Source organism: Paenarthrobacter sp. YJN-5, from assembly GCF_015040095.1.
Lineage (GTDB): Bacteria > Actinomycetota > Actinomycetes > Actinomycetales > Micrococcaceae > Arthrobacter > Arthrobacter ureafaciens.
The window spans coordinates 2,333,796-2,390,451 of record NZ_CP053544.1 but is presented as its reverse complement, the minus strand read 5'-3'; the positions used below and the strand labels follow the sequence as shown (position 1 = coordinate 2,390,451).

Genomic DNA, 56,656 nt, shown 5'->3' with positions numbered 1-56,656 from the left:
GGACGACTCGGTGAAGGAATGCCCGTAGCCGAAGTCCATGGTCACGTCACGCACTTCCATCTGCGTGCCCGGGACCTTGGACCCGAAGCGGATCGTGGCACCCTCATCAGGCTGGACCCGGATCACCACAGCGTTCTGCCCGAAGTCGTCCTCGGCGTGATCACGGAAGAGCAGGTTCGGGGCGCGTTTGAAGACCACGGCGATCTCTGTCACGCGTCGGCCCAGGCGCTTGCCTGCACGCAGGTAGAAAGGCACACCGGCCCACCGCCGCGTATTGATGTCCACCCGGATCGCGGCATACGTTTCGGTCTTGGAATCGGCGGGGATGCCGTCCTCATCCAGATAGCCCAGGACTTTCTCACCGCCCTGCCAGCCACCGGTGAACTGTCCCCGCGCCGAATGCGTGGACAGGTCCTCGGGCAACTTCACCGCAGCGAGGACCTTTTCCTTCTCCGCACGCAAATCATCGGCATTGAACGAAATAGGTTCTTCCATAGCCGTCAAGGCCAGGAGCTGCAGGAGGTGGTTCTGGATCACGTCACGGGCCGCGCCCACACCGTCGTAATAGCCTGCACGGCCGCCGGTGCCGATGTCCTCGGCCATGGTGATCTGCACGTGGTCAACGTAGTTCGCGTTCCACAACGGCTCGAACAACTGGTTCGCAAAACGCAACGCCAGGATGTTCTGGACTGTTTCCTTGCCCAGGTAGTGATCGATCCGGAACACCGCATCCGGCGGGAACACCGACTCCACAATGTCATTGAGCGCCCGCGCCGATTCGAGGTCATGGCCGAACGGCTTCTCGATGACCACACGCCGCCACTGCCCGGGCCTGGCCTGCGCCAACCCGTGCTTGGACAGCTGCCGGCAGACCTGCTCGAAGGCCTTCGGCGGGATCGAGAGATAGAAGCCATGGTTGCCGCGGGTGCCACGGGTCTGGTCGAGCTCGTCGAGGACATCCCCGAGGCGCTCGAACGCGTCGTCGTCGTCGAACTCACCCTTGACGAAACGGATACCGGAAGCAAGCTGTTCCCACACCGCCTCGTCAAACTTCGTCCGCGCGTGGGCCCTGACGTTTTCCTTCACCTCGGCCGCGAAGTCAGCATCATCCCAATCCCGACGACCGAAACCCACCAACGCAAAACTCGGAGGCAACAACCCACGGTTGGCCAGGTCATACACGGCCGGCATCAATTTCTTCCGGGCCAAGTCACCGGTAACCCCGAAGAACACCAACGACGACGGCCCGGCAATGCGGTTCAGGCGGCGGTCCCGCGGATCACGCAACGGATTGCGCAGGCCGGCGTTCTTCCTGCCGTTTTCAGTTTCTGGCATGTTTGCTTTTGTGCCTTAGCTTTCGAGTGCGCTGGCCTGGCCGGCCAAAGCAGCGACGACTTGCTGGAGTTGTGCCACGCCTGCTGCACGCTCTGTGAGGTGCAAGCGGAGGACAGGCCGGCCGTGTCCTTCGAGGACCTGGGCATCGCCCGATGCCTGGGCGGAGATAAGTTCCCCGAAGGTAAACGGGCGCTCAGGAATTTCAAGATCAGTGGAGGATGCCGCAGTGACCTGCAGGAACACGCCGATCGCGGGGCCGCCCTTGTGGAACTGGCCGGTGGAGTGCAGGAACCTGGGTCCCCACCCAAAGGTCACCGGACGTCCGCTCACAGCGGCAAGCTCCTCACGGATGCCTTCGAGGGGCGCGTGGCTGATGCGGTCAAGGTAGGCCTGAACGCTCAGGTACCCATCAGGTCCCAGCTGATCAAGCAGCGCCTGCACGGCCTCGGTGACGGTAGCCGCCTGGCCCAACCACTCACCGCCGCGGACCTCAACGGCACCATCGGTGAAAGCAGCCGGCGTCGGCTCCGGGCGGGCGTCCAGCAAGCCGCGGGCAGCCACCTTGGCTGCTTCGACGTCGGGCTGGTCAAACGGGTTGATGCCCAAAAGGCGGCCGGCGACGGCGGTGGCAAATTCCCAAACAAACATCTGGGTTGCCAGGCCGCCGGCAATGGCGACCTCGTTCTCACGCAGTTCAACATCGGCGTCGGCGTCCACAAGCCTGACGACCAGTACGTCCTCAGCGCCACCCCGGGCTTCCGGGGAGTCGGGACCCGCCACTACGGGGAGTACGCCGGTGCCGAGCTTGCCGGTTGATTCGGCGATAAGTTGTTCTGCCCAGTCCGCGAAACCGACAATGCCGGAGCCGTCTTCAGCAATGACGATCTTGTTGCGCAGGGGGGTGGTTCCACCCAGAGCGACGCCCAGGGACAGGCCGATGTTGTCCGCGGAGTCCTCGTTGAGCACTTCAGCGGCTTCTTCGGCTTCGTCGAGGAAGGCCTGGATGTCGACGCCGGCGAGGCCGCAGGGCACGAGGCCGAAGGCCGTCAGGGCCGAGAAACGTCCGCCAACGTTCGGATCCGCGTTGAACACCGCACGGTAACCCGCCTCCCGCGAGGCTTTGTCCAAGGGTGAACCGGGGTCCGTCACAATGATGATCCGGCTCTTGGCGTCCAGGCCGGCGTCGTTGAACGCCTTCTCGAACACCCGTCGCTGGGAATCGGTCTCAACAGTGGAACCGGACTTGGAAGAAACGACGATCGCCGTTTCCGCCAACCGGTCTGCAAGGGCAGCACCAACCTGCTCGGGGTCGGTGCTGTCGAGAACAGTCAGCTCGACGCCAGCGGTGCCGGCAATGACCTCCGGCGCCAGAGAGGAACCGCCCATGCCGCAAAGGACAATATGGGAGACGCCTTCGGCGCGGAGGGCATCACGCAGTTCCAGGATCTGGCCTACCAGGGGCTGGGATACGGCCGGAGCCTCAACCCATCCCAGGCGGATGGCCGACTCCGACTCCGCGTCCGGGCCCCACAACGTGTGGTCCTTGGCGAAAATCCGCGTGGCAATCCGGTCTTCGACCAGGCTGTCAATGTGCTTGGCGATTGCCTGCTGTGCGGCACCGCTGGCGTCAAAGCTGATTGTGCTCATTGTTGGTTAGGAAGCCTTCCGTGCAGTTGCAAGTGCGCCTTCGACGTCGGCCAGCAGTTCCTTCCAGCTGGCCACGAACTTATCCAGACCTTCTGACTCAAGGAGGGCCACGACGTCGTTGTAGGAAACGCCGAGCTTCTCGAGGGCATCAAGGGTGCTGTTGGCCTCTTCGTAGGTACCGGTCACGGTGTCCCCGGTAACCACGCCGTGGTCGAAGGTTGCGTCGAGGGTCTTCTCGGGCATGGTGTTGACGACCCCGGGGGCAACAAGCTCGGTGACGTAGAGGGTATCCGGGTAGGCCGGATCCTTGACGCCGGTGGAGGCCCACAGCGGACGCTGGGGAAGGGCTCCGGCCTCTGCCAGGACTGCCCAGCGTTCGGTGGAGAACAGCTCTTCGTAGACCTGGTAGGCAAGACGGGCGTTGGCCACACCGGCCTTGCCCTTGAGTGCCTTGGCCTCTTCGGTGCCGATGGCGTCCAGGCGCTTGTCGATCTCGGTGTCCACGCGGGAGACGAAGAAAGATGCCACCGAGTGGATCTTGGAGAGGTCGTGTCCGTTTTCCTTCGCCTGCTCCAAGCCGGACTGGAAAGCGTTGATGACTGCCCGGTAACGCTCCAGGGAGAAGATCAGTGTCACGTTGACGCTGATGCCCTCGGCCAGGACGGCCGTGATGGCCTCGAGGCCCTCGAGCGTCGCGGGGATTTTGATGTGGACGTTGTCCTTGTTCACCGTGGCGTACAGCTGCTTCGCTTCGGCGATCGTGCCTTCCGTGTCCCAAGCGAGGCGGGGGTCCACCTCGATGGAAACGCGGCCGTCGACACCATTGGTGGCGGCAGCGACAGGTGCGAAGAGGTCGCAGGCGTCGGCGACATCGGTGGTGGTGATGGCGAAGATTGTTTCTTCAACGCTGGCACCCTCTGCAGCCTTCGCTGCGATGGTCGCGTCGTAGTCCGTGCCGGCGGTGATCGCGGCATGGAAGATGGACGGGTTGGTGGTTACGCCAACGACGTTTTTCTCGTCGATGAGTTTCTGCAGCGTGCCAGTGTCCAGGCGGGTGCGGGAGAGGTCATCGAGCCAGATGGAAACGCCGGCGTCGGAGAGTTGCTGCGTGGGAGTGCTGGTCATGTCTTTTATCTCCTTCGAAGTTCGCAGTCAGTTATGCGTTGACGGCTGCGAGCGAGTCTTTGGCAGCGGCTGCAACGGCTTCGGCGGTGATGCCGAACTCCGTGAAGAGCCGCTTGTAGTCGGCGGAGGCGCCGAAGTGCTCAAGGCTGATGGAACGGCCGGCGTCCCCAACGAATTCGCGCCATCCCTGGGCAAGGCCGGCTTCGACGGAAACGCGTGCCTTCACATCGGACGGAAGGACGGACTCGCGGTATGCCTCGTCCTGCTTGTTGAACCACTCAACGCACGGCATGGAGACAACGCGGGTGGCGATGCCTTCGGCCTGGAGGGCTTCGCGGGCTGCGACGGCGAGCTGGACCTCGGAACCGGTGCCGATCAGGATCACCTGGGCGTCAACCGTTTCGCCGCCCTTGGAAGCTTCGGCCAGGACGTAGCCGCCCTTTGCCACGCCGGCGGTGGACGCGAACGTGTCACCGCTGGCTTCACCTTCACCGCGTGCATACGTGGGGATGTTCTGGCGGGTCAGGACGATGCCTGCCGGGTTCTCGTGGTTCTCCAGCATGACCTTCCAGGCTGCGGCAACCTCGTTGGCGTCGCCCGGGCGGACAACATCCAGGCCGGGGATGGCGCGCAGGGAAGCGAGCTGCTCCACAGGCTGGTGGGTGGGACCGTCTTCGCCCAGGCCGATGGAGTCGTGCGTCCAGACGTACAGCGAGGGAACACCCATCAGGGCGCCGAGGCGGATGGCCGGGCGCTGGTAGTCAGAGAAGATCAGGAACGTGCCGGAGAACGCACGGGTGCGGCCATGCAGGGCGATGCCGTTCACAATGGACGCAGCAGCGTGCTCGCGGATACCGAAGTGCAGCACACGACCGTACGGGTTGCCCTTCCAAGCGTCGGTGGAACGCGAGGTGGGGATGAACGACGGCGAGCCCTCGATCGTGGTGTTGTTGGACTCGGCGAGGTCGGCAGAACCGCCCCAGAGCTCAGGAAGGACCGGGCCGATCGCGTTCAGGACCTTGCCCGAAGCTGCACGGGTGGAAACGTCCTTGCCCGCCTCGAACACCGGCAGGGCTGCGTCGATACCCACGGGCAGCTTCTTGGCCTCGATGCGCTCCAGCAGTGCGGCACCATCCGGGTTGGACGCCTGCCATGCCTCGAACTTGCTCTGCCAGGCAGCGCGCTCTTCGGAACCACGCTCAACTACCTTGCGGGCGTGGGCGAGAACCTCTTCATCGACCTCGAAGGACTTCGCAGGATCAAAACCGAGGACCGACTTCAGCGCGGCCACTTCTTCCGCACCGAGGGCCGAACCGTGGATCTTGCCGGTGTTCTGCTTCTTCGGGGCCGGGTAACCGATGATGGTGCGCAGCGAGATGATGGACGGCTTGGTGGTCTCTGCCTTGGCCTTCAGCAGGGCTGAGTAGAGCTCCTGGACATCTTCGACGTACTCGCCGGTCTTGGTCCAGTCCACGCGCTGGGTGTGCCAGCCGTAAGCTTCGTAACGCTTCAGGACGTCCTCGGTGAACGCAACGTCGGTGTCGTCTTCGATCGAGATGTGGTTCTCGTCATAGATCACTACGAGGTTGCCCAGTTCCTGGTGGCCGGCCAACGAGGAAGCCTCGGAGGTCACGCCTTCCTGCAGGTCGCCGTCGGAAGCGATGACCCAGATGGTGTGGTCGAACGGCGACTCGCCGGCGGGAGCACCGGCGTCGAACAGGCCGCGCTGGCGGCGCTGGGAGTAAGCGAACCCGACCGAGGACGCGAGGCCCTGGCCCAGCGGGCCGGTGGTGATTTCCACGCCTGCGGTGTGCTTGTACTCGGGGTGGCCCGGGGTTAGGGAGCCCCAGGTACGCAACGCCTCAAGGTCCTTCAGTTCCAGGCCGTAACCCGAGAGGAACAACTGGATGTAGAGCGTCAGGGAGGTGTGGCCGGGGGAGAGGATGAACCGGTCGCGGCCAATCCACTCAGGGTTCTTGGGGTCGTGGCGCATCAGCTTCTGGAAGAGCAGGTAAGCCGCGGGCGCCAGGCTCATGGCCGTACCCGGGTGGCCGTTCCCGACCTTCTCCACAGCGTCGGCAGCCAACACGCGAACGGTGTCAACAGCCTTCTGGTCCAGATCGGTCCAGGACAGTTCTTGCTCTTCCAAATGTGGCACGAAAACCGAGCCCCTCTCTGTGCTGACGGCGGGATAGCGGATACACGACCGCGCAGGAAGCTCAGATGGCGCCCGCTGCAATGTGTCTACCAGCCGTTCACCATTGAAACGTTGATCTTTCTTCCAGACACACGGACAGCCCGAGAATACGGTTTCCCGGAAGATCGACGCGCGCTGATCTGCTTCACAGCTTAGCCCTAAATGTGGTCCAAAGCTCAGGAAATCCCACTAACTGGACAGAAAAACAGCTTTTATGAATCACCATGGCGTCAGCCGGTAGTGAAGAGTCAGAAACATTGGCGTATTTTGCGGACATGGGCCCGCTTCCGGCCACGGTATGATATTTGGAGGCCTCCAGTGGCTCGCGCGCCCGCGGTTCATTTCCGCGAATCAGGACGCTGCCGCTGCGCAAACCCCGAGAGCATAGAACAGAGTGACTGCCGTCGTGAGCACAACTGATACGCCCGTCAACGCGACCCCGGCCCGGGGAAGCATTGGATTTTCCCGCAAGCTCAAGGCGTATCTGGCTCTCACCAAACCGCGCGTCATAGAACTCCTTCTGGTGAGCACGTTGCCCACCATGATCTTTGCCCAGCGGGGATTCCCGTCCATCGGGCTCATGCTGGCAACCCTCGTCGGAGGTGCCTTCGCTGCCGGCAGCGCAGGCGTGTTCAACTGCTACATCGACCGCGATATCGACAAACTCATGCACCGCACGGAAAAGCGGCCGCTGGTCACCGGTGAGGTCAGCCCGCGTGAAGCGATTGTCTTCGCATGGCTCCTCGGTGCGGCCTCCATCGCCATCCTGTGGTTCGGCGCCAACCCGCTCTCCGCTTGGCTGGGCCTCGGCGCGATCGTTTTCTACGTGGTCATCTACACGATGATCCTCAAGCGCCGCACCGCCCAGAACATCGTCTGGGGAGGCGCGGCAGGTTGTTTCCCCGTCCTCATCGCATGGTCCGCAGTCACCAACACCGTTGAATGGCCGGCCATCGTACTGTTCATGGTGATTTTCCTGTGGACTCCGCCGCACTATTGGCCGCTGTCCATGCGCTACGGCGAGGACTACCGGAACGCCAAGGTCCCCATGCTCGGGGCGATTGCGGGCGCCAAGGTCGTCTCGGTGCAGGTTGTCCTATACGCCTGGGCCATGGTGGCCTGCTCGCTGCTGATGATTCCGGTGGGTGGAGCAGGGTGGGTTTACACCATCGCGGCCGTTGCCACCGGCGCCTGGTTCCTCTACGAAAGCCACGCCCTCTACAAACGGGCACAGGGCGGGGACGTCTCCAACAAGGGCGCAATGAAGGTTTTCCACGGCTCCATCAGCTACCTGACACTGCTCTTCATCGCCTTGGCCGTGGACCCGTTCGTCGGCTCACCCCTCATCGGCGGCTAGTCGCCTAAAGCGGCCCAACCCGCCACAGCCCGACGTCGACGCTCGCCCCTGAGCGTCGCCGTCGGGCTTTGTTGTTGCCCGCCCAACGTTCCTCTGTCACATCCCAACCCGGGTAGCCGTTTCCTCTCCCACATCCCAACGCGATTAGCCGTTTCCTCTGTCACATCCCAACGCGATTAGCCGTTTCCTCTCGCACATCCCCACGCGATTAGCCGTTTCCTCTCCCACATCCCAACCCGGGTGGCCGTTTCCTCTGTCACATCCCAACCCGGGTAGCCGTTTCCTCTCCCACATCCCAACGCGCGGAGCCGTTTCCTCTCCCACATCCCAACCCGGGTGGCCGTTTCCTCTGGCACATCCCAACGCGCGTGGCCGTTTCCTCTGCGACTGAGGCCGTCCGGTCATGTCGTCCAGACGCCGGAACGTAAAAAGCCCGACGCCGGCACTCCGGCGTGAGTTTTCGTGATCACCGTCCGAGATCAGACCCCAAGCCGTCCCGCACGCTGAGCAGGAGTGCCAAGAATTCCACCTCGAATTTGAAGTCCTGGCGGCAGCCCCCGGATGCAGCTGCCCGAGTCCCGTCTGCGTCATGGGAGAGCATCCTCGAAAACCCCGACGGGACGTGACAGAGGAACCTCCAAACCCCGACGGGACCTGACAGAGGAACGCCCGAAAACCGACGGGACATGACAGAGGAACGCCCGAGTTACAGGGTGCCTCCGGCTACTTAACGGGGCTGGCCTTGGCGAGGTCTGCAGCGTTGGTCGAGGCACTCATGAGCAGTGCCGCACCCAGCATGTGGGCACCCACCAGCAGCGCGGGGATGCCGTTGTAGTACTGCGTGAAGCCAATGACTGCCTGGAGAGCTGTGACCGCGAGCATGAGGAAGGCAGCCGTACGGAAGGGGCCGCTGATTTTGTGCCGCAACACCATGTAGCCGGCGAACAGCGAGCCAGCCGTGATGACGTAGGCCGGGATGGCGTGGATGTGGGAGAACAGGTCCCAGTCGAGGTCGTTCCGGGGAGCGTCGGCGTCGCCGGCGTGGGGGCCGGCACCCGTCACCACCACGCCGAGCATGACCGCGATGGTGGAGAAGACCAGGACGGCCATCATCGCGGGACGGAGGATGGACGGGAGCGGTGCAAGCGTCCTGTTCATGAACCGCCCGGTCCGGCCAAATGCCCTGTTGACCAGGAGCGTGGCAACGACAACCAGCGCCATGGAGACGAGGAAATGCAGCCCGACCACCCACGGGTTGAGGCCGGAAAGGACCGTGATGCCACCGATGATTGCTTGCGCAGGGATGCTTGCGAGCAGGCCCAAGGCAAGCAGGAAGAGGTCCCGGCGTTCCTTGCGGAGGTTCCACAAGTAGACGAGCATCAACGCGGCTACCGCGGCAAGGGCGAACGTCAGGAGCCTGTTGCCGAACTCAATGAAGCCATGAATGCCCATCTCAGGGGTGTTGACCAGGGAGTCATCGGTGCAACGCGGCCAGGTCGGGCAGCCCAGCCCGGATGCGGTCAGGCGCACGGCACCACCGGTGACTACAAGGACTGTCTGGCCGATCAAGGAGAGGACCGCCAGGCGGCGTACGGTGCGGTTCACCTCCGTGGGCAGCTTGGACGTAAGCCGCTGTACGGTCTTTGGAAGGCGCGATGCCGTGCTCACAGGATTCTCGATTCTTCTGGGGTCAGTTCCACTTGAACCAGCGGATGGCTGCGGCTCCGGCAAGAACCGTCCACAGCAAGAGGACTACGACGGCGGGGACGGGAACCAATCCATACTGGAAAGCGTCCCGGAGTGCTTCTCCCAACGCCCCGGAGGGCAGGAAATGCACAATGGCCTGGGCGAGGCCCGGCAAGCGTTCGGCGGGAACCACAATGCCGCCCAGTGCGCCCAGCAGGATCCACAACAAGTTGGTGATGGCAAGCGTTGCCTCGGGACGGACGGTGCCCGCTACCAGGAGGCCCAGGGCCGTGAAAGCCGCGGCGCCCAAAACCAGGATCGCGAGCCCGGGAAGCCAACCGGACGGGTGGGGTTGCCACCCCAGGAACGCTGCGATGACGCCGACCACCACCACTTGGAGGAACAACACCACCAACACCGCGAGGATCTTGCCGGCGATGAGCCCGCCGCGGCCCAGGGGAGTGGTGGAAAGGAACCGAAGTACCCCGTAGCGGCGGTCGAAGCCGGTGGCGATGCCTTGTCCGGTGAACGCCGTGGACATGGCGCAGAGGGCAAGGATGCCGGGGGTGGCGATGTCCACACGAGCACCGCCCAAACCGTCCAGCAGCGGCGTGACAACCAATCCAAGCAATGCAAGGAGCGGCAGGATGATGGCCAGGATGAGTTGCTCGCCGTTGCGGAGCATGGTGATGGTCTCGTAGCGTCCCTGCTGCAGGATGCGTCGCGTCAGGGATGCGGGACCTGCATTGGTGCCGAGGAGCGGGCTCATCGAAGATCCCTTCCGGAAATGTCCAGGAATACGTCCTCGAGGCTCCTTGCCTCAAGGCGAAGCGATGCAGGCAAGATGTCCTTTTCCGCCCACCAGGCTGCCAGCGAAGCAAGGTCCGCCGGTGTTAGTGCCCCGCTGACAGTGAAACTTCCCGCACGGGTCTGCGTCACCTGCAGTTCGGCACTGAGGGCAGCCCCCAGTTCGAGCCCTGGCGGAATGTCGAAGTACAGGGTCCTGTCGGCGATATCCGCTGAATGCTCCTGGGCCAGCAACTCCGCGACAGTGCCTTCAGCGACGTTGTGGCCGCCGTCGATGATGTAAACGTAATCGGCCAACCGTTCCGCGTCATCCATCAAATGGGTCGTCAGGACAATACCCATGCCGGCGTCGCGGAGCTCGGCAATGAGCTCGAAGACGATCTGGCGCGACTGCGGATCCAGTCCGGCGCTCGGCTCGTCGAGGAAGAGGATCTCGGGGTTGCCCACCAGGGCTGCCGCCAGGGCCAGCCGCTGCTTCTGCCCGCCGGAGAGGCGGCGCACGGACGTCCGGCTGAACTGGTCGATGCCCAAACGGTCAACAAGGAGGCCCAGGTCCATGGGCTTTTGGTACATGCCGGCAATATGCCGCAGCAACGGCAGGGGACGGGCCGACGGCGGGAGGCCGCCGTCCTGGAGCATCACGCCGACGCGGGACCTCAGTTCCGCACCTGCGGTATCAGGATCCTGGCCAAGGAGGGAGATGGCGCCTCCGGTGCGTTTTTGCAGGCCTTGTGCGCATTCCAGGGTGGTGGTCTTACCGGCCCCGTTTGCACCTAGGAGCGCGGTGATTTCGCCGCGACCGGCCACAAGGGAAAGGTCACTCACTACACGGAGCATCTTGCCGTCGAGGGAGGCCAGGGGGCCCACATCCTTGACGAGTCCGTCTATGCTGAGGACAGGGGAGTCGGTGGATCGCACCAAAGTATTCTACGCGAAGTAGTACGGTCACATGCGGTTGGGAAGGTGAGGTCAGTCTCGCCTTACTAGAGACCGGAAACAAATTACGACATGATTATGTTGTGTATTCCGTGAGCACCCCCGTTTCCATGCCATCAAAGCGGCATGCGGCACCAGCCGGAGCCCCCATGGCGGCTCCCGCGCTGCCGGACGCTGAAGATCGCACGCGCGACCGCGTGCTCAGCGCCGTGCTCGAAAACGGTCCGGTCAGCGCCGCCGAACTGGGCGATCTGCTGGGCTTCACGCCGGCCGCTGTCAGGAGGCACCTCGACCACCTTGAGCGCAACGGCGTCATCGAGGTGAAGCGGGTGGCGAAGGCCGGCTCCGGTGCCGGACGCCCGGCACGCCGCTATGTCCTGAGTTCCCAGGGCCAGTCAAAGCTCGGGGACGATTACCTGAACATCGCAAGCTCGGCCCTGCGCAAGCTCGAGGCCATCGCCGGAGCAGACGCCGTCCGTGAGTATGCGGAGGAACGTTTCGCTGAGCTGGAGAGCCGCTACGCACCCGAGGTGGAAGCTGCCGGGGACGACATCACCTCGCGCGCCATGGCACTGTCCCAGGCACTCAGCCGCGACGGCTACGTAGCGTCGGCACACTCGATTGAAGCCAAAGCTCCGTTGCCCGCCGAATTCTCCAGCGTCCAGTTGTGCCAGGGCCATTGCCCAATCCAGCAACTGGCTGCCGAATTCCCGGTGTTCTGCGATACGGAGACCAAAGTGTTTTCCCGTTTGGTGGGCGTCGACGTGCGCCGGCTGTCCACTTTGGCGCAAGGCGGTCACGTCTGCACCACCCATATACCTACCGGGCGCCCCTCGGCCACAGTGCTCCCAGGCACTGCAGTGCCGGCGGGAAGCCCGTCCCAGGAATCAAACAACCAGCAAGAAAGGCCGTGATGACGGGTCAATTAGCTGAAGGAACAGCAGAGAAGGCAGTAGCTGACGGCACTGTGATCTCGGAGATTCTGGAAAAGAATCCCGAGTTGCACGGTATCGGCAACTACGAATACGGCTGGGCCGACAAGAACGACGTCGGCGCCAATGCCCGCCGTGGCCTGAGCGAGGAGGTTGTCCGTGACATCTCCGAGAAGAAGAGCGAGCCCGAATGGATGCTCGACCTGCGCCTGAAGGGCCTGAAGTACTTCGATCGCAAGCCCATGCCTACGTGGGGTGCAGACCTCTCCGGCATCGACTTCGACAACATCAAGTACTTCGTCCGGTCCACGGAGAAGCAGGCTGCAACGTGGGAAGACCTTCCGGAGGACATCCGGAACACCTACGAGAAGCTCGGCATCCCCGAAGCTGAGCGCAGCCGCCTCGTTTCCGGTGTGGCCGCACAGTACGAGTCCGAGGTTGTTTACCACCAGATCCGCGAGGACCTGGAAGCCCAGGGCGTCATCTTCCTGGACACGGATACCGCACTGAAGGAGCACCCGGAGATCTTCCAGGAGTACTTCGGCACGGTCATTCCGGTGGGTGACAACAAGTTCGCTTCGTTGAACACCGCGGTCTGGTCCGGCGGTTCCTTCGTTTACGTGCCCAAGGGTGTCCACGTAGAGATCCCGCTGCAGGCCTACTTCCGCATCAACACGGAGAACATGGGCCAGTTCGAACGTACGCTGATCATCGCGGACGAAGACTCCTATGTGCACTACATCGAGGGTTGCACGGCTCCGATCTACACCTCGGATTCACTGCACTCGGCCGTTGTGGAGATCATCGTGAAGAAGGGCGCCCGCGTCCGCTACACGACCATCCAGAACTGGTCCAACAACGTGTACAACCTCGTCACCAAGCGCGCCATCTGCGAAGAAGGCGCCACCATGGAGTGGGTCGATGGCAACATCGGTTCCAAGGTGACCATGAAGTACCCGGCAGTTTACCTGGTTGGCGAGCACGCCAAGGGCGAAACCCTGTCCATCGCCTTCGCCGGTGAGGGGCAGCACCAGGACACCGGCTCCAAGATGGTCCACATCGCGCCGAACACCAAGAGCTCCATCATCTCCAAGTCGGTGGCCCGCGGTGGCGGCCGTGCTGCCTACCGCGGCCTGGTCCAGGTCCGCGAGGGCGCAAAGCACTCAGCCAACACGGTCCGCTGTGATGCCCTCCTGGTGGACACGATCTCCCGTTCGGACACCTACCCGTACATCGACATCCGCGAGGACGACGTCGTACTGGGCCACGAAGCCACCGTTTCACGCGTCAGCGAAGAGCAGCTGTTCTATCTGATGTCCCGCGGCATGCCGGAGGACGAGGCCATGGCCATGATCGTGCGCGGCTTCATTGAGCCGATCGCCCGCGAGCTGCCCATGGAATACGCCCTCGAGCTGAACCGCTTGATTGAACTTCAGATGGAAGGATCCGTCGGTTAACAATGACTGATATCACTACCGAAAAGGCCCGTATCGGCGCGCCTTCAGCCCAACCCTTTATCGACGGCTTCACGGAGGAGGGCGAGAATCTTTCGCCCATCAACGCGTCAGGTTCGACGGCGGAACAGCCTTCCGCAGGTCCGCTCGCGGGCGCTTCGGCCAAGAGCCATTCGCATGGCGGCGGCGTCGGCGTTCCGGACAGCTCCCGGGCCGGTCGTTTGACCTCTTATGAACTGAACGATTTCAAGGCATTGACCGGCTTGGAAGAAGACTGGCGCTTCACGCCGCTTCGCCGCCTGCGCGGCCTCCACACTGAGGCCTTGACCGGCGCAGCTCCCACCACCACTGTGTCCGCCCCTGCCGGTGTCACGGTGGAGACCGTGGGCCGCGATGACCAGCGCATCGGCCTGGCCGGCATTCCGGAAGACCGGGTTTCCGCCAACGCCTGGGCAAACTTCAAGGAAGCCACGGTCATCACGGTTCCTTCGGAGACGTCGCTTGAGTCGGAGATCACGGTGACCCTCGCGGGCGCCGGCACCGAGGCAGCTGCCCAGCACGTGGTTGTGGTTGCGCAGAAGTTCTCCAAGGCCGTGCTTGTCCTGGGCCATGAAGGCTCAGCCGTCGTGTCCGAGAACGTGGAGATCATCGTCGAAGACGGCGCCGACCTCACCGTCGTTTCCCTGCAGGAATGGAACGACGACTCCGTTCACGCGTCGTCGCAGCAGGCGAAGATCGGCCGCGACGCCAAGTTCAAGCACATCGTGGTCAGCCTTGGCGGCGACCTTGTCCGGGTGACGCCGACGGCACGCTTTGCCGCCCCCGGTGGCGAGGCCGAACTCTTCGGCCTTTACTTTGCCGATGCAGGACAGCACCTGGAGCACCGCACCTTCGTTGACCACGCACAGCCCAACTGCGTGTCGAACGTCCTGTACAAGGGCGCTCTCCAGGGCAAGGGTGCACACACGGTGTGGGTTGGCGACGTTCTGATCCAGAAGAACGCCGAGGGCACTGACAGCTACGAGAAGAACCAGAACCTGGTCCTGACCGATGGCTGCCGCGCTGACTCCGTGCCGAACCTCGAGATCGAAACCGGCCTCATCGAGGGTGCGGGCCATGCCAGCGCCACCGGCCGTTTTGATGATGAGCACCTGTTCTACCTCATGGCGCGCGGTATTCCGGAAGATGTTGCCCGCAGGCTCGTGGTCCGCGGCTTCCTCAACGAAATCATCCAGAAGATCAAGGTCCCGGCCATCGAGGAACGCCTGACCGCTGCGGTTGAGCGCGAACTCGCTGCGACAGACAACTAACTCTCTGGGACAGACAACCAGCGTCTCCCGACACGACAGGCATCAGAACAAACATGAGTGATCACATCAAAGGCGAACTGGTTTGCAACGCCAACGACATCAAGGTCAAGCAGGCGTTGCGTGTCCTGATCGACGACTACCCGGTAGCCATCGTCAAGGACTCGATGGGCGAAATCCACGCCGTCGGCGACACCTGCTCGCACGCTGACATCTCATTGTCCGAGGGCGAGGTCGAAGGCTGCGCCATCGAATGCTGGGGCCACGGTTCCCAGTTCGACCTGCGCAGCGGCCAGCCCCTTCAGTTGCCTGCCTACGACCCCGTCCCCGTTTTCGCCGTCACCATCGATGGCGACGACGTCTACGTGGACGTGACCAACGTTGTGAACGGCGCCCCGGTCAACAACTACTGAGCGCGCCGAGTACCTCCAGACTTACGAACGGAAAGAAAGAAGAGCATGTCTACTCTTGAGATCAAGGACCTGCACGTCAGCATCGAGACTGAGCAGGGCACCAAGGAGATCCTGAAGGGCGTCAGCCTGACCATCAGGACCGGCGAAACCCACGCCATCATGGGTCCGAACGGCTCGGGCAAGTCCACCCTTGCCTCCACCATCGCAGGCCACCCGCGTTACACGGTCACCAGCGGCAGCATCACCCTCGACGGTGAAGACGTCCTGGAAATGAGCGTCGACGAGCGTGCCCGTGCGGGCGTTTTCCTGGCGATGCAGTACCCGGTTGAGGTTCCGGGCGTCACCATGACGAACTTCCTGCGCACCGCCAAGACCGCCATCGATGGCGAGGCCCCTGCCCTCCGCACCTGGACCAAGGATGTCAAGGCTGCCATGCAGGAACTCCGCATCGACGCCGACTTCGCCCAGCGCAACGTCAACGAAGGCTTCTCCGGTGGCGAGAAGAAGCGCGTCGAGATCCTTCAGCTCGAGCTCTTCAAGCCGAAGTTCGCTGTCCTGGATGAGACCGACTCCGGCCTGGACGTCGACGCACTCAAGGTTGTCTCCGAAGGTGTGAACCGCGCCCATGCACAGGGCAACATGGGCACCCTGCTCATCACCCACTACACCCGCATCCTGCGCTACATCAAGCCGGACTTCGTCCACGTATTCGTTGACGGCCGAGTTGTCGAAGAAGGCGGCCCGGAGCTCGCCGACCGTCTCGAAGAAGAGGGTTACGATCGCTACGCCGCAGGTTCGGGCGTCGCTGTTGCTCCTGCCGCTCAGGCCTAGTTAGGATCACCTTATGACCGAAATCAACGCTGCGCGCACCAGCCTCGAGGACGTCGAGGAAGCGCTCAAGGACGTCATCGACCCCGAACTTGGTGTCAACGTCGTTGACCTGGGCCTGCTCTACGGGCTCAAGTACTCCGATGAAGACGGCGCGCTCCTGATCGACATGACACTGACGACGGCGGCCTGCCCGCTGACCGACGTGTTGGAAGAGCAGGTGGGCAAGTCCTTGGACGGCATCGTCGATGACTGGCGCCTGAACTGGGTATGGATGCCGCCATGGGGTCCCGAGCGGATCACCGACGACGGCAAAGACCAGATGCGGGCCCTCGGCTTCAACATCTGATCAAACTTTCCGCTGAATGCGGACACAAAAGTGGCTCCGGGCATTGTGCCCGGAGCCGCTTTTGCGTGGTGGCAACCGCTATGGCACTGCAACGCCGAACGTGTCGCACTTGTTGATGTCGCCGGTGGAGTAGCCCTGGTAGAACCACTTCTGCCGCTGTTCGCTGGAACCATGGGTCCAGGATTCGGGTGAGACCCTGCCCGTGGCCGCTTGCTGGATGCGGTCATCGCCGACGGCGGATGCAGCCGACAGGGCATCCTGCAGGTCTTGCTGCGTGATGGGATCCAGGAAGGGCTGGCCCGTGGCTGGGTCCGCCTGCGAGGAGGCGTGGCGGACCCAGAGCCCTGCGTAGCAGTCGGCCTGGAGTTCCACGCGAACGGCTCCGGACTGCGGTCCCTGCGGGTCCTGCTGGGCGCGGTCCAGGTTGCCGAGGATGTTCTGCACGTGGTGTCCGAACTCGTGAGCCACCACATACTCCTGGGCCAGTGGCCCGCCGGAGGAACCGAATCGGGTGACCAGTTCGTCAAAGAAGCCCGGATCGAAGTAGGCCTTGACATCCGCCGGGCAGTAGAAGGGGCCAACGGCAGTCGTGGCCGCTCCACAGCCGGTGTTGGTGGCCTGGTCGAAGATGACGGTTCCCGGCTGCGAGTACCGGACGTTGTAGTCGGCGAGGTATGCAGGCCAGAAAGCGTTGAGGCTGTTCACGGTTCCCGTGATGCGGCAATCCAGGCGCTTGTCGGCGTCGGCGCCTGTCCGGCATTCGTTGACACCGCCGCCGCTGCCGCTTTCTATGGCCGGCGGCTGGCTGCCGCCACCCAGGTCCCCAAGGATGTTGGGATTGAAGCCAAGGAGCGCCAGCAGCAGTACTACGATCCCGCCACCGATTCCGCCTCCAATCTTGGTCCCACGGCCCAGCCCGCTGCCGCGTCTGTCTTCTACCTGCGATGGATCAAGCTGTGCGCCGTCATTGAAACTCATACAGTCAGAATAGACGTCACTATTGGTGTCCGATGGCGCACACTGCCGTAAAATTGCGGGGATGCCTTTCCTGAACAACCTTCAACTGTGGGCCGATGACCGCCCCCACCACACTGCCGTGGTGGTCGGGCGCAGCAGGCTCTCCTGGTCGGAGTTGCGCGACGCAGCAACCGGGTTGCTCGCCACCACGTCCGACGCCACGGTCCTCGCCGAGCGAAATTCCACGGAGTTCGTGGCCCGTTACGCTGCGGCTTTGGCGGGGGAGCGCCGGTGCGCGGTCCTGGATCCGTCGTGGCCACCGGCGATGATCGACGAGGTCGCTTCGCGCATCACGGGATCGGGCCGGGATGCCGGCGGTGTGCTGTGTGACGGCGATCCTTCATCGACGTTCCTTGTCGGGCTCACGTCCGGAACCACCTCGGTGCCCAAGGCGTTCACCCGTTCGAGGCATTCGTGGCGCGTTTCCTTCGACGCCTCCATCGAATTCTTCGGTCTTACGCAAGACGACCGCACCCTCGCCGCAGGTCCACTTTCTTCCAGCCTCAACCTTTATGCCTTGTCAGAGTGTCTCTACGCCGGCTCGGCCTTTTACACCCTTGAATCCTTTGACGTCGGCGATGCCCACGCCGCGATCAGCCACGACGGCATCACGCGGTTGATCGTGACGCCGACCATGCTGCGTTTGCTGAGCGAACGCGGCCTGGCCGGCGACGTGGATGCCTCCGGCGTCCGCAGCATCATCTGCGCAGGTTCCAAGCTGGATGCACGCACCCTTGAAGCGGCCCGCAGGTGGGCACCAAACGCAGCGCTCTACGAGTACTACGGCGCGTCCGAACTCAGCTTTGTTTCCGGAACCCGCTTGGCAGCGGGTCAACCTCTGGACGTGGGAGGAACGGGCATCGGGCGCCCGTTCCCGGGGGTGGAACTGAGCATCCTGGATGATGACGGGGTGCCCGTGCCGGACGGCTCACACGGCAACATCAGCGTCCGCAGCGGAATGGTCAGCAACGGGTACCTCTGGGGTGACGACGGCCAGGCCCTCCGATGCTTGGACGGTTGGTACACCGTAGGGGACCAGGGCTACCTTGAAGGCGGCGTGCTCCACATTCTTGGGCGGCGTTCGGACATGATCATCACAGCCGGGAAGAACGTTTATCCGCACGAGGTCGAACTTGCCTTGGCGTCAGTTCCGGGGATTGAGGTAGCCGTTGCGGCAGGAGCACCGGATGACGTCCGCGGCCAAAAGGTGATTGCCGCCGTCGTACCCGCCTATGGCGCGGTGACGGCGACGCAATTGCGTACCGGACTTGACGGTCTGCTGGCCAGGGACAAATGGCCGCTGCAGTACTACGTCCTTTCCGAACTGCCCATCACCGATCGGGGAAAGATCAGCCGTTCGCTCCTGTTGGACTGGATAAAAAACCATGATGCCCGCATCCAGCCCCTTCACTGACCAGTCCGGGGCGTCGGGGCAGAACGACCGCTCAGGGGACATCGACCACTCCCGCCAGCCGGTGATCATCGCCGCGCTCCGTACACCGGTATGCAGGGCGAACGGCGCCTTGAAGAAACTCCGCGCCGCCGATCTGCTGGCGCCCGTGTTGTCAGCCTTGATGGAACAAACGGGTGCTGAGCCTGCGGACGTGGACGACGTCATGATGGGCAATGCGGTGGGCGGTGGCGGCAATGTGGCCCGGTTTGCCGCCCTCCAGGCAGGCCTGCCTGTCTCCGTCCCCGGTATCACGGTGGACCGGCAGTGTGGTTCCGGATTGGACGCAATTGCCCTGGCTTCGCGGCTTGTGGCCGCCGGCGGCGATCCACTGTACCTGGCGGGCGGCGTGGAGAGCGTCAGTACCGCTCCGGCGCGAGCCCACAGGAATGACGACGGCGGACTGGACTTCTACTCGCGGGCCGCCTTCGTGCCGCCTACCTTCGGTGACCCGGACATGGGCGTGGCGGCCGAGAACGTCGCCCGGCACTTCGCGATCAGCCGCGACCGGCAGGACGACTTTGCCCTCCGGAGCCACCAGCGGGCAGTCGCTTCGGCAGCTGCTGGCAGCTTCCTTGCCGAAACAGTGCCCTTGGACGTCGACGGCCGGCCGGTAACCGCGGACGACGGCCCCAAGCCCAACCTTCGTCCTGCGCTGATGAAACGCTTCCCGGCAGCTTTTGTACCGCAAGGGTCCGTCACGGCCGCGAACTCCTGCTTCGACGCTGACGCAGCGGCCGCCGTCGTCGTCACCTCCCTGCGACGGGCCCGCCTCATGGGCGTGAAGGACGGGCTGCTTGTCCTGGACAGCGGCACTTCAGGGGTCGACCCACAGTTGCTGGGCATCGGGGCAGCTTTCGCGGCGGAGCAGTTGTTGGCGCGCCACGGCATGGGTCCGGAGCAGCTGGATCTGGTCGAATTCAATGAGGCTTTCGCCTCGCAGACGCTGGCTTGCCTCGACCATCTGGGCATTGACGCTGAACACGCCAACCTCGATGGGGGAGCACTGGCCTTGGGGCATGCCTACGGCGCCTCAGGCGCGGTCCTGATAACCCGGCTGCTGGCGCAGGCGCGGCGGGACTACGAACTTCGGCAGCGGGAAGTCACGGGTATTGCGATGATCAGCATCGCCGGGGGCATGGGTACCGCGGCCTTGGTGAAGTACCGTCGGTTCTAGCCCCGACCCGGAGGCGGGTCCGCGTAATCGTCGGCTTCGCCGAGGCCCCGTGCGGCCAAGGCGTCGCCCGTCTGCCGCGCATAGGCAACAGTGCTAATGAACACCGGCAGGATGAGGGCCTTCGGGTTTCGTTCCAATCCGCGTGCACGCGCCGCATCCCGCACGTCGCTGAAGGCACCGGCTATGAACGGGATACTCCGGAGCATGATGGCGATGGTGAGGGCAAAACGTTCCGGATCCGCGCCCCAGCGCTGGAAGGGCCGGGCCAACCGGACCACTCCGTCCAACAGGTCCTGGACCGGGGTAGTGGCCGTCAGGATGGACGCCGCCACCACGCACACCAGCACGTTCAACACGATGCGTGCAGCCGTAGGGCCGCCCAATTGCCACCACTGGAAAGCCCCGATGACAAGGAGGATCGGCGCTACCAGCCATACAGCCCGCAGGAGCCTCCGGAAGCCGGCCCCCGTGAGCAGGAAGATCCCGCACAAAAATGCCAGGACCAGCAGGGATACCAGCCAGTCGACGATCAGGAACGAAGCAGCGCCGCATGCAGCCACCACAAGGAACTTGGCCCAGAGGGGAGTGCGGTGGATGAGCGAATCTCCACGGACGTAGTTCGCCAGCAGGAAGCCGTGCCCCCTCATCGGCCCGGACCGTCCAGGCTCGCCGCGCACAGCGCACGGTAATGTGTCACCGCAGCGGACGGACCGCCGTCGAACACAATCCTCCCGGCTTCGACCACCAACACGCGGTCCATGTCGGCGGCGAGGTCCAGATCGTGCGTGGACATGATGACTTGTTGCTCCAGGCCGGACATGGTGCGGCGCAGCAATTCGCGGTTCCTGAGGTCCAGCAGCGTGGAAGGCTCGTCGAGGACCAGAACCGCGGGGTCGACCGCCAGCACGGCTGCCAGCGCGAGCAGTTGCCGTTCCCCGCCCGAAAGTTCGTAGATACTCTGGTCCGCCAGGTGCAGGATTCCAAACCGTTCCAGAACGGACTCTGCGCGGGAAGCCCGCTCCTGCCTGTTTTTGATGCTGCGCCTCAGCGACAACTCGACGTCCTCGCGGCCTGTTGGCATCACCAGTTGGGAGAGGGGATCGGTAAAGACGAAACCGACGTTTGCCCTGACCTTGCGGACGTCGTGGACGGTGTTGTGGCCGTGGACCACGACTGATCCTTGGCTCGGCTCCACGAGCCCATTGACCAGGCGCAGCAGCGTGGACTTCCCGGAGCCGTTGGCCCCGATGACGCCGATCCGTCGTTCGCGCAGATCGAGGCTTACATCCTGCAGCAGCGTCTTGGGCGCGTCGCTGCCATCTACTGCGACGGCGACTGAGACGTTGCTGAAGTTGATGGAGTTCATGAAGAAGTGGAGCCTGCCCTTCTAACCCGGCGCACCAGGACGTCAGGAAATGCCTTATGGAGTGCCACCGCGATAACCACCGCGAGGACATTCTTCAGGATATCTCCCGGATAGAACGGAAGGTCCGCGAGGAAGGCCTTGGGAAGGTCAAGCTTGCCGTTAACCATCATGCCCACGATCCCCAGTGCGTGGATGATCAGGACGCTGCTGGCCATGGTGGCTGCAAAGAGAAGGGCCGCACGGAACCGTACCGTCTTGCGGATGATCAACGACGTCAAGTAGCCGGTGGCTGCCGCGGCCAAGGGAAAAGCGATGATATAGCCGGCAGACGGTGTTGCGAGGATGCCAAGTCCGCTGCGTCCGCCGCTGAAGATCGGCAGGCCCGCCAGACCCAGCAGGACATAAAGCCCGACGGCGGCGAACCCCCTCCCTGCGCCCAGCACCAGTCCGCTGAGCATCACCGTCAACGTGACAAGCGTGATCGGCACCCCGAGGGCGCCGACCGGGATGCCGGGAACGATGGCGGAGGTGGCCACGAGGGCCGCGAAAACGGCCACGAGCCCGAGGTCGGTGGCGTTCCAACGGCGACGGGCCGCTGCGCCGGGGCCCTTGGTGGAATGGGTCTGGGTCATTGGGGATCCTCTGCGGAAAAGTTGGTGCGTTTTAAGCGGGCACTGCCCACTCTTTCGAGGGTACGGAGCGCGGCGGCAGGCCATTTTGGAGCCTCTCCACAAAGACCGGCCGCGGTTCTTTGGAGAGTGGGGCAGTGTTCCGGGAAATATCCGTCGTGTTTGTTGGCCTCCAGCCTGCCGGTAGACTTGATAAGGCTGTTCTCACAGCAGTTCCCGCCGCTTCCACCGGATTGCCCGGTGCCGCAGGCGTTCTCCGTTGAAAGGCATCACCCGAATTGATTAACGTCCAGGACCTAGAACTTCGTGCCGGCGCACGCCTGCTGATGGACCAGGTCAACTTCAGGGTGGACAAAGGGGACAAAATCGGACTCGTCGGTCGCAACGGTGCCGGCAAGACCACTCTCACCCGTGTACTCGCCGGGGAAGGCCTGCCTGCCGGCGGCAAAGTCACCCGGAGCGGGCAAATCGGCTACCTCCCACAGGACCCGCGCACCCCGGACATGGAACAGCTGGCGCGGGACCGCATCCTGTCGGCCCGTGGCCTGGACGCCGTCGTCGGCAAGCTCAAGAAGGCCCAGGCCGAGATGTCCAGCGAGGACGCCGCCGTCCAGCGCAAGGCCATGAACCGCTACGACCGCCTTGAAGCTGAGTTCCTGGCGGGAGGCGGATACGCAGCCGAGGCTGAAGCGGCTGCCATCTCCTCGAACCTTGCACTGCCTGAGCGCATCCTGAACCAGCCGCTGAAGACCCTCTCCGGTGGCCAGCGGCGCCGTGTGGAACTCGCCCGCATCCTCTACTCGTCCGCCGAGACACTGCTGCTGGACGAACCGACCAACCACCTCGACGCCGACTCGATCAGCTGGCTGCGTGACTTCCTTAAGAACCACCAAGGCGGCTTGATCGTCATCAGCCACGACGTTGAGCTGCTCGAAGCGACCGTAAACAAGGTCTACCACCTCGACGCCAACCGTGCCCAGATCGACTACTACAACATGGGCTGGAAGCGGTATCTCCAGCAGCGCGAAACTGACGAGCGTGCCCGCCGCCGTGAGCGTGCCAACGCCGAAAAGAAGGCCCAGGTCCTTTTGGACCAAGCCAACAAAATGCGTGCGAAGGCCACCAAAGCCGTGGCGGCCCAGAACATGGCCAAGCGTGCCGAGCGTCTGTTGAGCGGACTTGAGGCGGTGCGCGAGCAGGACCGCGTAGCAGCCCTGCGCTTCCCTGAGCCCTCGCCCTGCGGCAAGACTCCGCTGACCGCCGAGGGGCTGAGCAAGTCCTACGGGTCTTTGGAGATCTTCACGGACGTCGACCTGGCCATCGACCGGGGCTCCAAGGTGGTCATCCTGGGCCTCAACGGTGCAGGCAAAACGACGCTGCTGCGCATGCTCGCGGGAGTGGACAAGCCGGATACGGGAGAGATCATCCCGGGCCACGGGCTCAAGGTCGGCTACTACGCGCAGGAACACGAAACCCTGGACCACGACCGCACGGTGCTCGAGAACATGCGTTCCTCCGCACCCGATATGAAGGATGCGGAGGTCCGGGGGATCCTGGGTTCCTTCCTCTTCTCCGGTGACGACGTCGACAAACCTGCCGGAGTGCTCTCCGGCGGTGAGAAAACCCGCTTGGCCTTGGCTACGATCGTCGCTTCCAGCGCGAACGTGCTGCTGCTGGATGAGCCCACCAACAACCTCGACCCCGCCAGCCGCGCGGAAATCCTGGGCGCCCTGAAGAATTACACCGGAGCCGTCGTCATGGTCAGCCACGACGAAGGAGCCGTTGCAGCGCTCAATCCGGAACGCGTTGTGCTGCTTCCCGACGGCGTAGAGGACCTTTGGAACGAGGACTACCTCGATCTGATCACGCTGGCGTAAGCCCGCACCGCGGGCGCAGCCGGGCTAGCGGACGTCGAGTTCTTCGGCGTCGGTGATTCGCCGCAGGTCCTCGTAGGTAATGGAGAACATCGAGTGATGGTCTCCTGCGCCTGCCCACAGTTCGTGGTGATCCCTCAATGAGTTGTCCAGGATGGTGCGGATCTTTGCGGGGTGGCCCACCGGTGCCACGCCGCCCACTTCCTGGCCGGTGTGCGCCAGGACGAATTCGGGTTTGGCGCGGCGGATCTTTCCCGTTTCCAGCCGGCGGGCGACGTGTGCCGTGTCGACTTTCGCTGCGCCGCTCGCCAGGATCAGAAGAGGTTCGCCGTCTACCTCAAATATGAGGCTGTTGGTGATGGCAGCGACCTCACAGCCCAGAACGGAAGCTGCGGCTGCCGCCGTCGGAACTTCCTCGTCGAAGATCCGGACGGTATCCGCAACGCCAAGCGCCGTGAGCGCCGCCTTGACCGACAGGACCGGCTCCGGGATCTTTTCAGTAACCTTGGGCATCCAGAATCGCGTCTTCCTCTTCTTCCGACGTGGGCTTCTTGTTTCGCCGCGCTGCCGGTGCCGGCCGCTTCCGTGGACCTGCAGCGGCGATGACGTCGTCGTCTTCATCGTCCTCAGCATCGATTGCCGCGTTACGTGCCTGTTGGCGGGCAGCGTAGCCGAAGCCAATGAACATCAGCACTCCGAAAGCGAACCATTGGAGTGAGTAGGAAAGGTGGGTTCCCTCTTCAGTGGCCGGTTTGGGAAACGGCGTAGGCATCGGCTGCACAGGGGGAGTCTCACTGGCCAGCTGCCCGTAGGCACCCGTTTCGATGGTGTACGGCAGTTCCTCGGCAAATCCCGGAAGGTCGATGGAAGCGAGTTGCCCTTCCACCGCGCCGCGGTCCAGTTTCGGCTCGGACGGCTTGAGGCGGGCAACGACCGTGACCTCACCTGCAGGAGGTGATGGGACGACGTCGGGCCTTCCCGGAGTGTTGTTGCCAATCGGTAGCCAGCCGCGATCGATGATCACTGTTTCGCCGGTGGTCAGGCGGAATGGAACAACGACGTCGTAGCCGGGTTGGCCATTGAGCGGCCTGTTGCGGACTACCCGCTGCCCTTCGACGTCATAGCTGCCGCGCAGCTCCACCTGGGTCCATTCACGGTCCGGATCCAAGTGGCGGAACTGATCCTTCACATCGGCGAATGGCACCGGGGTAGCTGAGTAGTTGCTGACGACGCGGTCAATCTCAGCCAGCGTCTCGGCGCGCCGATCCATCTGCCAGCGGCCAAGGAAGACGCACGCCGTCGCGAAGATGACGGCCAGGACAAAGTAGCCCAGCCACTTGCTGGAAAACAGGAAACGGTACATTCAGGCTGTCCCGCCCACTGACGCTTCCGCGGATCCGAAAGGCACGGTTTCCTTCCACAGACCCCGCGTTTGCAGGTAATCCTCAAGCCAGGCCCGGTGCTCGTTGCATGCCAGCCATACCTTGCGGCGTTCAGGTGTATGGATTCTGGGGTTGTTCCACAGGAGCTGCCAATCGGCCGCTGCCCGGCATCCCTTGCGCGAGCATTGTTCAGGCGCCGCGGCGCGCGGAGATTCCTCGCCGCCCAAGCCGCCGAGGTTAAGGATGTTCATGAAGCCGCCCGTTCGTCGCCGGCGTTCCCGGCTTCCTTTGATGCATCGTCGCCCGCGGGAGTTTCGTCATCCACCAGTTCGCCCTGGAGCAGGGTGACGGAGTCATCCGCTTCGGGTTCTTCATCGCTGCCGGACTGGTTGGTGCCTTCAATCTCCGGCACGGCGACGTAGTCCAGCAATGAATCACTGTGGACTTCGGCTTTGTCGCTGCCGTTGGCAATGACCACCGCGATCCAGGGCAGGAAAACAGCTCCAGCCACGGCGAGGATCTTGAACCAGCCATCCACTACGAAAATGAGGACGATGCAGACCATGCGAATGCCCATGGCTATTGAATACTTGATCATGCGTTCGCGCATGTCCTCGGAGTGTGCAGCTGCTGCATCAGTGATGCTATGGACCTCGGGGTCGCTCGAGTAGGCGTCCGGATCCCCGGGCACCTGCTGCAGGGGACTGTTCTCTCGTGTCACAGCTGAATAATCACGCTCCAAAGGCTCCCGTTAATTCTCTCACCGATCCGATGAGTCGCCCAAACCGCGCTGGCAGAAGCGGTTACCAGCGCGTTGCGGGAGGCGGCGGCTAAGATCGAGGCAGGAAATCCCTCGTCATCGCGGTAGAGTCCGCAGAATTCGGAGCCCATTCATGCCTGAAGCAGTACCCAGCGGCCGCAGCGTCCTTATTACCGGCGGTAACCGCGGAATCGGACTGGCCATTGCCGAGTCTTTCCTCGCAAATGGAGACAAGGTAGCCGTTACCTACAGGAGCGAAACGGAGTTGCCTGAAGGCATCCTGGGGGTCAAAGCCGATGTGACGGATGAGGCTTCCATTGATGCCGCCTTCAAGATCGTGGAGGAGGCCCACGGCCCGGTGGAGGTTCTGGTGGCCAACGCCGGAATCACCAAGGACACTCTTCTGCTGCGCATGAGCGAGGACGACTTCACGTCCGTTCTGGACACCAACCTGACAGGCGCCTTCAGGGTCATCAAGCGGGCTTCCAAGGGAATGATCCGTTTGCGCAAGGGCCGGGTGATCCTGATCTCCTCGGTCTCCGGCCTCTACGGCGCTCCGGGCCAGATCAACTACTCCGCCTCCAAGGCGGGAATGGTGGGCATGGTGCGTTCGCTGACGCGGGAGCTGGGCAGCCGGGGCATCACGGCAAACGTCGTAGCACCGGGGTTCATCAACACGGATATGACGGCTGAGCTTCCGGAAGAGACCCAGAAGTCCTACCTTGCCAACGTTCCTGCAGGACGTTTCGCGGAGGCTTCGGAGGTTGCCAACGTTGTGCGCTGGGTTGCGAGCGATGAGGCGGCTTACATCTCCGGCGCCGTTATCCCCGTTGACGGCGGCCTTGGCATGGGCCACTAGCGCCGACGCACCGGGACAAACAATTTGTGGGGGCTCCACAACACGCATTCCGCTTGCCACCGGCAGGATGGAAGCAGGGCCCAAAGATGTGGAAGAAGTGAACAGAAGGAGCACGCATGGGAACGCTTGATAACAAGACAGCCATTGTGACGGGATCCTCCCGCGGCATTGGCGCAGAGGTTGCCAAGATCCTCGCGGCCGAAGGTGCCGCCGTCGTCGTCAACTACCGCCAGAAGGCGCCCCGCGCCAATAAGGTGGTGGCTGATATCCAGGCTGCGGGCGGTCGCGCTGCGGCAGTGGGCGCAGACCTCACCACGGAAGAAGGCGTTCACGCCCTCGCCAGTACGGCCATGGAGGAATTCGGCTCCCTTGACATCCTGGTGTTGAACGCCTCCGGCGGCATGGAATCCGGGATGGAGGAGGGGTACGCCCTGAAGCTGAACCGTGATGCACAGATCAACATGCTCAATGCTGCAGTTCCGCTCATGCCGGAGGGCTCCCGGGTGGTTTTCGTCACCAGTCACCAGGCACACTTCGTTGAGACCGTGCCCACCATGCCCGAGTACGAGCCCGTTGCCAAGAGCAAGCGGGCCGGGGAGGACGCCCTGCGCGCCCTGCTGCCTGACCTCGCCAACAAGGGCATCAAGCTGGTGGTGGTGTCCGGGGACATGATCGAGGGCACGGTGACGGCGACGCTCCTGGACCGTTCAAATCCCGGTGCCATCGAGGCCAGGCGCGCCGAGGCCGGGAAGCTGTACTCGGTGGAAGAGTTTGCCGCCGAAGTAGCCAAGATGGTCACCGCGGACGTCGAATCGGGACACACCGAATACGTAGGCGGCGCCGACTACTTCGGGAAGTCAGAGCAGTAAAGCCTTTTCAAGAGGGGGTCCGGGACAAAATGTCCCGGACCCCCTCTTTGTTGTTGACCACTCTTTCCGCTGCTGGGTTTGGAGTCACTTACCAATTCAATAAAAGTTCCATCTTTTCCCATCATGTTTTGCGAATTTCTGTTTCACGAACCATTTTTTGCATTACAAAGTCTCTTCTGATTGACTCGGCAATGTGCTCCGTTCGTGAATGCGCCCCACCGCCCGGACCGATGCGCACCAAAAGAATTTCTCCGGCCGCCAGCGCCGATTTCGCGAAACCAGGAGCTTTTGTGGACCTTCTCTTGCACGTGGACGATATCCGTGCGTCACACGACCAGCGGCGCATCCTTCGCGGTGTAGGCTTTTCGCTGCACCGTGGAGAGATTCTGGGATTGATAGGCACCAACGGGGCGGGTAAAACCACCTTGATGGACGTCCTGACCGGCTCCCATCTACCCAACGGCGGGCGCATGAGCCTCGCCGGCGAAAACTTCAACCCGGACTCCTTGGAAGCAGCCCAAGCCTGCGGCGTGGGCCTCATTCCCCAAAATTTTCGGCTTGACCCTGAACTGACCGTCTCCAAGGCCATCTTCCGCAGGACGTTCCAGGCCGATAAGCCCCATCCCGAGCTCCGGGCCCAAGCAGCAAAGCTCATCGCGGAGGTGGGGGTCGACCTGGACCCTGACGCGAAAGTCGGAGTCTTGGTCCGTGCCGAGCAGGCCTTGGTGGAAGTCCTCCGTATGGTGGCGGAAGAGGCACAGCTGGTTATCATGGACGAGGTGGCGGCCTCCTTGCCGGACCACGACGTAGCAGTGCTGCACAAGGTGCTGCGGATGCTGACAGGCCAAGGACGCGCCATCATCTACATCACCCACCGGTTGGATGAAGTGCGCTCGATTGCCCACCGCATTGCCGTTCTCCGCGAAGGCGTCGTGCACCGGATCCTTGATGCGTCCCAGTGCACCGTGGAAGAGCTCGCCCTCCTCCTGCTGCAGAAAGAACCCGAGAGCTCCGACCGCCCCAACCGCCTCGTTGAAAATCAGGAGGTTCTGCGGGTGGTCAACCTCAGCGTGGCGGAAGACATTCGGGACGTGACCTTCACCGTGGCAAAGGGGGAGATCTTTGGCCTGGTGGGTACCCATCGCTCAGGAACTTACGCCCTCGTTGAAGCCCTGGCAGGCGTCCGCGCCATGACGTGCGGGGAAATCCATGTCAATGGCGAGCAGGTGGATCCTCGGTCCGAATCTGACGCCCGGGGCAAGAAGATCGGATTCCTCCCGGATTCGGACCAAAACTTCCACGAGGACCCCAGCATTGCCGAGGAACTCCAGCAGGGCCGGAACCGGCAGGCAGGAGCATCCTCGGTGGAGGATGAGGTCAGTCAGCTGCGCGGCGTGATCGACGTCGTTCAGCAGATGCGCATCAAAACCGGCAACATCCAGGGGACACTGAGCACGCTGTCAGGCGGGGACCACCAAAAAGTGCGCCTGGCCCGGTGGATGGCCGCAGAGTGCGACATCCTGATCCTTAGCCACCCCAGCCGGGGCATAGACATCGGCGCCAAAGAGATTGTCTACAGGATGCTCCGTGAGCTCTGTGAAACGGGAGTGGCCATCATCCTCCATTCCTCCGACTTGTCCGAGCTCGTCGGATGGTGCCACCGGATTGGCGTGATGCGCGACGGTGAACTGGTATCCATCGAAGCCAATGCAAACACCAATGAGGATGTCCTGGTGCACCACATGCTGGGTGAGAAGTTCGCGTCAGGGAACAGCCAGGCCCGCCGTTCCAAGAGCGCTGCGGGCACGCTCCTGCCGGGATAGCGCGGGCCACCGGGGCAACGCTGCCCTGCCGCTCCGGCAGCATTCAGCATTCAAAATTCCACAAAGAGGGGTGGACCCGCCTTCCGGCCGGTCCACCCCTTCTTGTTGCCGTCGAATCCGACGTCGTGTGGTGGAATCAGATTGAAATCACCTTGGCGATGTTCTTGAGCTTGTGCCGGGCCAGTGCCAGGTTGGCGTACGTCCGGTCAAGCACCAGATATACGAAGAGCCCTTTCGCGGCGTTGGAGTTCAAAACGTTGATCAGGTGGTACTGCGATTCCAGCGTAATGAGGACGTCCTCGATGTCGCCGTCAAGGCCAAGGTCCGCCATGGTGCGGATCTTCGCACTGACGACGTTGGAGTTACCTGCGGCGGCAACCCCCAGGTCAAAACCGGGGCTTCCGCCCTGCGCCAAAGCCATTCCGCTGGTGTGGTCCACCACGGCCGCGGCAGTCGCACCTTCAATGGACAACAACTGCTTTACGGCGTCATCGAGCGAGCTCATATCTACATTTTCCTGTTCTGGTTGGTAACCGATGGTCTCCTCAGGAAAGATTTCATGCAAGGGCACTAAACCGTCGTCGGGAACATTGTGATGATCTTCCGGCGGCTTTACTTCCTCACGGCGTTTCCACCACTTCCATGCGTTACGCGAACCGCTCACACCATGCCCTAGCACTGATCTTCCGCAGCCGGAAAGGACAGCGGGTTTCCTGTTGGAAATAGGAACATACCACGCACTAATTACAATGAGGGAAAACGCCCGCATTGAACGGCATTTCGGTAAAGACTTGGATAAAACTTGATAATTTCGCGTCACGAATAGAGGCACTGCGATTTTCAATTCCGCGCGCCCCTATGGCGCAAAAAATGTGACCGGTCAGCCGCCGAGCTGACCGGTCACATTTTTTGCCTGCCGCACGAACTGGAACACGTCGGCAGACGGTACAACACGGGGACGTCACCAGGCTGGATCAGGTGCCATGCCACGCGCTGTGGCGCAACCACCGCAGGCATGGGAGGCAGTGAAGCTCCCATGCCCCATGCGATGGTCACGCCCTATAGGTGTGACCTACACGGTTTTCGTGACGTCGAGGGCCCCGAAGCAGAGCTAGACGTTGGCGATGTGCCGTACTGCGTCGAGGTAAGGCATGTTGACGGCAGCATCGGCCACTGCCCGAACAGCCGGCTTTGCGTTGAAGGCAACGCCGATGCCCGCGGCACCCAGCATGTCCAAGTCATTGGCGCCATCGCCCACGGCAATGGTGTGTTCAAGGGGGATGCCCGCAGCTGCAGACCATTCGCGGAGATATTTTTCCTTCGCTGCCCTGTCGATCACTGCGCCAAGAACCTTCCCTGTCAAAGCGCCGTCGACGATCTCCAGTTCGTTGGCAATCCAGTGATCCAAGGCGAGGTCCCCGGCGATAGGTCCGAGGATCTGGTTGAAGCCCCCGGAAACAACGGCGACCACGTGGCCGGCTGCCTTGAACGCGTCCACCAGTTCCGCCGCACCCAAACTGAGGCGCACCTCGTCACGCACGGAATCGACGACGGCGGCGGGCAAGCCGGCCAGCACGGCTACGCGGGCGTGGAGGCTCTGGGCGAAATCCAACTCGCCACGCATGGCCGCCTCGGTGACCGCGGCCACTTCGTCGCGCTTTCCGGCGTGGGCGGCCAGCAACTCGATGACTTCCTGCTGGATAAGGGTCGAGTCGACGTCCATGATCAGCAGCTTCCTCCCGGCCTCGCGCAGGGCCGCAGGAACAACCGCCACATCGATTCCGGCCGGCGCCGCGTCGGACACCAGGCGGCGAAGCGTCCCGAGGGTTTCGGCAGTGCCGGTCTCGGCGGAGAAACTGATGGTGTGCACCTCGTAGCGGGTATCGCCGGACTGTGTTGTTGACGACGTACTGGATTCCGACCACACCGTGGCACCGATAGCGGCCAGCGCCTTACGCACCTCATCCAGGGATTCGGGGTTCACATTCACGCCATAGCTGACCGCAGCCAAGTTCGAAGTCATGCCGTCAATCCTATCGACTGAGCCGCACCCACCCGAATTAGTTTTGCTTCACAAAGCGGCGTTACGCCGGTTATCAGTCATCTACATTTTTGTCCTAGTGTCTACTCCTATGAGTGATGTTCTGGATTTGGCTTCCGTCAGCGTTGTCCGAGGCAAAAAGGCACTGCTGGACAAGGTCGACTGGCAGGTCAATGAGGGCGAACGCTGGGTCATCCTGGGCCCCAACGGCGCCGGGAAGACGACGCTTCTTCAGATTGCCGCAGCACGTCTGCATCCGAGCAGCGGGAAGGCCGGCATCCTCGACGAGGTACTGGGCCGCGTCGACGTCTTTGAGCTTCGCCCCCGCATCGGCCTGTCGTCTGCAGCGCTGGCCAACCAGATCCCGGAGCAGGAGAACGTCCTGAACGTGGTGGTGACTGCGGCCTACGGCGTGACCGGCCGTTGGCGCGAAGGCTACGAGCGCGACGACGAACGCCGCGCCTTTGCGCTGCTGAACGACTGGGGGATGGGGCCGCTCCTGAACAGGACCTTCGCCACACTCTCGGAAGGCGAACGCAAGCGTGTCCAGATCGCCCGGGCCTTGATGACGGACCCCGAGCTCCTCCTTCTTGACGAACCGGCCGCGGGCCTGGACCTGGGCGGACGCGAAGAACTCGTCCACAAACTCAGTGAGCTGGCGCAGGACGACGCCGCCCCCGCGATGGTGCTCGTCACCCACCACCTCGAGGAAGTGCCGCCGGGCTTTACCCACGCCATGCTCCTGCGCGAGGGCGGAATCGTGGCTGCCGGACCGATCAAGGAAGTCCTCACGGACGAGTACCTCAGCAAGACCTTCGGGCTCGATCTTGACGTGACGGAGAAGTCCGGCCGCTACACCGCCACCGCCCGCCGCTAGACCGGACGCGTATACCAACTGTGGAACTTCTTAGCAGCATTCTGGTCTTTTTTGCTGGCCTGTGGGCCGGCACCATCAACGCCGTCGTTGGCTCCGGAACCCTGGTGACCTTCCCGGTGCTGATCGCCCTGGGCGTCGCTCCGGTGGTGGCTTCGATGAGCAATGCCATGGGGCTTGTGGCGGGCACTGCCGCAGGCGCCTGGGGTTATCGGCGCGAGTTGGCCGGCAGGGGGCGGCAGCTGTTGAAGCTCATGCCCGCCTCACTGCTCGGTGGCATTACGGGCGCGTGGCTGCTGCTTCACCTGCCGGAGAAGGTGTTCGGGTACGTCGCACCGGTCTTGCTGGTAGTGGCGCTGCTGATGGTCATGTTCCAGCCCAAGCTCCAAGCGTGGATCAAGAACCGGGAACAGAATCCTGAACATGCCTTGAAGGACAAGAGCCACGGGTTCCTCCTGGTGGCACTGGTCTACCTCGCAGGCGTGTACGGCGGTTACTTTGTTGCGGCACAGGGAATCCTTCTGGTGGGGATCCTCGGAGTCTTCCTCTCCGGCACCATGCAGAACGCCAACGCGATGAAGAACATCCTGACCCTCACCGTCAACATGGTGGCGGCCATCTCCTACTTGATTTTCGCTTTCGATCGCATCAACTGGCTCGTTGTGCTGCTCATTGCCGTCAGTTCGACAATCGGCGGGCTGATCGGTTCCAAGGTGGGACGCAAGCTCTCTCCCAAGGTCCTGCGCAGCGTGATCTTCACCCTGGGCATCGTTGCTTTGGGCTTCATGATCGCCAACCTCGTGAAATGATGCGCGAATCCATCGAAATGACTTTCCAGTGACCTTCCACTACCTTGAATCAGCCGACGATCCCCGCGTTTCGGATTACACCACGCTCACCGACGTCCATCTCCGCAAACTTCGCGAACCGGCGGAGGGAATGTACATCGCCGAGTCTTCGCGGGTACTGCGCCGCGCGCTGGCAGCGGGACACCAGCCGAGATCGTTTTTCCTGGCCGAAAAATGGCTTGAGGACCTGCGTGACATTTTCGAGGCCCATCCCGATGTCCCCGTCTTCATCGGCAGGGCAGCCCTCCTGGAGGAAATCACCGGTTTCCATCTGCACCGTGGAGCGATGGCGGCCATGCACCGCCCGGCTCCGGTGCCGCTGGCGGAACTGCTCGCAAGCGCACAGCGGGTGGCTGTCCTCGAGGACATCGTCGACCACACCAACGTGGGTGCCATCTTCCGTTCGGCAGCGGCCCTTGGGGTCGACGCCGTCCTTGTCTCGCCGCGATGCGGCGACCCGCTGTACCGCAGGAGCGTGCGGGTCAGCATGGGTACCGTGTTCCAGGTTCCGTGGTCCCGCCTGGAAAGTTGGCCGGGGGACCTGGAACTGCTGAAGGAGCAGGGCTTTACGGTGGCAGCGATGGAACTGACCGATGATGCGCTGGACCTGGACGAGGTAGCGGCCCGCAACATCCCCAAGCTCGCCTTGGTGCTCGGCACCGAAGGTGCCGGCATGAGCCCGGAGACACTCGCCGCCGTCGACATTGCCGTCAAGATACCCATGCGGGCGGGAGTCGATTCCCTCAACGTGGCTGCCGCCTCGGCGGTCGCCTTCTGGGAGCTGCGGCCCCGGGACTGATGCCCGTTCGTGGCGGTCCCGACTTTCGGGTATGATTGCTTGTTGGTCCGGACGTTGAATTAGTTCCTTCTTCGGACCGCCTCCATTCATACCTGGCAACTGGCAAAATCCAGCTGCGCGAACAAAGGTCCAATTATGAAGTCTGATATCCACCCGAAGTACGAAGCTGTTGTTTTCAACGACCTGGCTTCCGGCGTCAAGTTCCTGACCAAGTCCACCGTTTCTTCCTCGAAGACCATCGAGTGGGAAGACGGCAACACCTACCCGGTCATCGACGTCGAAATCTCCTCGGAGTCCCACCCGTTCTACACGGGCAAGCAGCGCATCATGGACTCCGCTGGCCGTGTCGAGCGCTTCAACGCTCGCTTCAAGGGCTTCGGCGGCAAGAAGTAACCCACTTCACCCCAAGTCTTTTCAAAGGCCCGCATCGCCGTTCCACGGCAATGCGGGCCTTTGCCTTTTCCGGCAAGATGGACTCCATGACTTCTCTTCCGGACCAGGAAAACCACGACGACGGCAGTCGCCTCCACGGCGAATACAAAGTTCCCGGCGGGAAGCTGGTGGTGGTGGACCTGGCGCTCAGGGAAGGCAGGTTCGCCGATGTATCCCTGAGCGGCGACTTCTTCCTTGAACCGGATGAGGCCCTTGAGGACATCAATGCAGCCCTGACCGGATTGCCTGAAACGACGCCTGCCGGGGAGATCGCAGCAGCCATCACCGCCGGCCTTCCTGACGGAACGGTGCTGTTCGGTTTTTCCGCCGACGCCGTCTCCGTCGCCATCCGCCGGGCACTGTCCAAGGCCACCGCGTGGTCCGACCATGAGTGGGAGGTCATACCGCCTACTGTGCTGCCCACCCACGTCAACGTCGCCCTTGACGAGGTCCTCACCGAAGAGGTCGCCGCCGGACGCCGCAATCCCACCCTGCGCTTCTGGGACTGGGAAGAACCGTCAGTGGTGATCGGCAGTTTCCAGTCGCTGCGCAATGAAGTGGACCCGGAAGGCGTAGCGAAGCACGGCATTACCGTGGTCCGTCGCATCAGCGGCGGGGGAGCGATGTTCATGGAAGCGGGCAACTGCATCACCTACTCCCTTTACCTTCCCCAGACCCTGGTGGATGGCATCAGCTTCGCCGACTCCTACGCCTTCCTGGACTCGTGGGTCATGGCTGCCCTGGAAAAACTCGGAATCACCGCGTTTTACGTTCCGCTCAACGACATCGCCACCGAACAGGGCAAGATTGGCGGGGCAGCGCAAAAGCGGCTCGCCAACGGGGGCATGCTCCACCACGTCACCATGAGCTATGACATTGACGCCGACAAGATGGTGGAAGTCCTCCGGATCGGCAAGGAAAAGCTCTCGGACAAGGGGACCCGCAGCGCCAAGAAGCGCGTGGACCCCTTGCGCCGCCAAACCGGCCTCGCCCGCGCAGCGATCATCGATGCCATGCAGGAAGTGTTCACGGAACGCTACGGCGCCACGGAGTCGCAGTTGTCCGCCCATGAACTCAACGAGGCAGGCAAGCGCGTCGACGCGAAATTCGGAACCAGTGCCTGGATGAACCGCGTGCCCTAAGCGGTGTGCACGTGGCCGGTTGCCTGTGCCGTCAGGGCCCGCAGCAAGTGGCTCCTTTGCTCAGTGATGATGCGACGGAGGGCACGGGGCGCCTGTTTGTGCTCGTGCAGCCATTGGTCGGTCCTAGTGAGCACGGGGTGCCCGGCCGGCCTGGTGCCTGGTGCCAGGTCCTGTGCACCGGGGTAGAGACCGCGGACAATACGGCCGGCGATCTCGATGCTGCGCTCTTGCCACACTCGTTCGAGGTTCTCGAAGTACGGTTCGATGTAAGGCTCAAGAAGCTCGCGCGGGGCGAGGGTGAACCCGCTGATGGTTGCCCCGAGGATTTCGTTCGACAAGTCGGTACCATGCACCACGGTTTCCCAGGCTGATGCTTTGACGCCGGCAATCGGTCGGGCCGCCAGGGCCAGCGCCCTGCCCGCGTGTCCGGAGGCGGTGTTGTCCTTGGCGAGCTCGGCGTCGAGTTGCTGTTCCGTTGCCTCTCCCTGGGCTGCGAGGGCCTGCCACAGGCTCCATCGGAGTTCGGCGTCTACGGACAGACCCTCCACCACGGTGCTGCCCTCAAGGAGGGCCCGCACCAACGTCAGTTGGCTCGCGCCGCCGCGGGAAACCTCGGCCAACGTCCTGGCCCAGGCCAATTGTTGGTCCGAGCCCGGGGCCGCCACCATCAGCTGACGTGCAGCCACGCCCAGGAACTGCTCCCGGATGTGGCTCCTGCTCACGGCGGGCACATAGCGGTCCACGGCGAGGGCTGCGTTGCCAAGGACGTTCAGAAGCACGCCGATGCCGTTTTCCCCGGGCGCGAACTGCTCCACGGCAGCGATGTAGGAAGCAGCAGGTGTTACACCGTCACGGGCAGAATCCCAGAGGGCCGTCCAGCAGAGTGCGCGCGCCATCGGATCCTGAATCCTGTTAAGGGCCCTCCTGACCGTCTGCTCCGATACCGCATCAAGACGTACTTTGGCGTAGCTGAGATCGTCGTCGTTGACCAGCAACAACGCAGGCCGACGTTTGCCCGCCAGTTCGGAAACCAGCGTGCGGGGGCCGGCGACGTCAATTTCGAAGCTTTCGGTGCGCACCAGCGCTCCCGCCTCATCCGCCTCATAGAGACCCAGGCGCATGCGGTGGGGCCGTAGCGCCTGGTCGCCGGTCAAGGGGTCGACCGCATCCTGCTGCAGCGTCACCGCCCCGAGGACTCCGTCGTCTTCCGCGATCTCTGCGGTGATGGTGGAAATACCGGAGGTCTGCAACCACTGCCGGGCCCACACCGTGAGGTCACGCCCTGACGCCGTACTCAATGCTTCCAGCAAATCCTGGAGCGAGGTGTTCCCGTATTCGTGCTTGCGGAAGTATGCGCGGGAACCTTCCACAAAGGCATCGAATCCCACGTAAGCCACGAGCTGCTTCAGGACTGAAGCTCCCTTGGCGTAGGTGATGCCGTCAAAATTCTGCTTCGCCGCCTCCAGGTCCGGAATGTCCGCAACGATGGGATGCGTTGTGGGCAGCTGGTCCTGGACGTAGGCCCACGCCTTCCGCTTGCTGGCAAAGTTGATCCACGCAGTATCCCAGTCGGTTGCCCTGTCAACGCCGAGCGTTCCCATGAAGTCGGCAAAGGATTCCTTCAGCCAGAGATCATCCCACCACGTCATGGTCACCAGGTCGCCAAACCACATGTGGGCCATCTCGTGCATGAGGGTGTTCGCCCGCGCCTGGTACTGCGCGTCCGTTGCCCGGGAGGTGTAGACGTACTTTTCGGTGAATGTGACCAGACCGGGGTTCTCCATGGCACCAAGGTTGTATTCGGGGACGAAGGCTTGGTCGTACTTACCCCACGGATAGGGGTAGTCGAAGAGCCGGTTGAAGAACTCCAGGCCGCTCTTGGTGAGCTTGAACAGCTCGTCCGTGTCGAAGGAGTCCCGCATGGACGCGCGGCAATACAGTGCCAGCGGCACCTCAAGCCGGGTGCCGTCGTCGAGCGTTGCTTCCCAACGGTCCGTTGCCTTGAAGTACGGTCCGGCAAGCACTGTAGTGATGTACGTGGACATAGGTTTGGTTGCGGCAAAGTCCCACAGGGTCACGCCGTCGTCCTCGAGCGGAGTGCCGGCCGATGCGGCGCCGTTGGAGGCAACCTCCCAGCTGGAGGGGGCGATCACATGAAAAGTGAAGGAGGCCTTGAGGTCGGGCTGCTCGAAGTTAGCGAAGACGCGCCTGCTGTCAGCCGGCTCGTATTGGGTGTAGAGGTAGCACTGGCCGTCAGCGGGGTCGAAGAACCGGTGCATGCCCTCGCCGGAGCGGCTATACAGGGCCATCCCGGTGACAGTGACCTCATTCCGCTCGGCCAGGTCCTCAAGAAGGATCCTGTCACGGTCAACAACGGCGTTGACGTCCAGGGAGCGGCCATTGAGGACCACCGACTGCACTCCACCGCTGATGAAGTCCAGGAAAGTAGCGGACCCGGGCGCGGCGGTGAAGGTGATGGTGCTGGTGCTTGGATAACCTTCGACGGCGGGATCGGCCGCCTCGCGGACGTCCAAGGTGACGTCGTAGCTGTGGGCGGTAATCAGGGCTGAACGGGCAGCGGCTTCGTCGCGTGAGAGGTTGTGATTCGACACACAGCTATCTAATCATGATCCGTGCGGCCGCCCGGCCCGCCGGAAGGCCCGGAAACCCGCGACACGAAGGGCCCGAAATGCGCTCGACCCAAAAAGGTGATTGTCTAATTCCCATGTCTGACCTCTTCCAGGATTATTCGGAGGCCGCTGCGCGCAGCGGTGCCTACGACGAGATGTTTACCAGCGGGCACGTTGCCCGGAAATCCTACGGTCAGGTAGCCGGCGCCCTCCGGGAACTTTCCTTGGCCGACGTCACCGCCCGGGCCGACTCGATGGCCCGCAGCTTCCTGGACCGCGGCGTCACGTTCGACTACGCGGGGGAGGAACGGCCATTCCCGCTCGACATCGTTCCCCGTGTGATCCCGGCTGACGAGTGGGATGTGCTGGAACGCGGAGTCGCCCAGCGGGTTAGGGCTCTGGAGGCTTTCCTGAACGATGTCTACGGCCGCATGTCGGTGGTCGCCGACGGCGTCATTCCGCGCCAACTCGTGACCACCAGCGCCCACTTCCACCGGGCCGTCCACGGTTTCGAGCCCGCAGGCGGGGTCCGCGTGCACGTCTCGGGCATCGACGTCGTCCGTGACGCCGCCGGCACCTTCCGCGTCCTTGAGGACAATGTCCGCGTCCCGTCGGGCGTCAGCTACGTCCTGGAGAACCGCCAGGCCATGGCCAAGGGCCTGCCCGAAGCGTTCGGTCAGCAGCACATCCGGCCGGTGGAGGAGTACCCGCGCAGGCTGTTGTCCGCGCTCCGCAAGACCGCCCCCGCCGGAGTCGATGACCCGACCGTTGTTGTACTGACCCCCGGCGTCTTCAACAGCGCCTACTTTGAGCACACCCTCCTGGCCGGGCTCATGGGCGTCGAACTCGTGGAAGGCCGGGACCTGATCTGCCGTGGAAACCGCGTTTACATGCGGACCACGGCTGGTGAGCAGCGCGTTGACGTCATCTACAAGCGCATCGACGACGACTTCCTGGACCCGCTGCAGTTCCGCTCCGATTCGATGCTTGGTTGCCCCGGCCTGGTGAACGCAGCGCGCGCAGGGGGCGTGACCATAGCCAACGCCGTCGGCAACGGCGTCGCCGACGACAAGCTCGTGTACAGTTACGTCCCTGACCTGATCCGTTACTACCTCCACGAAGAGCCCGTGATTGCCAACGTTGACACGTTCCGGCTCGAGGAAAAGGAAGCAAGGGAATACGTCCTGGACCGCTTGGACGAACTGGTGGTCAAACCCGTTGACGGTTCCGGAGGCAAGGGCCTGGTGATCGGTCCCGATGCGTCCAAGGAGGAACTTGATGCCCTGCGCAAGCGCGTGATCGAGGACCCCCGCGGGTGGATCGCCCAGCCGGTCCTGCAACTGTCCACGGTGCCGACGTTGTCCGGGGACAAGTTCGGGCCCCGCCACGTGGACCTGCGCCCGTTTGCCGTCAACGACGGCGACGACGTCTGGGTCCTGCCCGGGGGACTGACGCGGGTGGCCCTTAAGGAAGGATCGCTGATCGTCAATTCCAGCCAGGGCGGAGGCTCCAAGGACACCTGGGTTCTTGCCGACTCGCCGCAGTTGCCGGCTGAAGTCATCCCCCGCCAGTCGGTGACTGTGCGCGAACAGGTATCCGTATGGCCGGTTGAAAGCAATTGGCGGGACCGCCAAACGGAACAACAGCAGTGATCCCGGCCATCTCCAACCATTCCCCAGAACTTCGAAATGCACCATGCGAAGGAGGCACAGCCCCATGCTGAGCCGTATTGCCGAATCACTCTTCTGGATCGGCCGCTACGTCGAGCGGGCCGACGGGACCGCAAGGATCCTGGATGTCCACCTCGAGCGGCTTAACCACCTTCCCTTGGAGGAACAGCGCAGCGTTGCGCGGGACCTCCTGGCCGTCATGGGCGCCAAGCCGCAGAATGACGACTTCGGGCTTCCCGAGCTGCTGCACGCCCTGGCCTACGACAAGCAGAGCGCTTCCTCGATCGCCGGGTCGCTCGGGGCGGCCCGGGAGAATGCCCGGAGGGCCAGGGAAACTGTCTCCCAGTCCCTCTGGGAAAGCCTCAACACCACCTACTACGGGCTCAACCAGCACCGCAAGGACGTGGTGGGCACCTACCGCTTCTGCAACTGGGTACTGGAACGTACTGCCATGGTCCGGGGCCTGGCGGACACCACAGTGAGTCACGATGAAAGCTGGCTCTTCATGGTCCTCGGGCGGTCCTTGGAACGGGCGGACATGACCGCCCGCATGCTGTCGACGCGTGATGTCCAGTCCGCGGGGATGTCCTGGGTGAACATGCTGCGTTGCGCCGGAGCGTACGAGTCCTTCATCCGCACCCGACGGGCTGCCTTCGGAGACCAGCATGCTGCCGAGTTCCTGCTGCTGGACCGCCTCTTCCCGCGCTCCATCGTCTATGCGCTCCGCGATGCCGACGAGTGCCTCGCCAAGCTGGACCCCTCGGCGCAACGCGTGGGGTTCATCAATGATGCGCGCCGGATCGTCGGCCAGGCCCGTACCTTCCTGGAGTTCCACCGCACCGATGACCTCATGTCCGAACTTCCGGAGCACATGGAGCGTGTGCAAAAGGCAGTCACCCAGGCTTCGGACGCCATTTCCCGTAAGTACTTCAATCAGGCTGACGAACACGCCTGGGTGGGAGAAGTTTCATGACCCGGCTGAGCATCGTCCACAAGACGGCCTACAAGTACAACCGCCGCGTGACGCTGAGCTACAACGAGGCCCGCATGACGCCGCTGACGGACAGCCAGCAGGTGGTCCTGGAATCGTCCCTGAAGGTTTCCCCTGCCCACGCGTCGGTCAGCACCTACCGGGATTATTGGGGTACGCGTGTCACGGCCTTCGACATGCAGGTCCCGCACGAAAGCCTCGAAGTCCTTGCCACGGCTACCGTGGAAGTGCACCGGAGCGAACGCCTGCCCAGCGACGACCATATTGTTGGCTGGGACGAGATCCGTTCGGCAAAGATCCAGGACGAGTTCAGCGACTGGCTGCCCCAATCCAGGCTGACGGGACCGGGCACGGAAGTGCTGGGCATCATTCCCGGCGTCGTGGAGGGCCTTAATCCGCACGAGGCAGCCATGGCTGTGTTCGCGTGGATGGCGGGTGAGATGACCTACATGAAGGGCACCACCGGAGTCACCACCAATGCTGAACAGGCCTGGGAACAGCGCCAGGGCGTGTGCCAGGACCTCGCCCACCTGGCCATAGGTGCGTTGCGGAGTTGCGGCATACCTGCCCGCTACGTCTCCGGCTATATCCACCCCAGATCCTCGGCGGCCATCGGCGAGACCGTCGCCGGGCAGTCCCACGCCTGGCTGGAATGGTGGGATGGCGAATGGCGCAGCTGGGACCCCACCAACCACAAGCCGGCCGGCGACTACCATGTGACCGTCGCCAAGGGCCGCGACTACCGGGACGTCCCGCCGCTCAAAGGCATCCTCTCCGGAGGCGGCGGATCCGCATTGTCCGTTTCGGTGGAGATCACGCGTCTGGCGTAGGTGGTATCACCAGGGGGAGGGCTTGTAGTCCTTGAGGAAGACGCCGTACTGGTCCTCTCCCTGCTCGCCCATGACGATGGGATCGTAGACGCGGGCTGCGCCGTCAACGAGGTCCAGGGGAGCGTGGAAGCCTTCCTCCATGAGCCTGACCTTGGTGTAATGAGGCCGTTCGTCCGTGATCCAGCCGGTGTCGACGGCGGTCATCAGGATGCCGTCGGAGTCCAGCATTTCCTGGGCGCTGGTGCGGGTCATCATGTTCAAGGCAGCCTTGGCCATATTGGTATGCGGATGGCCCGGACCCTTGTAAGCACGGGAGAACTGGCCCTCCATGGCCGAAACGTTCACGATGTACTTCCGGCGGGCGGTGGAGCGCTTCATGGCGCCGCGCAGCCGGCTGACCAGGAGGAAGGGCGCCGTGACGTTGCACAACTGGACTTCGAGCATCTCCAAGGGGTCCACCTCGTCCACCACCTGGGTCCAGCTATTGATGGTGGCGAGGTCCGGAACCAGGCCTCCGGCGTCGATGGCCGTCCCCGACTCGATCCGCTGCAGGGAGGCCGAGCCGGTGGAAAGTGCCAAAGACGTAATGGCGTCGCCCGCGAGGACCGGGTGCTCAGTGACGCTGCTCGCCAAAGCAAGGGGATGCTTGTCATGCGCGTGCCCGAACGTGACGAGTTCCGGCCCGCCGTTCGCCGCCTCGAGCGCGGCAGGCAGCGGCTCATCCTCGGCATCAACCAGGGGCTTGTAGGCGTTGCCCGAGCGGCGCACGGTCTGGGCCGCGTTGTTGATGATGATGTCCAGGGGACCGGCCTCGTTCAGCGAGTCGGTCAGGGCCATGACCTGGGCCGGGTCCCGGAGGTCGATGCCCACGATCTTCAGCCGGTGCAGCCACTCGGCGCTGTCTTCCATGGCGGCAAAGCGACGGGCGGCGTCCTTGGGAAAACGCGTGGTGATGGTGGTGTGGGCTCCATCGCGAAGCAGCCGCAAGGCGATGTACATGCCGATCTTCGCGCGGCCACCGGTGAGCAGTGCGCGGCGTCCCGTGAGGTCGGTCCTGGCGTCCCGCTTGCTGTGGCTGAAGGCAGCGCAATCAGGGCAGAGCTGGTGGTAGAAGGCGTCTACCTGCGTGTAGTGCTGCTTGCAGATGTAGCAGGGACGCGAACGGATGAGGTGGCCTGCGATCTCGCCCGTAGCGGAGGGGGCCAGCTTGTTGCCCCGGGTCTCGTCGTCGATCCGGTCCGGCGCTGCCGTGGCCGTCAGGGCAATCACTGCCTTGTCGGCTTCGGCGATCTGGTCCCTCTTGGTGACACGGCGGTGGCGCTTGACTGCCTTGAACATCTTGCCGGTGGCACGGCGCACGGCTACGTAATCGGGGTGTTCCTCGTCATAGGCGTGAATGGTGCTTAAAACCTTGAGGCAGGCCTGGATCTCCTCAGGCGTCAGATCGGTGGAGCTCATTGACCTGATTTTACAGCCTTGGGACCCTTGGGCCTGCCTCCGGTTCCGTCATGCCGGTGCGGGTGACTAGCTGGATGCGCCTTGTGATGCGGGGTCGATCACGCGGGCCTGAACGCTTGCCACTACCTTCTCCGCCGAATCGCGGATGACGGGATCGTCCTGGGTGGCGGCCTTGAGTGCTTCCGGAAGGCTCCGGCGGTACTCGGAGGACAATGCCAGTTCCGCTTCGTCAGGTTCGGGAACAATTTGCCCCTTGGCCAGCACGGTAATGCCGGACTCCGTGACTTTGTAGCCGCGGGCCCGGTCAAGTGCCGGGTCGAGGCCGATGGCTGCGCCTGCAGGCACCTTGACGTTTTTGTCCAGGATGGCCCGCTTGATGACGGCTCCTTCACCAACCCGGACCTTGTCCATCAGCACCGAATCCTGGATGCGGCTGCCGGCCTCAACGAAGACGTCGTTGGACAATACGGACCCCTCCACGATGCCGCCGGAGATCACGACGCCGCTGGCCACGATTGAATCGAGGGCGGTCCCGACGGTGCTGTTTCCGCCGCGAACGAACTTGGCCGGCGGGGAAATGCTCTGCCGCGTGTAGATCGGCCACTCGGAGTTGTACAGATTGAAGATGGGGACGGGGGAGATGAGGTCCATGTGGGCGTCATAGAACGAATCGATGGTGCCCACGTCGCGCCAATAGGTACGGTCACGGTCGGTGGCTCCGGGAATGTCATTGAGTGTGAAGTCGTAGACTCCGGCTTGGCCCTTGTCCACGAAGTAGGGAATGATGTCCCCGCCCATGTCGTGCTTGGTGTCCAGGCGCTCCGCATCCACGTGGAGCGCCTCCACCAGTGCATCGGCGTCGAAGACGTAGTTGCCCATCGAGGCCAGGAACTGGGTTGGATCAGCGGCAAGGCCGGGAGTGCTGGCGGGCTTCTCCACGAACGCGGCGATCTTTTGGGAATCGTCCTGGTCCACTTCGATCACGCCGAACTGGTTCGCCATATTCAGTGGCTGGCGGACGGCAGCCACGGTGGCCTTCGCACCGCTCGCGATGTGCTGTTCCACCATCTGCGAGAAGTCCATGCGGTACACGTGGTCCGCACCGACCACCACCACGATGTCCGGCGCATCGTCATGGATGAGGTTCAGGGATTGGTAAATGGCGTTGGCACTGCCCAGGAACCAGCTCTTGCCGACGCGTTGCTGAGCCGGCACCGAGGCGACGTAGCGGCCCAACTGCGTGGACATGCGCCAGGTCTCCGAAATATGGCGGTCAAGGCTGTGCGATTTGTACTGGGTTAACACAACGATTTTCAAATATCCGGAATTGACCAGATTGGATAATGCAAAGTCAATCAGCCGGTACCCCCCGGCAAACGGCACGGCTGGCTTGGCCCGATCCGCCGTCAACGGCATCAGGCGGTTGCCTTCGCCGCCCGCCAGCACGATAGCCAATACTTTCTTCAACGCCATGGTCACAGCTCCCCGTACGACTTCGTAGCCCCCAAAAGTCCGATTTTCCGGACCCTTTCACACTAGAACACATACGCCGGAACGACTACGTTGGTTAGCGTGCGTATAGACATTGTGACTAAAGAATTCCCTCCGGAAATTTATGGTGGTGCCGGAGTCCACGTAGCCGAACTGAGCCGGGTGCTTGCAAAGCACGTTGATCTCCACGTCCGCGCCTTTGGTGCGCCGCGTGATGCCGATTACCACGGGGCTACCGTCGACTCCTACTCAACCCCGGAGGATCTGGGCGATGCGAACCCCGCTGTCCAGACACTCGGCGTGGACCTGCGGATAGTGCCGGACATCGCTGGAGCGGACCTGGTCCATTCGCACACGTGGTACGCCAACATGGCCGGCCACCTGGCTTCGCTCTTGCACGGAATCCCGCATGTGCTGAGCGCGCACAGCCTTGAGCCGCTGCGCCCTTGGAAGGCCGAGCAGCTTGGTGGCGGCTACGCCCTGTCCTCCTGGGTGGAGAAGACCGCCTACGAGGCAGCAGCGGCGATCATCGCCGTGTCCGAAGGCATGCGGCAGGACATCCTGCGCAGCTACCCCAACGTGGATCCCGGCAAGGTGCGGGTGGTCCACAACGGAATCGACGTCTCCCTGTGGGAGCGGGACGAAAAAGAGGACGCAGTCCGGGCGTTGGGGATCGATCCCGGCAAGCCAAGCGTCGTTTTCGTGGGCCGCAACACGCGCCAGAAGGGCGTGCCCTACCTCCTGCGTGCAGCGTCCAGCCTGCCCGAGGATGTCCAGCTGGTCCTTTGCCTGGGCGCTGCGGACACTCCTGAACTGGCCGCCGAAACAGCCCAACTGATCGAGGAACTCCAGTCCAAGCGCGACGGCGTCATCCTGATCGAGCGAATGCTGCCCCGCCATGAGCTGATCCAGGTCCTGAGCCACGCCACTGCCTTCGCCTGCCCGTCCATCTACGAGCCGCTGGGAATCGTCAACCTGGAAGCCATGGCGTGCGGGGCGGCGGTGGTTGCCAGTGCCACCGGTGGCATTCCCGAGGTTGTCCAGCACGGGGAGACCGGCCTCCTGGTCGAACTCGAGCAGGTCACCGACGGCACGGGAACGCCGCTCGATCCGGAGAAGTTCGTAGCGGACTTCGCCGCCGCGCTCAACCAGGTTGTCTCCGACCCTGCCCGGGCCCGGGAAATGGGCGCTGCCGGACGGCGCCGGGCGGAGGAGCACTTCTCCTGGGAATCGATCACCGAAACCACCCTTGAGGTCTACCGCTCGATCCTTTCCTAAGCTCCGGAGTCCACGGAACAAACGCTCGACGGCGCCGCCCCCGAAAATCGGGAACGGCGCCGTCGAGCGCTTAAGGCGTTTGTAACGGACGCCTAGCGGGACTTGCCTGCCTTGATCGCAAGCAGCGTCTTCTCGTCTGCCGGGGCACTGCCGCTGGCGCGCTGCTGGCGGAAGTAGGTCCGCGCTTCATCCTGGCGGGTCGCTTCGGCTCCGGTGGCAATGGCTGCCCGAAGGTGCTCCGGGCCGTAGCCGAAGGCGTCCACGAGGTCCAGTGCGTGCGGCCGGATCTTGACCAACAGCCGGTTGATGTAAGTGCCAACCGTGCGCCCCCGCTGCATCGAGAGCCGCCCGTTCATGAGGTACCAGGAGAGGTGCTTCTCGATCAGGGACAGCCCGAACAAGTCGCGAAGCCGGGTCAGCACTTCCTTGGTTCCCGCATCATCGACTTTGGCCAATGCCTCCGTAAAGGCTTCCCATTGCAGGAGCTCAGCGTGGGCCTGGGCGGCTTCAATCAGCTCGTTCTGGTGCTGGTTGAACAGTGCCGCCGCCTGGTGCTGCGGGAGCTTGCCGGCGCCCTTGAGGGCAGCGCCGACTTCGGCCACCATGGACTGGACCCGGTCCGTCAGCAGGGTGCGCTGCCCTTCTTCATCGCGCAGTGCCAAGGCCGACTTCTGGACCGAACCCGAATCCGCCACAAACTGCGCGACCTGCCGCAGGCCTGTCCGGTGCAAGGCCACGCCCGCAGCCTGGTCCACGACGTACCGGGCCAGGACGCCAAAGGTGGCGCCACGGAACTCCTTGGCGTAGTCGGCCAGGAGGCGCTTGGCCACCAGTTGCAGCAAGACGGTGTTGTCGCCCTCAAAGGTGACGTAGACATCCAGGTCTGCCCGGAAGGAAGCGAAACGGTTTTCGATCAGGAAGCCGGCTCCGCCACAGGCCTCACGGCATTCCTGGAGTGTGTCCAGGGCGTGCCAGGTGCTCAACGGCTTCAGGGCCGCGGCCAGGGTTTCCAGGTCCTGCCGGTCGGCGTCGGTGTCGTGCGCTCCGGAAAAGACGTCGTCGAACTTCTGCAGCAGTTGTTCGTGCGCGAAACTGGCCGCATAGGTGGCGGCCAGGCGCGTGAACAACCGGCGCTGGTGACGCTGATAGTCCAGCAGCACCTCTTCCTCGGTGGGTGATGTCGCGTTGAACTGGCGACGTTCAGCGGCGTAGTGGATGGCCGATTGCAGGGCCACCTTGCTGGCCGCAACGGCAGCACCGTCCAGTGATACGCGTCCCTGGACGAGGGTGCCGAGCATCGTAAAGAACCGGCGGCCGGGGCTCTCGATGGTGGAGGAGTAGGTTCCATCGACAGCGACATCACCGTAACGGTTCAGCAGGTTGGTGCGGGGGATCCGGACGTTGGTGAAGTGGAGGCGTCCGTTGTCGATACCGTTCAACCCGCCCTTGATGCCGTCGTCCTCGCCGCCAATGCCCGGAAGGAAGTCACCCGTTGCCGGATCGCGCAAGTCCACGTAGAAGGCGTGCACGCCGTGGTTGACCTTCCGGGTGATGAGCTGGGCGAAAACGACGGCGGCCAGGCCGTCGTTGGCGGCGTTGCCGATGTAGTCCTTCCACGCGGCCCGGAAGGGCGTGTCGATAACGAATTCCTGGGTCTCTTCGTCATAAGTGGCCGTTGTGGCAATGCTGGCGACGTCGGACCCGTGTCCGGTTTCGGTCATGGCGAAGCATCCGGGAATATCGAGGCTCATGATTCCGGGGAGCCATTTGTCGTGGTGCTCCCTGGTTCCGAGGTGCATCACGGCGGAACCGAACAGGCCCCACTGCACGCCCGCCTTGATTTGGAGCGAGGGGTCGGCTGTGACGAGTTCCTCGAAGCCGGCGATGTTGCCCCCGTGGTCATCCGACCCACCCAGGCGGGAAGGGAACGCACGATGTACGGCGTTGTTGTCCACGAGGTACTTCAATTGCCCAAAGACACGGCTCCGATGCTCGGTATGCGTCAACCCCTCGACCTTCTGCACCACTTCACGGCCGGCCAGGTCCCGTGCATGCCGGCGGATGTCCGCCCATCGTCCCAGAAGCTGCTCTCCCAGGGCTGCAACGTCTACCCGGGGTTCGACGGCGACCTTGGTGCCATCCGCCGCGGCGGTTGTACTACCGGGCGATGCAGGTGATGATGCGCGGTCCACTACTTCTGTCATGGTTCTTCCTTCTGTGAGTCCGGACAACTAATGCGTCATTGCTGGTGTCAGGTGGTGGCGAGCATCGGAGCGATGCCCAGGCAAAGCCAGTCGGTGATGTTGGCGGCCATGGTGGCCTGGTTGGGCTTCGTGTCGCTGGCCGGGCTTCCCAGCCACATTTCGCCGGCGTTCCGGACCAGGCCAATAGCCGCGGTGGGCCAGTACTCGATCAGCGCTTCCTTGTCCTCGCCCAAGTACTGGCGCATCGGAGTCGCGATCATCTCAGTGACTTGCTCGAAGAAGTTGCCCAAAGCCCCGGACGCTGCGATCGCGTCCTGGGCCGACGCTTCCCCTGGAGTCAGCCGGGTAATGAAGGCATAGACGTTGGGGCTTGATTCAGCCATCTGCAGGTAGGCGGAAACCATGGCAAAGAGACCCTCGCGCGGAGTCTGGGCAGACTGGGCGGCTTCCTTCATGCGCCGCTGCATCTGGCCGAGGACCACCTCGCCCATGGCCTGCTGCAGCCCCGCCTTGTCCCCGAAATACCGGTAGAACACGGATTTGGACGTTCCCGCAGCTCCGGCGATGTCCTCCATGGAGGCATCGCTGCCCAAGGCATGGACGGCCTTGCGGGCGGCTTTGATGAGGTCCCGCCGACGCTCTTCGCGGTGCGTTTGCCAGCGGGCAGCCCTGCCGTCGATGGCGCCGGCAGGATCTTCCGACGGGCCGACACGGGAATCTGCTGGGGAGATGTTCACGATACCCAGCGTATCAGGTACGCTGGGTATCAGTAACTAGCCCCTTGCCGAAGGAGACAACCATGGCTGCAACCGACCGCCCTGCCGATGCCGCACGTGACGTACAGACGGTCCGGCCCGCCGTGATCGTAGGCGGAAACCGGATACCCTTCGCCCGCAGCGGCGGGGCCTACGTGAAGTCCTCCAACCAGGACATGCTCACCTCCGCCCTGGATGGCCTGATTGCACGGTTCGGCCTCCAGGAGGAACGGATCGGCGAAGTTGCCGCAGGAGCCGTACTCAAGCACTCCCGGGACTTCAACCTCACCCGCGAGGCGGTGCTGGGCTCCGCCTTGTCGCCGGAAACACCGGCCTATGACTTGCAGCAGGCCTGCGCCACCGGCCTCGAAACCGTCCTCGGCCTGGCCAACAAGATCAAGCTGGGACAGCTGGACTCAGCGATCGCCGGGGGCGTCGATTCCGCGTCTGACGCACCGATCGCCGTCAGCGAAGGGCTCCGGGAAATCCTCTTGGACCTCAGCCGCGCCAAGACCCCGATCCAGAAACTGCGCCTCCTCGGAAAGATCCGCCCCAAGGACCTCGCGCCCGACGCTCCTTCCACGGGGGAGCCGCGGACGGGCCTTTCCATGGGGGAGCACCAGGCCCTGACCACCGCCCAGTGGAAGATCTCCCGTGAAGCGCAGGACGAACTGGCCTTCAACAGCCACCGCAGCCTGGCAGCGGCCTACGAACGCGGCTTCTTCGACGACCTCATCACCCCGTATCGGGGACTCAGCCGCGATTCCAACCTGCGTCCTGACACCAGCCTCGACAAGCTCGCCTCCCTGAAGCCCGTCTTCGGGAAGAACCTCGGCGCCGAGGCCACCATGACCGCCGGTAACTCCACGCCGCTGACCGACGGCGCCTCGACCGTGCTGCTGGCCAGCGAAGAATGGGCGGACAACCATGGGCTTCCCAAGCTCGCCACCGTGCTCGACGGCGAGGCTGCCGCCGTCGACTTTGTCCACGGCAAGGACGGCCTGCTCATGGCGCCGGTGTTCGCCGTCCCGCGGCTCCTGGCCCGCCATGGCCTGACCTTCGAAGACATCGACTTCTTCGAAATTCACGAGGCCTTCGCCGGCACGGTCCTCAGCACACTCGCAGCTTGGGAGGATGAGGACTTCTGCAAGACGCGCCTCGGCCTCGAGGGCGCGCTTGGCAAGGTGGACCGGGCGAAACTCAACGTCAACGGTTCGTCATTGGCCGCAGGTCACCCGTTCGCCGCGACGGGCGGCCGGATCGTGGCCTCCTTGGCCAAGCAACTGCACGGGACCGGCAAGGTTGACGGCAGGCCGGCCCGCGGACTGATTTCCGTCTGCGCGGCCGGCGGCCAGGGTGTCGTCGCCATTTTGGAAGCAGCGTAGGGGGAACAGTGACGGACAAATACACTCAGCTCGTCAACAGCGGCATCGGCCGGGATGTTGCCAAGCGGCTCGGCCTGCCCCAGCCGGCCATCCTGCGCCGGTACCACCCTGGAGATCCGCTCATCACCGGACCCGTGCTGGTCAACGGCGACAGTGTAGGCGCCGACGACCTCGCCACCACGCTCCTGGGCTGGGGGCTGGATGTGCGGCGGAACGCGCTTCCCAAGGAAAAGCTGGGAGCCATCATCGTCGTCCTTGATGCAGTGCAACACCCCGAGGACCTGGGCAAGCCGGTGCTGAGCGTCGGAACGTCGTTGCGGGACCTGGCTCCGAACGGCCGCATCATCACTGTCTCCCGGACTCCGCGGACGGCGCCCACGCCGGCCTCTTCCGCCGCCCGCCAGGGAATTGATGGCTTCCTACGCTCCCTGGCAAAGGAACTGCGGAACGGCGCCACGGCCAACGGCATCCTGCTGAGCGAAGAGCTGGCTACCACCAGCCCGTCAGCGTTGGGCGCCGTACGGTTCTTCCTCTCCGGACGTTCCGCCTACGTCGACGGGCAGTTCCTCACGGTTTCTTCGCCGGCCGGAAAGCTGCCAAGCAGCATGGATAAGCCGCTGGCGGGCAAGGTCGCGGTGGTTACAGGCGCGGCACGTGGGATCGGGGAGGCCATCGCTGCAACGCTGCACCGTGACGGCGCCACGGTAGTCGCTGTGGACATCCCCGCCGCGGGGGACCACTTGGCGGCTGTGGCCAACGAAATCCACGGCACGGCCCTGCAGCTGGACATCAGCCGAAGCGATGCCGGCCAACGCATGATCGAGCACGCCGTCGAACGCCACGGGAAGCTGGACATCGTGGTGCACAACGCGGGCATCACCCGCGACCGGCTGCTGGCGAACATGGACCCAGGGCGTTGGCAATCGGTCATCAACGTGAACATCGCCGCACAGTTGAAGATCAACGAGGCACTGCTGGCCTCCGACCACTTCAAGGACTCACCCCGCATCATCTCCGTTTCTTCGACCAGCGGCATCGCCGGCAACAGGGGCCAGACCAACTACGGCGCCTCCAAGGGCGGCGTCATCGGTATGGTCAGGGCCACAGCGCCCTTGATGGAACCTTTCGGTGGCACCATCAATGCCGTGGCTCCCGGATTCATCGAAACCGAGATGACTGCACGGATGCCGATGGCAGTACGCGAAGCCGCCCGCCGGCTGAACTCCCTGAAGCAGGGCGGCAAACCGCAGGATGTTGCCGAAGCCATAGCATTCCTCGCCAGCGATTCAGCCGGAGGTATCTCCGGGGAAGTACTCCGCGTCTGCGGGCAGCAACTGGTGGGCGCATGATCCAGACGCAGCCCATCATCCTTGGCGATCTTCCGTCGCTGTCCAAGTTGTACGTCAACGCCGCTGCGACAGCAGCCCGCCGGCGCGTCCTGGGATCAATGCCCGAAGGGAAGCTCCCTGAAGTCAGCCACGAAGTGCGGGCAGTCGTGCCGGACGTCGCGAACCTCACGGCGTACCAGCACCTGATAGGGGAGACGGCCAGCGACGTCCTCCCCGCCGGGTTTGTCCATGCTTTGGCGTTCCCGGTGGCCATGAGCGTGATGAACCGGGAAGATTTTCCCCTTCCGCTGCTGGGCATGATCCACGTGCGGAACCGGATCGAGCAGTTGAGCCCCATCCACTTCCAGGACGCACTGGACATCCGCGCCTGGACGGAAAACCTGTCCGGTCACCGGGTGGGAACGCAGGTGGACGTCGTTGCCGAAGTCCGCTCCAGCGGGTCGGGCTCCTTGCTGTGGCGGGGCGTTTCCACCTACCTGTCCAAGGGAGTCTTCCTGCCGGGAATCGACAAGCCGGGCAGTCCCAACGGCGCTGCCAAGCCGGATTTTTCTCCGCCGTTCCCCACCGCGCTGTGGCAGCTCGGCGTGGACACCGGCCGCAATTACGCAGCCGTTTCCGGAGATTTCAACCCGATTCACCTCAGCGCACTGTCAGCCAAAGCCCTGGGCCTTCGCGGTTCGATTGCCCATGGCATGTACCTGGCATCGCGTGCGTTGGCAGACGTCGGTTCCGTGAAAGCCGAGGCGTTTGTGTGGGAGGTGGCCTTCGAGGCACCCGTCTTCCTGCCCGGCCGCGTGGCGTTGGACATCTCCACTGTGCAGACCGAAACAGGGGCGTGGCAGCGTTCGGACTATGTGGCGTGGAATCCGCGCAGCGGCCGCCGGCACTTTACCGGTTCCGTGGCTGCCCTCAACTGACGCAGGAACATACGACGGCGGCAATCACCACGGGTGCTTGCCGCCGTCACCGGCCACCATGGCTGCCGCAAGGGATCAGGAACAAAGAAGGCCCGGAATCCGTGGATTCCGGGCCTTGCCTTGGTGCGCGGAGGGGGACTTGAACCCCCACCCCCTTTCGAGGACTAGCACCTCAAGCTAGCGCGTCTGCCATTCCGCCACCCGCGCAGGTGGTATTTCAGAGGGAGTTTCCGCGTTTGACGCTTCTCTCTGCTCCGAAGCAGCGAGAAAAACTCTAACACGGTTTCAAGGAACTAAAAAATCCGGGGGAAGGCTAAAACCGCCGGGCGTTCCTTTGCTACCCGGACGGACTTTTCCGGTCCCGGTTCACGGCTCCGGTGAGTAGGCTGAGGTAGGGGACGCAGCAGCCGCGGAACCCGCACTGCCTGTCAGCCCCACCTGCAAGCCCAGCCACGCAAGGAGAATATCCATGTCTGTCATCCGCCCCGAAGACGAAGTTGTCCGGATTTGCCAGGAGCTCATTCGCATCGATTCGTCCAACTTCGGAGATGGCAGTGGTCCGGGCGAGCGGGCCGCCGCCGAATACACGGCAGCGCTCATCAGCGACGTCGGACTGGATGTTGAAATCTTCGAGTCCGCTCCGGGCCGCGCCAACGTAGTGACCCGCATGGCCGGCGAAGATCCCTCAGCTGACGCGTTGGTAGTCCACGGTCACCTGGACGTGGTGCCGGCCATGAAAGAGCAGTGGACCGTGGATCCGTTCAGCGGCGAGCTGAAGGACGGCCTCATCTGGGGCCGCGGCGCGGTGGACATGAAGGATATGGATGCCATGATCCTTTCTGTCCTGCGTGATTTCGCCCGAACCGGCCGCAAACCGAAGCGTGACATCATCTTCGCCTTCTTCGCCGACGAGGAGGCCGGCGGCACCTACGGCGCGCGCTACGCCGTCGAACATCGTCGCGAACTCTTCGACGGCGCCACCGAAGCCATTTCCGAAGTCGGCGGATTCTCCGCCACCATTGGCGGGCAGCGCACCTATCTCCTGCAGACCGCGGAAAAGGGACTGTCCTGGTTGCGCCTTGTGGCCCATGGCCGGGCAGGCCACGGCTCGCAGATCAACACCGACAACGCTGTCACCCGGCTGGCGGCCGCCGTCACCCGGATTGGCGAGTACCAGTGGCCCATCGAGTTGACGCCCACCACCAGGCAGTTCCTGGACGGTGTTACCGAACTGACCGGCGTCGAGTTCGACCCGGACAACCCCGACATCCTCCTCAAGGAACTCGGAACCGTTGCGCGTTTTGTCGGCGCGACGCTGCAGAACACCTCGAACCCCACACTGCTGCGGTCCGGCTACAAGCACAACGTCATCCCCGAGTCCGCGGAGGCCTTCATTGATTGCCGGACACTGCCGGGCCAGCAGGAAAAGGTTTTCGACATCATCAAGGAGCTCGCCGGCGACGGGATCGAGATCAGCTACGACAACAAGGACATCTCCCTTGAGGTTCCGTTCGCGGGCAACCTGGTGGATTCGATGATCGATGCCCTCCACTCCGAAGATCCCGGAGCGAAGGTCCTGCCCTACACCCTCTCGGGCGGGACGGATAACAAGTCGCTCAGCAAGATCGGGATCACGGGGTACGGCTTTGCGCCCCTGATGCTCCCCGACGAGCTGGACTTCACGGGTATGTTCCATGGCGTGGATGAACGCGTTCCCGCCGATTCCCTCAAGTTCGGTGCACGGGTCCTCAACCGTCTCCTCACCAACTACTAGGCACTGTGAATACCAGGCACCGTGAAGCACGCGCAGACAGGGGAGACAGGCATGGCACCGGAAGACATCCTTCCTGAGGAACTGCTGGAGCGGCTGAGGAGCCGCGCGGCCGGCTACGACCAGGAGAACCGTTTCTTCCACGAAGACCTCCAGGACCTCGCCGAGGCCGGCTACCTGAAAGTCTTTGTTCCCGAGGCCGACGGCGGCAGGGGACTGGGCCTCGAAGCGGTGGCGGAGCTTCAGCGCCGGCTCGCAACGGCGGCCCCCGCCACGGCGCTGGCGGTGAACATGCACCTGGTGTGGACCGGCGTCGCGCATGCCATGTCCGCACGCGGCGACGATTCGCTGGACTTCGTCCTGAAGGAGGCCGGGCAGGGCGAGATCTTTGCCTTCGGGATTTCGGAGGCCGGCAACGACTCCATGCTTTTCGACTCCGGTACCTTGGCGAGGCCGTTGCCTGATGGCAGCTACAGCTTCACGGGGCGGAAGATCTTCACCAGCCTGTCACGCGGCTGGACCCGGCTGGGGACGTTCGGCAAGGATGCGGACGCACGCAACGGGGAGGGCGAGCTGGTCTTCGGCTTCCTCCGCCGCGACGAGCCCGGACATGAAACCTTGGACGACTGGAACACCCTGGGCATGCGTGCCAGCGCGTCCAACACGACGTTGCTCACTGACGCGGTGATCCCGGCAGAGAGGATCTTCCGCAAGCTTCCCGTCGGGCCCAACAAAGACCTGCTGATCTTCGCCATCTTTGCGTGCTTCGAAACGCTGCTGGCTGCCGTCTACACCGGACTGGCCGAGCGCGCCTTCGCCCTGGCCGTTGATAACGTGAAGCGCCGTGTCTCGGCGAAGCACGGTGGACGCAGCTTCGCCCAGGACCCGGATATCCGGTGGAAGATTGCCGACGCTGCCATGGCGATGGACGGGATGCTGCCCCAGTTGTCCGCCATCGCGCGGGACGTGGACCGGATGGTGGACCACGGTCCGCAATGGTTTGCCAAGCTTGTTGGCCTGAAGTCCCGGGCCACGGAAAACGCCCGCTACGTGGTGGACCTGGCCATCAGGGTCTCGGGCGGTTCAAGCTACTTCCGCGGCTCCGAACTTGAACGGCTTTACCGCGACGTCCTGGCCGGGATCTTCCACCCGTCCAATGACGAGTCGGCGCATAACACGGTGGCCAGCGCGTGGCTGGGCCCCTTGGAGGCCTGAGCCGGGCAGCTACACCGTCCGTTGAACCGAGTAAACCTTGCGGCGCAGCCAGAAGCGCCTGCTTCCGCCCATGTAGAGGCGGCTGCGTTCCAATTCCCACTTGCCGTACTCAGAGTGTTCCGCGAGCCGGCGGCGGGCCTCGGGCAAGGAATCCTCAGGACCTATTGTCAGTACGAGGTATTCGTACTGACGTGCATAGTCACGTTGGCGCTCTACGGAGACGCCCCTAAATTGTTCCTTCATCCCTCTCCATTTTGGTCCTTTTCCGGCTAACGTGAAGTCATGACCATCGATCCGCGTGTCGCATTGCAGTCATTGACCGCCGCCCTTGAGGAACATCTGGCGGCGGCTTCCGCCCGTCGCGGGGAAGGTGATCCCACCGTCGAGGCCGCATTCTTCGCCGTCGCCGACGCCTTCGAAGTGTACGAGGATGCGCTGTACGAGGCCTATTCCGAGGTTACTCCCCTCCAGGTCTTCGACGATGATGAAGAGGACGACGACGAAGTCCTCGATGAAGACCTGGAGAGCCTGGAAGAGTAACTCAGTTTCCACAACGGCCACCCCAAAGGGTGGCCGTTTTTGTGCTGCCCATCAGCCGCTTTGTACCGGCGGGAGCCTGAAAACGGGCGCAAACCGGCTTCGAATACCAAGTGTCCCACCGCACCGTACTGAGTACCGCAGGGGTGTACCCGCGAGTAGGCCCTGAGGGAAAACTGAGCAAAGTTGAGTACTGACTACTGGTGCGCCCCCGACACCGCTTGGCTTCACTGGGTGGTAGGCAATTGGCAGAGTTTGCGAAGAAGGCTTCCATGGTACGAGTTCCAGTCTTGCGTCAAAGCAAAGGAGCACTACGCCGCACCGTGGATGCCCACCACGGTGGAACAGCTTTCGCCGAACAGTCTGTTGCCGACCACGTCAATCCGCCGGCGTCTCCCTGGATTGGCGGGTCCGTTGCTGCACAGCGGACCGAAAAGGCGGGGCTGGCGGCGCCGAGGAC

At 63.3% G+C, this 56,656-nt stretch carries 52 protein-coding genes and 1 tRNA gene (2 of these 53 only partly in view); 29 read left to right on the top strand and 24 right to left on the bottom strand.

Annotation, left to right across the window (positions count from 1 at the left end; all coding sequences use genetic code 11):
- The 4 genes in view from zwf to tkt are tightly spaced (at most 31 nt apart) and all read right to left on the bottom strand, a layout consistent with a single transcriptional unit that may run on beyond the window.
- Positions 1-1,335, bottom strand: partial view of a glucose-6-phosphate dehydrogenase gene (zwf, locus tag HMI59_RS11365; RefSeq protein WP_193591371.1) — the 5' portion only. 222 nt of this gene lie to the left of the window's left edge; only the first 1,335 of its 1,557 coding nucleotides appear in the window; the start codon lies at positions 1,333-1,335; the stop codon falls past the left edge of the window.
- A 15-nt stretch (positions 1,336-1,350) separates the two neighbouring features.
- On the bottom strand, positions 1,351-2,982 hold the full coding sequence (locus HMI59_RS11360; protein WP_021470415.1) for a glucose-6-phosphate isomerase: 1,632 nt from the start codon (positions 2,980-2,982) through the stop codon (positions 1,351-1,353).
- A gap of 6 nt (positions 2,983-2,988) precedes the next feature.
- The gene (gene tal / locus HMI59_RS11355) at positions 2,989-4,107 is read right to left on the bottom strand and encodes a transaldolase (RefSeq protein WP_062096849.1); all 1,119 of its coding nucleotides are present in this window, start codon (positions 4,105-4,107) and stop codon (positions 2,989-2,991) included.
- Positions 4,108-4,138: 31 nt separating this feature from the next.
- Positions 4,139-6,256, bottom strand: a complete 2,118-nt coding sequence (gene tkt / locus HMI59_RS11350) for a transketolase (protein WP_193593739.1) — start codon at positions 6,254-6,256, stop codon at positions 4,139-4,141.
- 442 nt (positions 6,257-6,698) lie between these two features.
- Here tkt and HMI59_RS11345 point away from each other — a divergent pair, with 442 nt between their 5' ends.
- Positions 6,699-7,661 (top strand): heme o synthase, encoded by a 963-nt coding sequence (locus HMI59_RS11345; protein ID WP_021470418.1) that lies wholly within the window; start codon positions 6,699-6,701, stop codon positions 7,659-7,661.
- A gap of 723 nt (positions 7,662-8,384) precedes the next feature.
- Here HMI59_RS11345 and HMI59_RS11340 read toward each other — a convergent pair.
- The 3 genes from HMI59_RS11340 to HMI59_RS11330 are packed head-to-tail and all read right to left on the bottom strand — an operon-like array spanning position 8,385 to position 11,072.
- The gene (locus HMI59_RS11340) at positions 8,385-9,329 is read right to left on the bottom strand and encodes a heme A synthase (protein ID WP_193591370.1); all 945 of its coding nucleotides are present in this window, start codon (positions 9,327-9,329) and stop codon (positions 8,385-8,387) included.
- A 22-nt stretch (positions 9,330-9,351) separates the two neighbouring features.
- Positions 9,352-10,116: an ABC transporter permease gene (locus tag HMI59_RS11335; protein WP_021470421.1), complete on the bottom strand. Its 765-nt coding sequence runs from the start codon at positions 10,114-10,116 to the stop codon at positions 9,352-9,354.
- Entirely contained in the window at positions 10,113-11,072 is a 960-nt protein-coding gene (locus HMI59_RS11330; protein ID WP_193591369.1) for an ABC transporter ATP-binding protein, read from the bottom strand. The genes HMI59_RS11335 and HMI59_RS11330 overlap by 4 nt, the downstream gene beginning before the upstream one ends.
- A 128-nt stretch (positions 11,073-11,200) precedes the next feature.
- On the opposite strand from HMI59_RS11330, the gene HMI59_RS11325 reads away from it, so the two are divergent.
- The 6 genes from HMI59_RS11325 to HMI59_RS11300 are packed head-to-tail and all read left to right on the top strand — an operon-like array spanning position 11,201 to position 16,373.
- The gene (locus tag HMI59_RS11325) at positions 11,201-12,004 is read left to right on the top strand and encodes a metalloregulator ArsR/SmtB family transcription factor (protein ID WP_031215925.1); all 804 of its coding nucleotides are present in this window, start codon (positions 11,201-11,203) and stop codon (positions 12,002-12,004) included.
- Positions 12,004-13,479 carry a Fe-S cluster assembly protein SufB gene (gene sufB, locus HMI59_RS11320; RefSeq protein WP_021470424.1) on the top strand — a complete coding sequence of 492 codons (1,476 nt, stop codon included), beginning with the start codon at positions 12,004-12,006 and terminating at the stop codon, positions 13,477-13,479. The genes HMI59_RS11325 and sufB overlap by 1 nt, the downstream gene beginning before the upstream one ends.
- A gap of 2 nt (positions 13,480-13,481) precedes the next feature.
- Positions 13,482-14,786, top strand: coding sequence for a Fe-S cluster assembly protein SufD (gene sufD / locus HMI59_RS11315; RefSeq protein ID WP_021470425.1), 1,305 nt, complete (start codon positions 13,482-13,484; stop codon positions 14,784-14,786).
- A 53-nt stretch (positions 14,787-14,839) separates the two neighbouring features.
- The gene (locus HMI59_RS11310) at positions 14,840-15,196 is read left to right on the top strand and encodes a non-heme iron oxygenase ferredoxin subunit (RefSeq protein WP_021470426.1); all 357 of its coding nucleotides are present in this window, start codon (positions 14,840-14,842) and stop codon (positions 15,194-15,196) included.
- A 45-nt stretch (positions 15,197-15,241) separates the two neighbouring features.
- Positions 15,242-16,027 (top strand): Fe-S cluster assembly ATPase SufC, encoded by a 786-nt coding sequence (sufC, locus tag HMI59_RS11305; protein WP_021470427.1) that lies wholly within the window; start codon positions 15,242-15,244, stop codon positions 16,025-16,027.
- Between the two features lie 13 nt (positions 16,028-16,040).
- Positions 16,041-16,373 carry a metal-sulfur cluster assembly factor gene (locus HMI59_RS11300; protein WP_021470428.1) on the top strand — a complete coding sequence of 111 codons (333 nt, stop codon included), beginning with the start codon at positions 16,041-16,043 and terminating at the stop codon, positions 16,371-16,373.
- A 78-nt stretch (positions 16,374-16,451) separates the two neighbouring features.
- Here HMI59_RS11300 and HMI59_RS11295 read toward each other — a convergent pair whose 3' ends face one another.
- The gene (locus tag HMI59_RS11295) at positions 16,452-17,351 is read right to left on the bottom strand and encodes a neutral zinc metallopeptidase (protein WP_193591368.1); all 900 of its coding nucleotides are present in this window, start codon (positions 17,349-17,351) and stop codon (positions 16,452-16,454) included.
- Positions 17,352-17,412: 61 nt separating this feature from the next.
- On the opposite strand from HMI59_RS11295, the gene HMI59_RS11290 reads away from it, so the two are divergent.
- Both HMI59_RS11290 and HMI59_RS11285 read left to right on the top strand, forming a co-directional pair.
- Positions 17,413-18,804, top strand: a complete 1,392-nt coding sequence (locus tag HMI59_RS11290) for a class I adenylate-forming enzyme family protein (RefSeq protein ID WP_193591367.1) — start codon at positions 17,413-17,415, stop codon at positions 18,802-18,804.
- Complete coding sequence (locus HMI59_RS11285; RefSeq protein ID WP_227471353.1) at positions 18,776-20,017, top strand: thiolase family protein; 1,242 nt, start codon at positions 18,776-18,778, stop codon at positions 20,015-20,017. The genes HMI59_RS11290 and HMI59_RS11285 overlap by 29 nt, the downstream gene beginning before the upstream one ends.
- Here HMI59_RS11285 and HMI59_RS11280 read toward each other — a convergent pair.
- The 3 genes from HMI59_RS11280 to HMI59_RS11270 are packed head-to-tail and all read right to left on the bottom strand — an operon-like array spanning position 20,014 to position 22,015.
- Positions 20,014-20,664: an energy-coupling factor transporter transmembrane protein EcfT gene (locus HMI59_RS11280; protein ID WP_193591366.1), complete on the bottom strand. Its 651-nt coding sequence runs from the start codon at positions 20,662-20,664 to the stop codon at positions 20,014-20,016. The genes HMI59_RS11285 and HMI59_RS11280 overlap by 4 nt on opposite strands.
- Positions 20,661-21,383 carry an energy-coupling factor ABC transporter ATP-binding protein gene (locus HMI59_RS11275; RefSeq protein WP_193591365.1) on the bottom strand — a complete coding sequence of 241 codons (723 nt, stop codon included), beginning with the start codon at positions 21,381-21,383 and terminating at the stop codon, positions 20,661-20,663. Before HMI59_RS11275 ends, HMI59_RS11280 begins: the two co-directional genes overlap by 4 nt.
- Complete coding sequence (locus HMI59_RS11270) at positions 21,380-22,015, bottom strand: biotin transporter BioY (protein ID WP_193591364.1); 636 nt, start codon at positions 22,013-22,015, stop codon at positions 21,380-21,382. Before HMI59_RS11270 ends, HMI59_RS11275 begins: the two co-directional genes overlap by 4 nt.
- A gap of 275 nt (positions 22,016-22,290) precedes the next feature.
- On the opposite strand from HMI59_RS11270, the gene HMI59_RS11265 reads away from it, so the two are divergent.
- On the top strand, positions 22,291-23,889 hold the full coding sequence (locus HMI59_RS11265) for an ABC-F family ATP-binding cassette domain-containing protein (protein ID WP_021470435.1): 1,599 nt from the start codon (positions 22,291-22,293) through the stop codon (positions 23,887-23,889).
- A 24-nt stretch (positions 23,890-23,913) separates the two neighbouring features.
- On the opposite strand, the gene HMI59_RS11260 is transcribed toward HMI59_RS11265, so the two are convergent.
- Genes HMI59_RS11260 through HMI59_RS11245 form a run of 4 tightly spaced genes read right to left on the bottom strand, consistent with a single transcriptional unit; the run spans position 23,914 to position 26,010 of the window.
- Positions 23,914-24,399: a YbaK/EbsC family protein gene (locus tag HMI59_RS11260; protein WP_193591363.1), complete on the bottom strand. Its 486-nt coding sequence runs from the start codon at positions 24,397-24,399 to the stop codon at positions 23,914-23,916.
- Positions 24,383-25,249 (bottom strand): SURF1 family protein, encoded by an 867-nt coding sequence (locus HMI59_RS11255; RefSeq protein ID WP_166184265.1) that lies wholly within the window; start codon positions 25,247-25,249, stop codon positions 24,383-24,385. Before HMI59_RS11255 ends, HMI59_RS11260 begins: the two co-directional genes overlap by 17 nt.
- Positions 25,250-25,519: a hypothetical protein gene (locus HMI59_RS11250; protein ID WP_166184267.1), complete on the bottom strand. Its 270-nt coding sequence runs from the start codon at positions 25,517-25,519 to the stop codon at positions 25,250-25,252.
- The gene (locus tag HMI59_RS11245) at positions 25,516-26,010 is read right to left on the bottom strand and encodes a DUF3099 domain-containing protein (RefSeq protein WP_166184269.1); all 495 of its coding nucleotides are present in this window, start codon (positions 26,008-26,010) and stop codon (positions 25,516-25,518) included. The genes HMI59_RS11250 and HMI59_RS11245 overlap by 4 nt, the downstream gene beginning before the upstream one ends.
- Positions 26,011-26,161: 151 nt before the next feature.
- Between HMI59_RS11245 and HMI59_RS11240 the strand changes: the two genes are divergently transcribed.
- The 3 genes from HMI59_RS11240 (at position 26,162) to HMI59_RS11230 (ending at position 29,579) form a co-directional block, all read left to right on the top strand.
- Positions 26,162-26,887 (top strand): beta-ketoacyl-ACP reductase, encoded by a 726-nt coding sequence (locus HMI59_RS11240; protein WP_193591362.1) that lies wholly within the window; start codon positions 26,162-26,164, stop codon positions 26,885-26,887.
- Between the two features lie 116 nt (positions 26,888-27,003).
- The gene (locus HMI59_RS11235; RefSeq protein WP_062096858.1) at positions 27,004-27,756 is read left to right on the top strand and encodes an SDR family oxidoreductase; all 753 of its coding nucleotides are present in this window, start codon (positions 27,004-27,006) and stop codon (positions 27,754-27,756) included.
- Between the two features lie 290 nt (positions 27,757-28,046).
- Positions 28,047-29,579, top strand: coding sequence for an ATP-binding cassette domain-containing protein (locus tag HMI59_RS11230; protein WP_193591361.1), 1,533 nt, complete (start codon positions 28,047-28,049; stop codon positions 29,577-29,579).
- A 136-nt stretch (positions 29,580-29,715) separates the two neighbouring features.
- Here HMI59_RS11230 and HMI59_RS11225 read toward each other — a convergent pair whose 3' ends face one another.
- Both HMI59_RS11225 and serB read right to left on the bottom strand, forming a co-directional pair.
- On the bottom strand, positions 29,716-30,084 hold the full coding sequence (locus HMI59_RS11225; protein ID WP_166184273.1) for a hypothetical protein: 369 nt from the start codon (positions 30,082-30,084) through the stop codon (positions 29,716-29,718).
- A 606-nt stretch (positions 30,085-30,690) separates the two neighbouring features.
- A complete protein-coding gene (serB, locus tag HMI59_RS11220) occupies positions 30,691-31,602 on the bottom strand; it encodes a phosphoserine phosphatase SerB (RefSeq protein ID WP_193591360.1) in 912 nt (303 codons plus the stop codon).
- Between the two features lie 109 nt (positions 31,603-31,711).
- Here serB and HMI59_RS11215 point away from each other — a divergent pair, with 109 nt between their 5' ends.
- The 5 genes from HMI59_RS11215 to HMI59_RS11195 all read left to right on the top strand — a co-directional run bounded on the left by HMI59_RS11215 (position 31,712) and on the right by HMI59_RS11195 (position 35,715).
- Entirely contained in the window at positions 31,712-32,497 is a 786-nt protein-coding gene (locus HMI59_RS11215; RefSeq protein ID WP_166184277.1) for an ABC transporter ATP-binding protein, read from the top strand.
- A gap of 20 nt (positions 32,498-32,517) precedes the next feature.
- Positions 32,518-33,303, top strand: coding sequence for a sulfite exporter TauE/SafE family protein (locus HMI59_RS11210; RefSeq protein ID WP_021470446.1), 786 nt, complete (start codon positions 32,518-32,520; stop codon positions 33,301-33,303).
- Between the two features lie 28 nt (positions 33,304-33,331).
- Complete coding sequence (locus HMI59_RS11205) at positions 33,332-34,141, top strand: RNA methyltransferase (RefSeq protein ID WP_193591359.1); 810 nt, start codon at positions 33,332-33,334, stop codon at positions 34,139-34,141.
- A gap of 135 nt (positions 34,142-34,276) precedes the next feature.
- The gene (locus HMI59_RS11200; protein ID WP_009358283.1) at positions 34,277-34,534 is read left to right on the top strand and encodes a type B 50S ribosomal protein L31; all 258 of its coding nucleotides are present in this window, start codon (positions 34,277-34,279) and stop codon (positions 34,532-34,534) included.
- Positions 34,535-34,620: 86 nt separating this feature from the next.
- A complete protein-coding gene (locus tag HMI59_RS11195) occupies positions 34,621-35,715 on the top strand; it encodes a biotin/lipoate A/B protein ligase family protein (protein WP_370583493.1) in 1,095 nt (364 codons plus the stop codon).
- On the opposite strand, the gene pepN is transcribed toward HMI59_RS11195, so the two are convergent.
- Positions 35,712-38,327 carry an aminopeptidase N gene (pepN, locus tag HMI59_RS11190; protein WP_193591357.1) on the bottom strand — a complete coding sequence of 872 codons (2,616 nt, stop codon included), beginning with the start codon at positions 38,325-38,327 and terminating at the stop codon, positions 35,712-35,714. The two genes, HMI59_RS11195 and pepN, sit on opposite strands and share 4 nt — an antisense overlap.
- A 113-nt stretch (positions 38,328-38,440) precedes the next feature.
- Here pepN and HMI59_RS11185 point away from each other — a divergent pair, with 113 nt between their 5' ends.
- The 3 genes from HMI59_RS11185 to HMI59_RS11175 all read left to right on the top strand — a co-directional run bounded on the left by HMI59_RS11185 (position 38,441) and on the right by HMI59_RS11175 (position 41,836).
- Positions 38,441-39,997 (top strand): circularly permuted type 2 ATP-grasp protein, encoded by a 1,557-nt coding sequence (locus tag HMI59_RS11185; RefSeq protein ID WP_193591356.1) that lies wholly within the window; start codon positions 38,441-38,443, stop codon positions 39,995-39,997.
- 64 nt (positions 39,998-40,061) lie between these two features.
- Positions 40,062-40,988, top strand: a complete 927-nt coding sequence (locus HMI59_RS11180) for an alpha-E domain-containing protein (protein WP_021470451.1) — start codon at positions 40,062-40,064, stop codon at positions 40,986-40,988.
- Positions 40,985-41,836 (top strand): transglutaminase family protein, encoded by an 852-nt coding sequence (locus HMI59_RS11175; RefSeq protein WP_193591355.1) that lies wholly within the window; start codon positions 40,985-40,987, stop codon positions 41,834-41,836. The genes HMI59_RS11180 and HMI59_RS11175 overlap by 4 nt, the downstream gene beginning before the upstream one ends.
- Positions 41,837-41,842: 6 nt before the next feature.
- Here the strand turns inward: HMI59_RS11175 and HMI59_RS11170 are convergent, their stop codons facing one another.
- Both HMI59_RS11170 and glgC read right to left on the bottom strand, forming a co-directional pair.
- On the bottom strand, positions 41,843-43,294 hold the full coding sequence (locus HMI59_RS11170) for an SDR family NAD(P)-dependent oxidoreductase (protein WP_166184283.1): 1,452 nt from the start codon (positions 43,292-43,294) through the stop codon (positions 41,843-41,845).
- 66 nt (positions 43,295-43,360) lie between these two features.
- Positions 43,361-44,773, bottom strand: coding sequence for a glucose-1-phosphate adenylyltransferase (gene glgC / locus HMI59_RS11165; RefSeq protein WP_021470454.1), 1,413 nt, complete (start codon positions 44,771-44,773; stop codon positions 43,361-43,363).
- 93 nt (positions 44,774-44,866) lie between these two features.
- On the opposite strand from glgC, the gene glgA reads away from it, so the two are divergent.
- Positions 44,867-46,063 (top strand): glycogen synthase, encoded by a 1,197-nt coding sequence (gene glgA / locus HMI59_RS11160; protein WP_227471352.1) that lies wholly within the window; start codon positions 44,867-44,869, stop codon positions 46,061-46,063.
- 92 nt (positions 46,064-46,155) lie between these two features.
- Here the strand turns inward: glgA and HMI59_RS11155 are convergent, their stop codons facing one another.
- Both HMI59_RS11155 and HMI59_RS11150 read right to left on the bottom strand, forming a co-directional pair.
- Complete coding sequence (locus tag HMI59_RS11155) at positions 46,156-48,267, bottom strand: acyl-CoA dehydrogenase (protein WP_193591353.1); 2,112 nt, start codon at positions 48,265-48,267, stop codon at positions 46,156-46,158.
- A 47-nt stretch (positions 48,268-48,314) separates the two neighbouring features.
- Positions 48,315-49,004, bottom strand: coding sequence for a TetR/AcrR family transcriptional regulator (locus HMI59_RS11150; protein WP_166184291.1), 690 nt, complete (start codon positions 49,002-49,004; stop codon positions 48,315-48,317).
- A 62-nt stretch (positions 49,005-49,066) separates the two neighbouring features.
- On the opposite strand from HMI59_RS11150, the gene HMI59_RS11145 reads away from it, so the two are divergent.
- From HMI59_RS11145 to HMI59_RS11135, 3 genes are read left to right on the top strand one after another with little or no spacing between them, the layout of a single operon-like run.
- Positions 49,067-50,407 carry an acetyl-CoA C-acetyltransferase gene (locus tag HMI59_RS11145; RefSeq protein WP_193591352.1) on the top strand — a complete coding sequence of 447 codons (1,341 nt, stop codon included), beginning with the start codon at positions 49,067-49,069 and terminating at the stop codon, positions 50,405-50,407.
- 8 nt (positions 50,408-50,415) lie between these two features.
- A complete protein-coding gene (locus HMI59_RS11140) occupies positions 50,416-51,756 on the top strand; it encodes a 3-oxoacyl-ACP reductase (protein WP_193591351.1) in 1,341 nt (446 codons plus the stop codon).
- Positions 51,753-52,673, top strand: a complete 921-nt coding sequence (locus HMI59_RS11135; protein WP_179012799.1) for a MaoC/PaaZ C-terminal domain-containing protein — start codon at positions 51,753-51,755, stop codon at positions 52,671-52,673. The genes HMI59_RS11140 and HMI59_RS11135 overlap by 4 nt, the downstream gene beginning before the upstream one ends.
- Before the next feature lie 121 nt (positions 52,674-52,794).
- Here the strand turns inward: HMI59_RS11135 and HMI59_RS11130 are convergent.
- Positions 52,795-52,880 (bottom strand) — tRNA-Leu (locus HMI59_RS11130).
- Positions 52,881-53,142: 262 nt separating this feature from the next.
- Here HMI59_RS11130 and HMI59_RS11125 point away from each other — a divergent pair.
- Positions 53,143-54,447, top strand: coding sequence for a M20/M25/M40 family metallo-hydrolase (locus HMI59_RS11125; RefSeq protein WP_166184298.1), 1,305 nt, complete (start codon positions 53,143-53,145; stop codon positions 54,445-54,447).
- A 51-nt stretch (positions 54,448-54,498) separates the two neighbouring features.
- On the top strand, positions 54,499-55,659 hold the full coding sequence (locus tag HMI59_RS11120) for an acyl-CoA dehydrogenase family protein (RefSeq protein WP_193591350.1): 1,161 nt from the start codon (positions 54,499-54,501) through the stop codon (positions 55,657-55,659).
- Between the two features lie 9 nt (positions 55,660-55,668).
- Here HMI59_RS11120 and HMI59_RS11115 read toward each other — a convergent pair whose 3' ends face one another.
- Positions 55,669-55,902, bottom strand: coding sequence for a DUF5703 family protein (locus HMI59_RS11115; RefSeq protein ID WP_021470463.1), 234 nt, complete (start codon positions 55,900-55,902; stop codon positions 55,669-55,671).
- Between the two features lie 39 nt (positions 55,903-55,941).
- Between HMI59_RS11115 and HMI59_RS11110 the strand changes: the two genes are divergently transcribed.
- Positions 55,942-56,199, top strand: coding sequence for a hypothetical protein (locus HMI59_RS11110; protein WP_021470464.1), 258 nt, complete (start codon positions 55,942-55,944; stop codon positions 56,197-56,199).
- A 269-nt stretch (positions 56,200-56,468) separates the two neighbouring features.
- Positions 56,469-56,656, top strand: the beginning of a protein-coding gene (locus HMI59_RS11105) for a sugar transferase (protein WP_166184301.1). 1,486 nt of this gene lie beyond the right edge of the window; only the first 188 of its 1,674 coding nucleotides appear in the window; it begins with the start codon at positions 56,469-56,471; its stop codon lies off the right edge, out of view.

Bases quoted from the DNA above. Each gene is read 5' to 3' on its own strand.
- HMI59_RS11360 (WP_021470415.1), bottom strand. From the start codon at position 2,982: ATGAGCACAATCAGCTTTGACGCCAGCGGTGCCGCACAGCAGGCAATC.
- HMI59_RS11180 (WP_021470451.1), top strand. From the start codon at position 40,062: ATGCTGAGCCGTATTGCCGAATCACTCTTCTGGATCGGCCGCTACGTC.
- HMI59_RS11120 (WP_193591350.1), top strand. From the start codon at position 54,499: ATGGCACCGGAAGACATCCTTCCTGAGGAACTGCTGGAGCGGCTGAGG.
- HMI59_RS11155 (WP_193591353.1), bottom strand. From the start codon at position 48,267: ATGACAGAAGTAGTGGACCGCGCATCATCACCTGCATCGCCCGGTAGT.
- HMI59_RS11110 (WP_021470464.1), top strand. From the start codon at position 55,942: ATGACCATCGATCCGCGTGTCGCATTGCAGTCATTGACCGCCGCCCTT.
- HMI59_RS11195 (WP_370583493.1), top strand. From the start codon at position 34,621: ATGACTTCTCTTCCGGACCAGGAAAACCACGACGACGGCAGTCGCCTC.
- sufC (WP_021470427.1), top strand. From the start codon at position 15,242: ATGTCTACTCTTGAGATCAAGGACCTGCACGTCAGCATCGAGACTGAG.
- HMI59_RS11240 (WP_193591362.1), top strand. From the start codon at position 26,162: ATGCCTGAAGCAGTACCCAGCGGCCGCAGCGTCCTTATTACCGGCGGT.
- HMI59_RS11290 (WP_193591367.1), top strand. From the start codon at position 17,413: ATGCCTTTCCTGAACAACCTTCAACTGTGGGCCGATGACCGCCCCCAC.
- sufD (WP_021470425.1), top strand. From the start codon at position 13,482: ATGACTGATATCACTACCGAAAAGGCCCGTATCGGCGCGCCTTCAGCC.
- sufB (WP_021470424.1), top strand. From the start codon at position 12,004: ATGACGGGTCAATTAGCTGAAGGAACAGCAGAGAAGGCAGTAGCTGAC.
- HMI59_RS11285 (WP_227471353.1), top strand. From the start codon at position 18,776: ATGATGCCCGCATCCAGCCCCTTCACTGACCAGTCCGGGGCGTCGGGG.
- HMI59_RS11175 (WP_193591355.1), top strand. From the start codon at position 40,985: ATGACCCGGCTGAGCATCGTCCACAAGACGGCCTACAAGTACAACCGC.
- HMI59_RS11115 (WP_021470463.1), bottom strand. From the start codon at position 55,902: ATGAAGGAACAATTTAGGGGCGTCTCCGTAGAGCGCCAACGTGACTAT.
- HMI59_RS11325 (WP_031215925.1), top strand. From the start codon at position 11,201: ATGCCATCAAAGCGGCATGCGGCACCAGCCGGAGCCCCCATGGCGGCT.
- HMI59_RS11235 (WP_062096858.1), top strand. From the start codon at position 27,004: ATGGGAACGCTTGATAACAAGACAGCCATTGTGACGGGATCCTCCCGC.
- HMI59_RS11125 (WP_166184298.1), top strand. From the start codon at position 53,143: ATGTCTGTCATCCGCCCCGAAGACGAAGTTGTCCGGATTTGCCAGGAG.
- HMI59_RS11250 (WP_166184267.1), bottom strand. From the start codon at position 25,519: ATGAACATCCTTAACCTCGGCGGCTTGGGCGGCGAGGAATCTCCGCGC.
- HMI59_RS11255 (WP_166184265.1), bottom strand. From the start codon at position 25,249: ATGTACCGTTTCCTGTTTTCCAGCAAGTGGCTGGGCTACTTTGTCCTG.
- tal (WP_062096849.1), bottom strand. From the start codon at position 4,107: ATGACCAGCACTCCCACGCAGCAACTCTCCGACGCCGGCGTTTCCATC.
- HMI59_RS11280 (WP_193591366.1), bottom strand. From the start codon at position 20,664: ATGAGGGGGCACGGCTTCCTGCTGGCGAACTACGTCCGTGGAGATTCG.
- HMI59_RS11310 (WP_021470426.1), top strand. From the start codon at position 14,840: ATGAGTGATCACATCAAAGGCGAACTGGTTTGCAACGCCAACGACATC.
- HMI59_RS11185 (WP_193591356.1), top strand. From the start codon at position 38,441: ATGTCTGACCTCTTCCAGGATTATTCGGAGGCCGCTGCGCGCAGCGGT.
- HMI59_RS11295 (WP_193591368.1), bottom strand. From the start codon at position 17,351: ATGAGTTTCAATGACGGCGCACAGCTTGATCCATCGCAGGTAGAAGAC.
- HMI59_RS11225 (WP_166184273.1), bottom strand. From the start codon at position 30,084: ATGAGCTCGCTCGATGACGCCGTAAAGCAGTTGTTGTCCATTGAAGGT.
- HMI59_RS11275 (WP_193591365.1), bottom strand. From the start codon at position 21,383: ATGAACTCCATCAACTTCAGCAACGTCTCAGTCGCCGTCGCAGTAGAT.
- HMI59_RS11300 (WP_021470428.1), top strand. From the start codon at position 16,041: ATGACCGAAATCAACGCTGCGCGCACCAGCCTCGAGGACGTCGAGGAA.
- serB (WP_193591360.1), bottom strand. From the start codon at position 31,602: ATGACTTCGAACTTGGCTGCGGTCAGCTATGGCGTGAATGTGAACCCC.
- HMI59_RS11260 (WP_193591363.1), bottom strand. From the start codon at position 24,399: ATGCCCAAGGTTACTGAAAAGATCCCGGAGCCGGTCCTGTCGGTCAAG.
- HMI59_RS11270 (WP_193591364.1), bottom strand. From the start codon at position 22,015: ATGACCCAGACCCATTCCACCAAGGGCCCCGGCGCAGCGGCCCGTCGC.
- HMI59_RS11215 (WP_166184277.1), top strand. From the start codon at position 31,712: ATGAGTGATGTTCTGGATTTGGCTTCCGTCAGCGTTGTCCGAGGCAAA.
- HMI59_RS11135 (WP_179012799.1), top strand. From the start codon at position 51,753: ATGATCCAGACGCAGCCCATCATCCTTGGCGATCTTCCGTCGCTGTCC.
- HMI59_RS11145 (WP_193591352.1), top strand. From the start codon at position 49,067: ATGGCTGCAACCGACCGCCCTGCCGATGCCGCACGTGACGTACAGACG.
- HMI59_RS11170 (WP_166184283.1), bottom strand. From the start codon at position 43,294: ATGAGCTCCACCGATCTGACGCCTGAGGAGATCCAGGCCTGCCTCAAG.
- HMI59_RS11200 (WP_009358283.1), top strand. From the start codon at position 34,277: ATGAAGTCTGATATCCACCCGAAGTACGAAGCTGTTGTTTTCAACGAC.
- HMI59_RS11335 (WP_021470421.1), bottom strand. From the start codon at position 10,116: ATGAGCCCGCTCCTCGGCACCAATGCAGGTCCCGCATCCCTGACGCGA.